The organism is Rhodococcus sp. NPDC078407 (assembly GCF_044542515.1).
In the GTDB taxonomy this organism is placed as follows: Bacteria; Actinomycetota; Actinomycetes; order Mycobacteriales; family Mycobacteriaceae; genus Rhodococcoides.
Genome location: NZ_JBITUQ010000014.1, coordinates 55620 through 112617, shown reverse-complemented (window position 1 = coordinate 112617; position 56998 = coordinate 55620). Strand labels below are relative to the sequence as shown.

General features: G+C 63.7%; 55 protein-coding genes and 1 tRNA gene (2 of these 56 only partly in view). 31 read left to right on the top strand and 25 right to left on the bottom strand.

Annotated elements, in window-relative coordinates:
- Window positions 1-2912, bottom strand: the 5' portion of a protein-coding gene (gene drmD, locus ACIGGF_RS15835; RefSeq protein ID WP_283347928.1) for a DISARM system SNF2-like helicase DrmD. The gene continues 232 nt to the left of window position 1, outside the view; the window shows 2912 of its 3144 coding nt (coding positions 1-2912); it begins with the start codon at window positions 2910-2912; the stop codon falls past the left edge of the window.
- 747 nt (window positions 2913-3659) lie between these two features.
- Between drmD and ACIGGF_RS15830 the strand changes: the two genes are divergently transcribed.
- Genes ACIGGF_RS15830 through ACIGGF_RS15820 form a run of 3 tightly spaced genes read left to right on the top strand, consistent with a single transcriptional unit; the run spans window position 3660 to window position 7520 of the window.
- On the top strand, window positions 3660-4778 hold the full coding sequence (locus ACIGGF_RS15830; RefSeq protein ID WP_283347915.1) for a CBASS cGAMP-activated phospholipase: 1119 nt from the start codon (window positions 3660-3662) through the stop codon (window positions 4776-4778).
- A complete protein-coding gene (locus tag ACIGGF_RS15825; protein ID WP_283347914.1) occupies window positions 4765-5760 on the top strand; it encodes a cyclic GMP-AMP synthase DncV-like nucleotidyltransferase in 996 nt (331 codons plus the stop codon). Before ACIGGF_RS15830 ends, ACIGGF_RS15825 begins: the two co-directional genes overlap by 14 nt.
- The gene (locus tag ACIGGF_RS15820; protein WP_283347913.1) at window positions 5757-7520 is read left to right on the top strand and encodes a ThiF family adenylyltransferase; all 1764 of its coding nucleotides are present in this window, start codon (window positions 5757-5759) and stop codon (window positions 7518-7520) included. The genes ACIGGF_RS15825 and ACIGGF_RS15820 overlap by 4 nt, the downstream gene beginning before the upstream one ends.
- A 125-nt stretch (window positions 7521-7645) precedes the next feature.
- On the opposite strand, the gene ACIGGF_RS15815 is transcribed toward ACIGGF_RS15820, so the two are convergent.
- Together ACIGGF_RS15815 and ACIGGF_RS15810 are read right to left on the bottom strand one after the other, a co-directional pair.
- Window positions 7646-7816, bottom strand: a complete 171-nt coding sequence (locus ACIGGF_RS15815; protein ID WP_176457510.1) for a hypothetical protein — start codon at window positions 7814-7816, stop codon at window positions 7646-7648.
- A gap of 1 nt (window position 7817) precedes the next feature.
- A complete protein-coding gene (locus ACIGGF_RS15810) occupies window positions 7818-8324 on the bottom strand; it encodes an ADP-ribosyltransferase (protein WP_283347912.1) in 507 nt (168 codons plus the stop codon).
- A gap of 247 nt (window positions 8325-8571) precedes the next feature.
- Here ACIGGF_RS15810 and ACIGGF_RS15805 point away from each other — a divergent pair, with 247 nt between their 5' ends.
- The 5 genes from ACIGGF_RS15805 (at window position 8572) to ACIGGF_RS15785 (ending at window position 14494) form a co-directional block, all read left to right on the top strand.
- Entirely contained in the window at window positions 8572-9768 is a 1197-nt protein-coding gene (locus ACIGGF_RS15805) for a hypothetical protein (protein WP_397522194.1), read from the top strand.
- Between the two features lie 104 nt (window positions 9769-9872).
- Window positions 9873-10175, top strand: a complete 303-nt coding sequence (locus tag ACIGGF_RS15800) for a hypothetical protein (protein WP_283347910.1) — start codon at window positions 9873-9875, stop codon at window positions 10173-10175.
- Between the two features lie 352 nt (window positions 10176-10527).
- On the top strand, window positions 10528-12357 hold the full coding sequence (locus tag ACIGGF_RS15795) for an AAA family ATPase (RefSeq protein WP_283347909.1): 1830 nt from the start codon (window positions 10528-10530) through the stop codon (window positions 12355-12357).
- Window positions 12354-13439: a 5-methylcytosine-specific restriction endonuclease system specificity protein McrC gene (gene mcrC, locus ACIGGF_RS15790; RefSeq protein WP_283347908.1), complete on the top strand. Its 1086-nt coding sequence runs from the start codon at window positions 12354-12356 to the stop codon at window positions 13437-13439. Before ACIGGF_RS15795 ends, mcrC begins: the two co-directional genes overlap by 4 nt.
- Window positions 13440-13690: 251 nt before the next feature.
- Window positions 13691-14494, top strand: a complete 804-nt coding sequence (locus tag ACIGGF_RS15785) for a hypothetical protein (protein WP_283347907.1) — start codon at window positions 13691-13693, stop codon at window positions 14492-14494.
- 588 nt (window positions 14495-15082) lie between these two features.
- On the opposite strand, the gene ACIGGF_RS15780 is transcribed toward ACIGGF_RS15785, so the two are convergent.
- Together ACIGGF_RS15780 and ACIGGF_RS15775 are read right to left on the bottom strand one after the other, a co-directional pair.
- Window positions 15083-15358 (bottom strand): recombinase family protein, encoded by a 276-nt coding sequence (locus ACIGGF_RS15780; protein WP_397522202.1) that lies wholly within the window; start codon window positions 15356-15358, stop codon window positions 15083-15085.
- 19 nt (window positions 15359-15377) lie between these two features.
- Window positions 15378-15857 carry a hypothetical protein gene (locus ACIGGF_RS15775; protein WP_397522193.1) on the bottom strand — a complete coding sequence of 160 codons (480 nt, stop codon included), beginning with the start codon at window positions 15855-15857 and terminating at the stop codon, window positions 15378-15380.
- A gap of 322 nt (window positions 15858-16179) precedes the next feature.
- On the opposite strand from ACIGGF_RS15775, the gene ACIGGF_RS15770 reads away from it, so the two are divergent.
- On the top strand, window positions 16180-17823 hold the full coding sequence (locus tag ACIGGF_RS15770; RefSeq protein ID WP_397522192.1) for a hypothetical protein: 1644 nt from the start codon (window positions 16180-16182) through the stop codon (window positions 17821-17823).
- 729 nt (window positions 17824-18552) lie between these two features.
- On the opposite strand, the gene ACIGGF_RS15765 is transcribed toward ACIGGF_RS15770, so the two are convergent.
- Genes ACIGGF_RS15765 through ACIGGF_RS15750 form a run of 4 tightly spaced genes read right to left on the bottom strand, consistent with a single transcriptional unit; the run spans window position 18553 to window position 21573 of the window.
- Window positions 18553-18921 (bottom strand): hypothetical protein, encoded by a 369-nt coding sequence (locus tag ACIGGF_RS15765; protein ID WP_283347904.1) that lies wholly within the window; start codon window positions 18919-18921, stop codon window positions 18553-18555.
- A 59-nt stretch (window positions 18922-18980) separates the two neighbouring features.
- A complete protein-coding gene (locus ACIGGF_RS15760) occupies window positions 18981-19562 on the bottom strand; it encodes an LppA family lipoprotein (protein ID WP_283347903.1) in 582 nt (193 codons plus the stop codon).
- Entirely contained in the window at window positions 19559-21280 is a 1722-nt protein-coding gene (locus ACIGGF_RS15755; RefSeq protein WP_397522191.1) for an alpha/beta hydrolase, read from the bottom strand. The genes ACIGGF_RS15760 and ACIGGF_RS15755 overlap by 4 nt, the downstream gene beginning before the upstream one ends.
- The gene (locus ACIGGF_RS15750; protein ID WP_283347901.1) at window positions 21277-21573 is read right to left on the bottom strand and encodes a hypothetical protein; all 297 of its coding nucleotides are present in this window, start codon (window positions 21571-21573) and stop codon (window positions 21277-21279) included. The genes ACIGGF_RS15755 and ACIGGF_RS15750 overlap by 4 nt, the downstream gene beginning before the upstream one ends.
- A 300-nt stretch (window positions 21574-21873) precedes the next feature.
- On the opposite strand from ACIGGF_RS15750, the gene ACIGGF_RS15745 reads away from it, so the two are divergent.
- Window positions 21874-22392 carry a hypothetical protein gene (locus ACIGGF_RS15745; protein ID WP_397522190.1) on the top strand — a complete coding sequence of 173 codons (519 nt, stop codon included), beginning with the start codon at window positions 21874-21876 and terminating at the stop codon, window positions 22390-22392.
- Between the two features lie 44 nt (window positions 22393-22436).
- On the opposite strand, the gene ACIGGF_RS15740 is transcribed toward ACIGGF_RS15745, so the two are convergent.
- Together ACIGGF_RS15740 and ACIGGF_RS15735 are read right to left on the bottom strand one after the other, a co-directional pair.
- The gene (locus ACIGGF_RS15740; RefSeq protein ID WP_283347899.1) at window positions 22437-23174 is read right to left on the bottom strand and encodes a hypothetical protein; all 738 of its coding nucleotides are present in this window, start codon (window positions 23172-23174) and stop codon (window positions 22437-22439) included.
- 23 nt (window positions 23175-23197) lie between these two features.
- Window positions 23198-24463 carry an ATP-binding protein gene (locus ACIGGF_RS15735; protein ID WP_397522189.1) on the bottom strand — a complete coding sequence of 422 codons (1266 nt, stop codon included), beginning with the start codon at window positions 24461-24463 and terminating at the stop codon, window positions 23198-23200.
- A gap of 240 nt (window positions 24464-24703) precedes the next feature.
- Between ACIGGF_RS15735 and ACIGGF_RS15730 the strand changes: the two genes are divergently transcribed.
- From ACIGGF_RS15730 to ACIGGF_RS15720, 3 genes are read left to right on the top strand one after another with little or no spacing between them, the layout of a single operon-like run.
- Complete coding sequence (locus ACIGGF_RS15730) at window positions 24704-24856, top strand: DUF4244 domain-containing protein (protein WP_397522201.1); 153 nt, start codon at window positions 24704-24706, stop codon at window positions 24854-24856.
- Window positions 24853-25191, top strand: coding sequence for a TadE family type IV pilus minor pilin (locus ACIGGF_RS15725; protein ID WP_397522188.1), 339 nt, complete (start codon window positions 24853-24855; stop codon window positions 25189-25191). The genes ACIGGF_RS15730 and ACIGGF_RS15725 overlap by 4 nt, the downstream gene beginning before the upstream one ends.
- Before the next feature lie 2 nt (window positions 25192-25193).
- On the top strand, window positions 25194-25541 hold the full coding sequence (locus ACIGGF_RS15720; RefSeq protein ID WP_397522187.1) for an Rv3654c family TadE-like protein: 348 nt from the start codon (window positions 25194-25196) through the stop codon (window positions 25539-25541).
- A gap of 469 nt (window positions 25542-26010) precedes the next feature.
- On the opposite strand, the gene ACIGGF_RS15715 is transcribed toward ACIGGF_RS15720, so the two are convergent.
- A complete protein-coding gene (locus tag ACIGGF_RS15715) occupies window positions 26011-28311 on the bottom strand; it encodes a DEAD/DEAH box helicase (RefSeq protein WP_397522200.1) in 2301 nt (766 codons plus the stop codon).
- 461 nt (window positions 28312-28772) lie between these two features.
- Here ACIGGF_RS15715 and ACIGGF_RS15710 point away from each other — a divergent pair, with 461 nt between their 5' ends.
- From ACIGGF_RS15710 to ACIGGF_RS15670, 9 genes are all read left to right on the top strand, one after another.
- Window positions 28773-28976 carry a cold-shock protein gene (locus tag ACIGGF_RS15710; protein WP_005248460.1) on the top strand — a complete coding sequence of 68 codons (204 nt, stop codon included), beginning with the start codon at window positions 28773-28775 and terminating at the stop codon, window positions 28974-28976.
- Between the two features lie 147 nt (window positions 28977-29123).
- Entirely contained in the window at window positions 29124-29711 is a 588-nt protein-coding gene (locus ACIGGF_RS15705) for a hypothetical protein (RefSeq protein WP_397522186.1), read from the top strand.
- A 109-nt stretch (window positions 29712-29820) separates the two neighbouring features.
- The gene (topA, locus tag ACIGGF_RS15700; protein WP_397522185.1) at window positions 29821-32817 is read left to right on the top strand and encodes a type I DNA topoisomerase; all 2997 of its coding nucleotides are present in this window, start codon (window positions 29821-29823) and stop codon (window positions 32815-32817) included.
- A 101-nt stretch (window positions 32818-32918) separates the two neighbouring features.
- Window positions 32919-34106, top strand: coding sequence for a DNA polymerase III subunit delta' (locus ACIGGF_RS15695; RefSeq protein WP_397522184.1), 1188 nt, complete (start codon window positions 32919-32921; stop codon window positions 34104-34106).
- A gap of 84 nt (window positions 34107-34190) precedes the next feature.
- Window positions 34191-34263: transfer RNA gene (locus ACIGGF_RS15690), tRNA-Thr, on the top strand.
- Window positions 34264-34507: 244 nt separating this feature from the next.
- Complete coding sequence (locus tag ACIGGF_RS15685; protein WP_397522183.1) at window positions 34508-34756, top strand: type II toxin-antitoxin system Phd/YefM family antitoxin; 249 nt, start codon at window positions 34508-34510, stop codon at window positions 34754-34756.
- The gene (locus ACIGGF_RS15680) at window positions 34753-35019 is read left to right on the top strand and encodes a Txe/YoeB family addiction module toxin (RefSeq protein ID WP_397522182.1); all 267 of its coding nucleotides are present in this window, start codon (window positions 34753-34755) and stop codon (window positions 35017-35019) included. The genes ACIGGF_RS15685 and ACIGGF_RS15680 overlap by 4 nt, the downstream gene beginning before the upstream one ends.
- Window positions 35020-35104: 85 nt before the next feature.
- Complete coding sequence (locus ACIGGF_RS15675; RefSeq protein ID WP_397522181.1) at window positions 35105-36148, top strand: zinc-binding dehydrogenase; 1044 nt, start codon at window positions 35105-35107, stop codon at window positions 36146-36148.
- Between the two features lie 21 nt (window positions 36149-36169).
- The gene (locus tag ACIGGF_RS15670; RefSeq protein ID WP_397522180.1) at window positions 36170-36979 is read left to right on the top strand and encodes a lipase family alpha/beta hydrolase; all 810 of its coding nucleotides are present in this window, start codon (window positions 36170-36172) and stop codon (window positions 36977-36979) included.
- On the opposite strand, the gene ACIGGF_RS15665 is transcribed toward ACIGGF_RS15670, so the two are convergent.
- From ACIGGF_RS15665 to ACIGGF_RS15650, 4 genes are read right to left on the bottom strand one after another with little or no spacing between them, the layout of a single operon-like run.
- A complete protein-coding gene (locus tag ACIGGF_RS15665; protein ID WP_397522179.1) occupies window positions 36969-37781 on the bottom strand; it encodes an ABC transporter permease in 813 nt (270 codons plus the stop codon). The two genes, ACIGGF_RS15670 and ACIGGF_RS15665, sit on opposite strands and share 11 nt — an antisense overlap.
- Window positions 37778-38728, bottom strand: a complete 951-nt coding sequence (locus ACIGGF_RS15660) for an ABC transporter ATP-binding protein (RefSeq protein WP_397522178.1) — start codon at window positions 38726-38728, stop codon at window positions 37778-37780. The genes ACIGGF_RS15665 and ACIGGF_RS15660 overlap by 4 nt, the downstream gene beginning before the upstream one ends.
- Entirely contained in the window at window positions 38725-39816 is a 1092-nt protein-coding gene (locus ACIGGF_RS15655; protein WP_397522177.1) for an outer membrane lipoprotein carrier protein LolA, read from the bottom strand. Before ACIGGF_RS15655 ends, ACIGGF_RS15660 begins: the two co-directional genes overlap by 4 nt.
- 58 nt (window positions 39817-39874) lie before the next feature.
- Window positions 39875-40972 carry a DNA alkylation repair protein gene (locus ACIGGF_RS15650; protein ID WP_397522176.1) on the bottom strand — a complete coding sequence of 366 codons (1098 nt, stop codon included), beginning with the start codon at window positions 40970-40972 and terminating at the stop codon, window positions 39875-39877.
- A 318-nt stretch (window positions 40973-41290) separates the two neighbouring features.
- On the opposite strand from ACIGGF_RS15650, the gene ACIGGF_RS15645 reads away from it, so the two are divergent.
- Together ACIGGF_RS15645 and ACIGGF_RS15640 are read left to right on the top strand one after the other, a co-directional pair.
- A complete protein-coding gene (locus ACIGGF_RS15645; protein WP_397522175.1) occupies window positions 41291-43828 on the top strand; it encodes a putative bifunctional diguanylate cyclase/phosphodiesterase in 2538 nt (845 codons plus the stop codon).
- 61 nt (window positions 43829-43889) lie between these two features.
- Window positions 43890-44981, top strand: a complete 1092-nt coding sequence (locus ACIGGF_RS15640) for a spore photoproduct lyase family protein (RefSeq protein ID WP_397522174.1) — start codon at window positions 43890-43892, stop codon at window positions 44979-44981.
- A 4-nt stretch (window positions 44982-44985) separates the two neighbouring features.
- Here the strand turns inward: ACIGGF_RS15640 and ACIGGF_RS15635 are convergent, their stop codons facing one another.
- Window positions 44986-45354 (bottom strand): winged helix-turn-helix transcriptional regulator, encoded by a 369-nt coding sequence (locus tag ACIGGF_RS15635; protein ID WP_397522173.1) that lies wholly within the window; start codon window positions 45352-45354, stop codon window positions 44986-44988.
- Between the two features lie 79 nt (window positions 45355-45433).
- Between ACIGGF_RS15635 and ACIGGF_RS15630 the strand changes: the two genes are divergently transcribed.
- The 3 genes from ACIGGF_RS15630 (at window position 45434) to ACIGGF_RS15620 (ending at window position 47829) form a co-directional block, all read left to right on the top strand.
- Entirely contained in the window at window positions 45434-45844 is a 411-nt protein-coding gene (locus tag ACIGGF_RS15630; RefSeq protein WP_397522172.1) for a RidA family protein, read from the top strand.
- 74 nt (window positions 45845-45918) lie between these two features.
- Complete coding sequence (locus ACIGGF_RS15625) at window positions 45919-46476, top strand: dihydrofolate reductase family protein (protein ID WP_397522171.1); 558 nt, start codon at window positions 45919-45921, stop codon at window positions 46474-46476.
- A gap of 39 nt (window positions 46477-46515) precedes the next feature.
- Window positions 46516-47829 carry an AGE family epimerase/isomerase gene (locus tag ACIGGF_RS15620; RefSeq protein ID WP_397522170.1) on the top strand — a complete coding sequence of 438 codons (1314 nt, stop codon included), beginning with the start codon at window positions 46516-46518 and terminating at the stop codon, window positions 47827-47829.
- Window positions 47830-47863: 34 nt separating this feature from the next.
- Here the strand turns inward: ACIGGF_RS15620 and ACIGGF_RS15615 are convergent, their stop codons facing one another.
- Complete coding sequence (locus ACIGGF_RS15615) at window positions 47864-48145, bottom strand: hypothetical protein (RefSeq protein WP_397522169.1); 282 nt, start codon at window positions 48143-48145, stop codon at window positions 47864-47866.
- 118 nt (window positions 48146-48263) lie between these two features.
- Window positions 48264-48797: a CGNR zinc finger domain-containing protein gene (locus ACIGGF_RS15610; protein ID WP_397522168.1), complete on the bottom strand. Its 534-nt coding sequence runs from the start codon at window positions 48795-48797 to the stop codon at window positions 48264-48266.
- A gap of 39 nt (window positions 48798-48836) precedes the next feature.
- Here ACIGGF_RS15610 and ACIGGF_RS15605 point away from each other — a divergent pair, with 39 nt between their 5' ends.
- Window positions 48837-49838 (top strand): EamA family transporter, encoded by a 1002-nt coding sequence (locus tag ACIGGF_RS15605; protein ID WP_397522167.1) that lies wholly within the window; start codon window positions 48837-48839, stop codon window positions 49836-49838.
- 7 nt (window positions 49839-49845) lie between these two features.
- On the opposite strand, the gene ACIGGF_RS15600 is transcribed toward ACIGGF_RS15605, so the two are convergent.
- Window positions 49846-50490: a TetR/AcrR family transcriptional regulator gene (locus tag ACIGGF_RS15600; protein ID WP_397522166.1), complete on the bottom strand. Its 645-nt coding sequence runs from the start codon at window positions 50488-50490 to the stop codon at window positions 49846-49848.
- Between the two features lie 72 nt (window positions 50491-50562).
- On the opposite strand from ACIGGF_RS15600, the gene ACIGGF_RS15595 reads away from it, so the two are divergent.
- From ACIGGF_RS15595 to ACIGGF_RS15585, 3 genes are read left to right on the top strand one after another with little or no spacing between them, the layout of a single operon-like run.
- The gene (locus tag ACIGGF_RS15595; protein ID WP_397522165.1) at window positions 50563-51429 is read left to right on the top strand and encodes an SDR family oxidoreductase; all 867 of its coding nucleotides are present in this window, start codon (window positions 50563-50565) and stop codon (window positions 51427-51429) included.
- 24 nt (window positions 51430-51453) lie between these two features.
- On the top strand, window positions 51454-52944 hold the full coding sequence (locus ACIGGF_RS15590) for a flavin-containing monooxygenase (RefSeq protein ID WP_397522164.1): 1491 nt from the start codon (window positions 51454-51456) through the stop codon (window positions 52942-52944).
- Window positions 52945-52981: 37 nt separating this feature from the next.
- Window positions 52982-53641 carry an NADPH-dependent F420 reductase gene (locus ACIGGF_RS15585; RefSeq protein WP_397522163.1) on the top strand — a complete coding sequence of 220 codons (660 nt, stop codon included), beginning with the start codon at window positions 52982-52984 and terminating at the stop codon, window positions 53639-53641.
- Window positions 53642-53686: 45 nt separating this feature from the next.
- On the opposite strand, the gene ACIGGF_RS15580 is transcribed toward ACIGGF_RS15585, so the two are convergent.
- The 5 genes from ACIGGF_RS15580 to ACIGGF_RS15560 form a co-directional block, all read right to left on the bottom strand.
- On the bottom strand, window positions 53687-53968 hold the full coding sequence (locus ACIGGF_RS15580) for a protealysin inhibitor emfourin (RefSeq protein ID WP_397522162.1): 282 nt from the start codon (window positions 53966-53968) through the stop codon (window positions 53687-53689).
- Window positions 53969-53977: 9 nt separating this feature from the next.
- Window positions 53978-55015, bottom strand: a complete 1038-nt coding sequence (locus tag ACIGGF_RS15575; RefSeq protein WP_397522161.1) for a M4 family metallopeptidase — start codon at window positions 55013-55015, stop codon at window positions 53978-53980.
- Window positions 55016-55099: 84 nt separating this feature from the next.
- The gene (surE, locus tag ACIGGF_RS15570) at window positions 55100-55849 is read right to left on the bottom strand and encodes a 5'/3'-nucleotidase SurE (protein WP_397522160.1); all 750 of its coding nucleotides are present in this window, start codon (window positions 55847-55849) and stop codon (window positions 55100-55102) included.
- Window positions 55846-56739 (bottom strand): 1-phosphofructokinase family hexose kinase, encoded by an 894-nt coding sequence (locus ACIGGF_RS15565; RefSeq protein WP_397522159.1) that lies wholly within the window; start codon window positions 56737-56739, stop codon window positions 55846-55848. The genes surE and ACIGGF_RS15565 overlap by 4 nt, the downstream gene beginning before the upstream one ends.
- 121 nt (window positions 56740-56860) lie before the next feature.
- On the bottom strand, window positions 56861-56998 hold the 3' end of the coding sequence (locus tag ACIGGF_RS15560; protein ID WP_397522158.1) for a phospholipase D family protein. Its footprint extends 1536 nt past the window's final position; the window shows 138 of its 1674 coding nt (coding positions 1537-1674); its start codon lies off the right edge, out of view; the stop codon is at window positions 56861-56863.

Genomic DNA, 56998 nt, shown 5'->3' with positions numbered 1-56998 from the left:
CGCAACGACTTTTCGAACCCCGAAAGCAATGCGGCCGTGCGGTCGTGCTCGTCCATTTGCCTCTTCGCGAGAGACTTTCCCAGTGACGTTTCTCGTTCCTTGGCGCGGGCTGTGATCGCCGCTTCGAGGTTGCCGGACACTTTCGGCCAACTCTGCGTGAGGTCGTTCTTATTGACGGCGCTGCTGTCGCGTGGGGAGGAGGCCGGGCCGAGGGCTGCATCAAGAAGGTCGGCGAGGGCGGTGACTCCAAGGCGGGAGAATGAGCTCCCGCGGACCCAGCCGCCGGCCGCAAACAATTCCTCGTGCAGTCGTTTTCCATCTGCTCCGACGAGAACGAGACGCGAATACGCCGCCAACATCGGGTCGGTGAGTCGGGGGTCGTCGACAATGAGGCTCGCTGCCCGTTCGAGGTGGCCTGCCCCCCATACTTCGGCGCGAAGCAGCCGGGTGGCCATTGCGACAAGGGGGTGATTGAGATGGGTGAGGACAATATCGTCGCGTTTAGCGGCGATCGATGCGTCGAAGCTGATCGGTCGGGCGCCGTAGTCGCGGTCGACGAGGTCGGCGGTGGTTCGGGCCCACGATCCGGTCAGCGGCGGTACTCGCCACACTGTCCGGCCGGCCTGTTCGTCGAGGTGTGGTTGTAGTGCGGATTGGCGGCCCAGTTCGAGACCGACTCGGACGACGCGTTCGACATCGGCAGGGGTGCTGTGCAATTCGTGCGCCGATTCGGCCAAGGTGGCACGCAGCCGGTCGGCCTCGGCGCGCAGGGTTCGCTCCACCTTCAGGGCGTCGCGGGTGGCAGACTTCGGTTGGACCGCCTCGATATTGAAGGCACGGTCGGAGCCTCCGAGCATGCGTCGCTCTACAGCTGCGGCCAACACCGGATTGACGCTGCCGAGGTCTTCGCGCATGGTTGCGACCTTTACCGCGACTCGGGTAAGGAAGTCGAGGTCTGCCTCTGCGCTTTCGGGTGGTGCGCTCTTCCAGTGCGATCCGACGAAGTGGCGGATCTCGGGTCGGTGGGTTTGTCCGTACCTGTCGATGCGGCCGGCGCGTTGTTCCAGCCGGTTGGGATTGAACGGGATGTCGTAATTGATCAATCGGTGGCAGTGAGCCTGGAGGTCGATGCCCTCGCTTGCTGTGTCGGTTGCCAACACGATACGTACCGGATGCATGCGTGGTGGCTTTTGGAAGTCGCCCTTGATGCGTTCGCGTTCGTCTTCGTCCATGCCGCCGTGAAGCAGCTCAAGGCGTCCTGCGGCGGCGAGGTCGTAGGTTGCGAGCAGATCAGCGAGCCAGCGTTGGGTGTCGCGGTACTCGGTGAAGATGACGACGCGTTCGTCGTTCCATTGCCCGTCTGTTTTGCATACTTGGTCGAGGTACGTAAGCAACGCCTTCGCCTTTGCGTCGCTGTCGAGTCCGTGTTCGCCCACCCATGCTTCGAGCTTGCCGAGCAACTCACGCTCAGCGGGGCCTGGTTTGCCGGCGGCGGTGGTCGCGGCATCGGCCGCGGCGTCCTCCGCCTCGTTCAGCGCGTCGTCGTTGGACCATTCGCCGTACACCAACTCCGCTTGCCGATCGCCGACCCACTCGGTGTCGATGTCCGCTGCCTCAGATGTACGTGTGACTGAGTTCAGGTGGAGCGTCATTGTGCGGGTGAACGCTGCGGGACTGGAGAACAACCGCTTCTTCAGTAGTAACGTCACTAAATCGGCTGCTTGACCTGCACCTTGCAATTGTTGCTTCGCGAGTCGTGTACGGCGAGCTGTGGTGTACTCCCGCAGCACGGAGTGGACGTCCCGTTCATGTGGCGGGTAGTCGACTGTTATTTCCTCCACCAACCGCTCTGGGTACAATGCGGTTCCGTCGGGTTTGGTCAGTTCGGATTTCAAGCGTCTGATGAGAACTTGTTTAAGGGCCGCCGGGTCCGGCGGCACACCTCGGGCGAACCGCTGCGGGTCCAGCATAGCCAGGAGAGCGGTCCACGACTCGGCGTATCCGTTGTGCGGGGTCGCGGTCAGGAACAATCGGTTCTCGCTGTGCGTCGAGAGACGCGATATTGCTCGTGTCTGCTGGCTGTCGACGGCGTACTTCCCTTTGCCAGGAGGCGCGCAGTGGTGCGCTTCGTCAACTACGAGCAAGTCGATTGCTCGCGGACGGGCGGGGCCGTCATCACCCAAAACTTCTTCGAGAAGACGCTGACACCGAGCACCGCGCAGCCACGACAGGCTGACGATCGTCAAAGGGTGTACCCGAAAAGGGTTGGCGTGCAGACCACGTTCGCGGCGGACCCTACGCACCTCAGCCGTGTCCACGATGTGAAAGCCCAACCCAAAACGGGCCGCCATCTCCTCATGCCACTTCACCGTCAACGGTGCCGGACAGACGATCATCACACGGCGGGCGCGCTGACGCAGCAGTAATTCCTGAACTACCAACCCAGCTTCGATCGTCTTACCGAGGCCAACGTCATCGGCGACAAGTAGATTTACCCGAGGCATCGTCAACGCGCGTGTCACGGGTTCGAGCTGGTAGTCCTCGATCGCAATGCCAGCACGAAAGGGTGCTTGCAGCACCGTCGTTTCCGCATTCGTCACTGCGCCCCAACGAAGTGCATCCAGAAACGCACCCAACGTCGCCGGGTCGTCGAACTTCCCGCGCGTGAGATCGGGGAGAGTGGCGGCGTCGAGAACTTTACGTCCAGCCTCTAGTTCCCACAGCACCCGAAGTTCGTCTCCCAGCCCGTCGTCTTCCACGCTGGACAGGGTGACGAGGGTTTGCCCCTCGCCGACGGTGGTCGACTTGACGTCGAAAGGTAGCGCCGTAGGAGCTACGTCGGTGACCACCCAATGACGGCTCCGCACCCGCACTAGTTGACCAAGGACGGGTAGCTTGTTCGAGCTCAGCATGGTGCTCACGACGCCACTCGCCTTCGGTTGTTCTATTACTTAGTCCGTTGAAACATATATGAAGCCGTGGCCCGCGCCGTGGCTCTTTGCTATGTGAGTCACTCTTGTCTTCAACGACGTCTTCCACTGGTTCTTCGAATCTCTTCCAGACCAGCGTCAACGGTCGTAACGCACCAGTGGTAGATCTGCGGGTCACCCGTTTCGGTAACTCACCGGTGCATCTCCGAAATTTTCTCAGCCGCCGCAATAGTTGCGACGACCCACCCTGAGCTCCGCGACCCTAGGGTGTGTGGCAACCCATCGAAGACGCTAGATTCCGGGTATGTATTAGCCTGAGCGAAGTCTCAGCCGCCAGATCGGGATTGAGCCGAGCTAGCGGTAGCGCCCTACCGAACGCCACAGTGCGCGCCGCGTCAGAAAGCAGGCCGGGATCCTGCACCAGCGTGTATTCGCTGGGATAGGGGTGGCCGAGCTCCGGTTCCTGGATTGTGGCTGCACAGCTCAATTTTGACCCCCGGCGCGCCAATAACGACCACCAGGCTTGCCCAGGTCGTGCTGCTGGGATCACCTCGGTGCGTTGGGTGCTTCCGATCCTGTCCTGTGAACATGATGACCAACCCTCAGTGGGCCGACTTGATACAAGATATGAACCGGCGTCGGCACAAGCGTTTGTAACAGCGAAGATCGACCGCTAGGAGAGCACAAAGCGCACCGGATTGTGTCGGTGCCTGGCCCTACCATGGGTATATGGATGTAATTCCGGAAGGTTCGACCGGACCTGAACCCGAGATGCAGTCCGAAGTTGTCTCGGAACCTTGTTGGCGCGACCATGGATCCGCGACCGGCGAGGTGAATGTTTCTGCCCGGCAACGATTCCAGATTCTTGCTCTTGACGGCGGGGGAGCGAAGGCACTGTTCACAGCTCACGTGCTCGCGCGGTTGGAACAGGACCTCGGTGAAAGCATTACGGACTCCTTCGACCTGATAGCCGGGACGTCCGCCGGCGGGATCGTCGCGCTCGCGCTGGGGTCAGGCCTGACTCCGAGGGAAATCGTGGGGCATTACGAAGAACTGGTCGAGGCGGTCTTCCCGGCCGCGCGCCGGCGTTTCTGGCGACGGCCACGCCAACTTACTGCACCCATCTACGACGGAGACGCGCTGCGCACCGCCCTGACGAGAGTGCTTGGCGAACGGTTGCTCGGGGACAGTGTGAAACCCCTGGTTATCCCGGCTTGGGACGTGCAAAGCGGCACCGTGCACATCTTCAAGACGCCGCATCACACGCGGCTCGTCCGGGACTGGCGCGTTTCGATGGTGGACATCGCGATGGCGACATCAGCGGCACCGCTCTACTTTCCCGCCGCACGGGTTGATGGACACCGCCTCATCGACGGCGGGGTATGGGCGAACAACCCTTCCGTTGTCGCGATTGCCGAGGCCGTCAGCATGCTCGAAGTACCACTGGCCTCGATCAGGGTGCTCAACGTCGGCACCGTCGACCAGATCACGAACCACCCCAAACGCCTTGACCGCGGCGGACTGGTGAACTGGGCGAAACCGATCGCACCCCTGATTCTCAATGCTGGAAGCCGCGGAAGTCAGGGCGTCGCTGAACATCTGATCGGCAAGGATGCTTACACCCGATTCGACGCGCGAGTTCCCGGCAACTTGTACGCACTGGACTCGGCAGATGCAGACGACCTCGCTGGCCTCGCGGCGTCGGTGAGCCGCGACCTCAGCCCGATCTATACAGCGCTGTTCGCCGGCCATCGCGCAGCCAAATACACACCGCTGATCGATGGCCGCCGACACCGTTGCGACCCGATCAGCACGTCGACCACGGAGGTCTCCGATGAAGCTCACTGACTACTTCAACGTCCTACTCAAGGACACTGTCAACCTAGGCCAGGTGAAGCTCGACTCGCTCAACTCGCGCGTCGAAGCGGTCTACAAAGCTTTGAAAGCTGACGAGCAGGTCGGCCCGCTCATCCTGGGCAAGACAGCCCAGGGGTCCTGGGCGCACAAAACCATCATCAACCCGGTTGGTAGCAACGAGTTCGACGCAGACTTCATGCTCGATATGACCGAAAACCCGGACTGGTCCGACAGCCCCAAGAAGTACATCGACGAGGTGTACGCGGTCTTGCACCGCCACAGCACGTACGCCACCATGCCCCATTCACGCAAGTGCCGCTGCGTCCGACTCGTCTACGCCAACTCCATGCACCTCGACATAGTGCCGCACCTGAACCTCGCTGACGGACGGGAAGTCATCGTGAACCGGGACGACAACGACTGGGAGCTGACCAACCCTCAAGGCTTCACCACTTGGATGAAAACCAAGGACGCGCTCGCGAACGGCAACCTACGCAAGGTTATCCGACTCATGAAGTACCTGCGTGACCACAAAAACTCATTCACCGGCACACGGTCCATCCTCTTGACCACACTGCTCGGAGAGCAGATAACCGAGCTGCGCACGTTCGTCGACCCTAGCTACTACAGCGACGTCCCCACGACTCTCCTGCACCTAGTCAAAGACCTCGACGTCTGGCTTCAAGACCGCCCGACCAAGCCGTCCATTCCAGACCCTTCCGGGTCCGGGGTCACCTTCGACCATCGATGGGAGCAGTCCACCTACAACTACTTTCGGGACCGCATCCACGTCCACGCCGCCGAGATCGAGGAAGCGTTCGAGGAGAGGAACAAAGACCGCAGCGTCGAGCTGTGGCAGGGCGTTTTCGGTGACGGCTTCCGGGCCCCGGCCGCCGCGTCCAGCAGCGCGAGATTCCCGGCAGCGACACCCGCAGTCGTGTCCACCGTGGGGCGGTCTGGTCGCGCGGGATGAGCCGTCGCCGCGCGGTCGCGTTGACGACCTGGCAAAAATATCTCGTCGATGAATTGAGGTCACTAGTCAGGGCGTATTCCCAAGACCTGCGGATAGTCCAGCAACCGCATCTCGACACTGACGGTTACGCCACCCTACGACTGCAGTTGCACACCACGGACATCCTTCACCGGCCCGGTGGGCTGGTACTCGCCGACGACGAGGAGTTCGTCGTCAAGATTCGCCCTTCGATGTTCCTGCCTCCGAGCGTCGAAGTCGATCACACGCGCTTTCTCGGTTTCCCGCACGTGCTCCAAGGGCAGCGGCTTTGCATGTATCTCGATCCGTCCCGCGAGTGGCGTCCATCTTCAGGAATGGCTGGTTTTCTCAGCCGCCTGTGGGACTGGCTCACTGATGCCGCTGGCGGCGTGTTCGATCCCTCGACCGCGATGTACCACGCCGTCGGAGGAGTGCTTCACCACGCCGCCAGCACGCCCACCATCGTTGCCCGCGAGACCGGCCCACTCAAGCGGCAGCAGATCGCTCGCCTCATCCCTCGCTCACCCCACCGCTACGACCTCACCTACTCCACTGATCGTGACGGGCAACGCGTGCCAGTCTTGGTCCTAACGAGCGATCTCCCGTTCGGCGCAACATCCACATTCGCCCTGTTGCTGAGGCTCCTGGACGACCCGCACCTCGACCGCGCCGAGGGGCGGTCACCACAGGTTTCACCACAGTCACCAGCTTTCCTCACCTCGCTCCTCGCCAGCGCTCTGCGAAACCCCAACGGCACCGAGCAATACTTCGTGCTTGCCGTGCCTCACCCAGCAGGCGGACCGCATCTTCTCCTTTGTGGACGCCTACCCGCCGGTACCGCCGACACCCTCCGGCGCATCGCCGAGAAGCACGGCCCCGCGGTCAACCTCGATCTCGCCACCATCAATGCCGATATCCCCATCGAATGGTGCAACATGTCCGACGAAAGAGAAGAAGTCACAACACGACGCGACGACAACCGTCCCGTCAACGGTTTTCGAGGGACAACCGTTCACATCTGGGGGTGCGGCGGGCTCGGATCATGGATCGCCGAGTTCATCGCGCGCGCCGGAGTCAGAAGCGTCACGGTCTGCGACCCCAGTGCCATCACCGGAGGACTTCTCGTCCGACAGAACTACACCGAAGCCGACATCGGCGAGACAAAGGCCAACGCCCTCGCAACACGTCTCCGCGCAATCCGTGATGACCTGGAAGTCACCGTCGCAGACGGATACATCTCCGATCCAACCGTCTCGCGTACCGCGGACGTCATCATCGACGCAACCGTCAGTCACAGCATCACCGCTTACCTTGACACCCTTGCCGGCGAATACCGGGACGCACTCATCGCCCAGGTGGCAACCGACGCCAAGACAGGAACATTAGGTATCGCCACGATCTCTGCGTCCGGTGCCATCTCGACGCCGTCCGAGCTGGACGATCAAGCAGGACGCTTGGTATTGGCAGATGGCGAGCTGGAGCTCTACCACCAGCTTTGGGGAGAAGCAGCCGAAGGCGACGAATTGATCCCGACGAGAGGCTGCTCTGTGCCCACGTTCCATGGGTCTGCAGCCGATCTCGCTGCTGTCGCCGCGACAGTCACCAACCTGATCGGCTTGCATCTCACACAGAAAGAGGCAGTCACGTCAGGAACCCACCTCATCGCTCTACCGCACGCGCCAGCTGGTCCCCGGCACATATTTCTCCAGGCCGGTGTTGCGGGATCATCCCGCCCAATTTGAGTCTATAGATCCGACAATCAGCGCCGGAAATATCCTGCCGATAACAGATATTATGGCATTTTTGCTGCTTAGCGCATCAAATGTGACGATATGTCGCTAGCTCATCGCTCGCCACCCACTGGAACCTAAGAGCGCTTACCCGGCTTGCCGGCCTCGCGAACCTTCGAGACGCGGCTCGCCGCCACCGGTGCCTCGGTGCCGAGCTCTTTCCTCGCTTTGGCATGCAGTCGCTGTATCTGCTCCGGCGTCTTCTTGACTCGCCGAAGGTCCAGACGATCGTTCGTCAACGCCGACACGTCATTCACCATCCTCGCTGGTCAGGAGGCCTTGTAAGACCCAGAGCTCGTTCTCCGTGTCCCAACTTACGCCGGTCACGAACACTTCGCGAGCGTCCACGATAAGCATCTCCCGCTCGTAGTCGGACGCCATGGTGAGCGCCTCAGACAAGTAGAGAGCCGGGACACCTGCCGTGACGTATAGATCAAGCCACACCGGAACCTTGCGCTCGACTATCCGAGGAGGGCGGCGCAGCCCGCTCACCGATAGAAATCCAAGCTCCTGTACGACCTCTCCCACCAGACTCGCGGGTGTCTGACCAGGCTCAAGGCCGAAGTCGGCAAGCTCAGTCTCGCGTGAAACTCGCCACGTGCTCTCAAGTGGAAACTTCGACACCGCCGACCTCATAAGGTCGACTTTCGCTTGGGTCTCATCCGTCATAGCGCGCCGCCCGCGCAGCGCCTCGTTTATTTCTAGGTACGACCCAAGGGTGTAGTCAGCCACGACGTCGCGCTCGGCGTCGGTCAACAAACCAAAATCCTGAACCAGCGTGTACTCGCTCGGGAAAGGATGGTCGTTCTTCTGTTCAGGACTTGATGGCTGCACAACTCGAATCTTGACGACTGACTCCGAGTACGGCCACCAGGCGCGCCCGGCTGTGCGTTGCAATCGGGATCACAGCAAAGGACACCTCTGCGGCGCGTTCTTCTGTGGACGCGAATCTCGACGCCACCGGCTGGGCGGACGGCCTCAACGACTCGTCTACCATTCGTCGATGATCGGACGTAGCGGAAGCTCAGACAGCGAGCGAAGTCTGCCCGAAGAGCAAACGTTTCGAGCGGTCCTTCTCGGCGTCTGCTTAAGCGTTCTTCTATTTGCTGTTGCCTTTGGAGTTGTCACCATTGTCAAAGCCATGTACGACGCGAATGACATCACCTCGAACTGGTTTATCGCGTGGGGCACCTGGGCCGGAGGCCTCGGGACGGCGGCGGCCTTCCTCATCGCTGCCGCTAGCATCTCCGTTTCCAGTGCACACACCCGATTCGACCGCCGCGAAGCGGGCCGGCTCCGTCAGGACGACGAGATGGCGCAAGCGCGGCTTCTGACGATCTACAAAGTGGAGGGCGAGCTCTCGCTTGAGTCTCTACCCACCTACCGGATCGAGAACCGCAGTAAGGACACGTTCTTCGATGTTTCCGTGCCATTCGTTGAGGCACCCAACGGAGCAGACGGCGAGGTCGAACACCGGACGGCCGAGCTCGTCGCCAAAGACAACCGCCTGCACGAGTTCATCCCAAGCGGCGAAGAGCTCACCCCGTACCGCGATCACACCGAGGACCACCTTTGGTTCACCCTCGTGACAGTCCACACCACCGGCGCTGACGGCGTTCAGTTCGTAGTCGAGTACACCGACGCCAGTGGGAGGCGCTGGCGTCAAAAGCTGGGCGGGGCCATTGAGCGCATCACTACCAGCGAGGCCGTCAAAATCCGTACACCTGACAGGTTTCAGCCCCCACAGCAGGTTCGACGAATGACGAACCTTGAGGCGCAACGTCATGGCTTCACCAGAGGCCTCAAGCCTCTGCAGACCGACGCCGAATTCCTCGAAGTCCTTGAGGCCCGCACCGTCAGGACCTGGAAGCGAATTGAGCGCGTAAGCGACGTAAGGGTCGTGCCGAATGACTTCGATGTCTCCTCAGAAGGGCTGATCGCCGAAGTGACATATCGACCAGCACCTCCACCGTTCTGGACGGACCATTTCCACGCGAAACTTGCTGAATCAGACCTCCATATGGGGTCCAGCAACTCGCAGTACGACCGCACCGACAAGTTCCGGTTGTCGCCCGGCACCGATATCGACGCTGCGTTTATCGCCGAGATAGTCGACGTTGCACTCGAATACGCCAACGACTCCTTCGAGCAACACGAACTTGCAGCCGCTCGGCGCGCCCTGGAAGCGCGTTCAAGATGAAGCAGGCCTGCGGCCGACCCACTCGCATGCTCGCTCAGACCCGGCCCTTGGCTCGCCGATCCCCTCAGCGAGCCGTTAACTAACACACGTACGAAGGGTAGAAGATGAACAACCTGGGCCCCTACCAAGCCTTCTCGATCGCAGCCAAGTCTGCGGGGGGCGTACCGCAACTGATCGAGAACATCGAGCGCGGGGCTGTATCTAAGGCCTTGCCCGGCATCGTCGCGAAGAGCGTCGGAGCGGGTGCAGCACTCATGGGCATCGGTCTTGTTGCGGGCAAGATGTTTTTGGACCAGCGGAAGGTTGACCAGGTGGCGGCCGAGGAGGCGAAGAAGCGGTTGGTATCCGAGTTTAGCGATGACGGCTTGCAGTCGGGGGAACCGACGACCCCGCCGGCTACCGCGTGACGTGACAGTCGACGACGCAGCCGCCCGAGGAGGACTCCTCCCTCTTCCGCGACTCGGTCGGCTCATTCTTGATGCTGTGCCTCGCCGCATCGCTCCTGGTGGTACTGCTTTTCGTCGTGTTCCGCAAAAGCCGCCCGGCCGACCGGCGCGGCGAAACGGCAGGCATAATTCATAACAATAATCATTGCCGATATTACGATCCTGTCAGCCGAAGCAGTGACCCTTCCCGTGCAGAGGGCCGACGTCGCTGCGCTCGGTCGGCGGTGTCGTCGCCGCGATACTGTCACAGGATGCATCTACCCGCGGTCATGGCTCGCTGCTTCAGCAACCACTACGGCCGGCGGTACCCGCTGTGACCGACCTCAACTCGGCAATGGAGGCGTCGCCTGTTCCCGCATGGCCCACTTTCGCTCGCCCGGTGCTCAACGTGCTCGGTGACGGGTCCATTTGGAGGACGTCCGCGCTCAAGTCCACTGTGATGGACAGCGTCGGCCTTACCGAGGCGCAGCGTGCGGAAACGCTGAATTCCGGCCAGGGACGAGCAGACAACAGAATCGGTTGGGCGTTATCGTTCCTACGGCGAGCCGCCGCCGTCGAGAAAGTGGCGAACGGGCGGTCACGCATCACAGATTTCGGATACCAGATGCTGCGCGATCACCCGGTCGAGATCACCGAGGCGGACTTGCACGCTGTCCCCGCGTTTCAGAACTATCAGCCCACGCGCCGTCCCGCGCCGGCGGCGACCGATTCCGATGATCTCGCCACCTTCTGGTTCGTCGGAGCGATGTTCGGCATCGACGGCGGCGCGCCGTCGGACCGAACACCGGAGTTCGTGGCCAACGGGCTCTGGCGGGCGCAGCAGCCCCACAAGTACGCCGCGGCGATCAAATCGATGAAAGCGGGTGAACGCATCGCCATCAAAGCAGCGTTCACGCGAAAGAACGACCTTCCCTTCGATATCGACGGGCAGACCTCGGCGGTCATGGCGATCCGCGCCACCGGCACCATCACCGCCAACCCCGGTGACGGCGACCAAGTCGTCGTCGACTGGGACGAACCGTCCGCCGTCCCGGACGAGGACTGGTACTTCTGGACCTCACGCAACACCGTGTGGGGCATCAAACCCGACTCCTGGCAGGCGCAGGCTCTGATCGGCTTCGCTTTTGACGATGAGGAGCAGGACTACGCGTCATTTCTCTCAGCCCCCTACTGGGCGGACAAGTACTTCGGCGGCCGACGCCGTTCGGAGCCGGCACCGAACAACGACGCAACGATCGAGGAACTGCCGGGCGAGGACGACTACACGGTCGCCGACATCATCGACGAAGGTTGCTTCGTGTCGCCGCAGGACCTCACCGGCTATCTCGAAGCGCTGCGGCGCAAGAAGAATCTCATTCTTCAAGGTCCACCAGGGACAGGGAAGACCTGGCTCGCGAAACGCCTCGGATACGCGTTGATGGGCACTAAGGACCGGGAGTTGATACACGCAGTCCAGTTTCATCCCACCGTCTCCTACGAAGATTTTGTCCGCGGATGGCGTCCAGGTGACGACGGGCGACTGACACTCACCGACGGCTACTTCTTAGAGGTGATCGAGGAAGCCCGTAATCGCCCTGATGCCGAGCACGTCCTCGTCGTCGAAGAAATCAACCGGGCGAACCTCGCACAGGTCATGGGAGAGCTGCTGACGTTGCTCGAAGCGGACAAGAGAAAAGCGTCCGAGGCGCTCAAGCTGGCTTACTCCAAACCAGGAGACGACCTGGTCTACATCCCCGACAACCTATATCTCATCGGCACCATGAACGTCGCCGACCGGTCCCTGGCCATCGTCGACTTCGCACTCCGACGGCGATTCGCCTTCGCGGACCTGCAGCCGCAGTTCAACGACGCCTGGCGCGACTGGCTCGTTGCCCGCGGGGTCGATGTCGCATTCGTCGACGCACTACGAACTCGGCTCACAGCACTCAACCAGCGCATCGCCGACGCGCCGGACCTCGGCGAGCAGTACCGCATCGGCCACAGCTTCTTCACCCCCTCACCGGACGGCCCCGCGATCGACGACCCGCACCTCTGGCTGCGCGGCATCATCGATCAGGAGATCCGACCATTGCTGGCCGAGTACTGGTTCGACGATCCCGCCGCGATCGAACGCGAAGCTGCCCTGCTCGACGTGCCGAGGTGACGGAAGCCCGCACTATCACCAGCGGTGCGTACCGCATCCCTGTACGCAACCTGTGGCTGCTCATGCTGTACGCCTCGACGCTGTACCAGCAGCACGACACACGCCTGTTGGCCGCCGTGGAGGACAACCCCGAGGATCTCGTGGACCTGGTCGGGGAGATTCTCGTGACGGCCGTCGAGCGACGATTGGCGCGTCCACTCGGCCACGCCTACCGGGACCGTCGCGCTGTGCTCACGCGTGTTCGCGGCCGCATCGACGCGCTGGCGACCGAATCGAGAAAGCTGCTCGACCAAGGACGGGTGGCGTGCACGTTCGACGAACTGACCGTCGACACCGCCCGCAACCGCCTTCTCCTCACCGCTCTCCACCGCGCCAGCCGCGTCGTCGATGACGCGACCACAGCACGCCGAGCCCGCGCTCTCGCCCGCACACTGATCCAGTACGGCGTGACAGCCGACCCCACGACCTGGCGCACCGCGGCGGCCGCGCGGCTCGGACGCAACGACCGCGACGATGCGGAAGCCGTCGCCGCAGCAGCGCTGCTGTTAAACATGCTCATTCCCACCGAAGATGCGGGTGGACGCGCCGGCCGCGACCCCGACCGCGACGCAGCCACGATCCGAGCACTCTACGAGCGCGCCGTCCGCGGCTTCTACCGCGCAGAACTGCCACCGACATGGCGGGTGGCGGCGGGAGAGACACAACGCCACTGGCTCACCACCGCGACGTCACCGGGAATGCTCGCCATGCTGCCCACCATGCGCACCGACATTGAACTCGAACAGCACGGCCGACGCATCATCGTCGAAACCAAGTTCGCCGACGCCCTTAAACCCGGGTTTCATGGTGTCCGCCGCCTCGACCGCAACCATGTCTTTCAGCTCTACGCCTATGTCCGCTCACAGAGCTCGCGAGATGAGCTGGGAAGGACGGCGGACGGTGTTCTGCTCTATCCGACAGTCGACAGCCATTTCGACGAATCGGCCGTCATCGACGGACACCGCTTCCGCTTCGTCACTGTCGATCTGGCGGCGTCTGCACACGACATCAGAGCGCGCCTCCTGAGCGCTATCGACTTGTAGGCCACCGACTCACGCTGCACCGACCCTGTCGTGGTGGGCGTCGACGGTGGATCGATTACCGATTTTCCGTAACTGCTGTCCCGCAGTCCCTCGTCCGCGGGGACAACTCCCGCCACTCGTCGGACCAGTCGGACAGGAAGGTAGGCAACTGCTGCGGCGACGGCAGCAAGTTGGAAGGCCGATCATCCATCAGTTGATTTCGGCCGGTGCACCTTCCGGGCGAACTCCACATACCGGATAGTCTTCGAAGCATGGCGGAAGAATCGCAGGACAAGCTGTACGCAACCACTATGCGCACGATCGGAGTCGTTGCGAAACTTCCCGTTGTACATGTCGACCGAGACTCCTTCTTGCGTGCGCAGTTCAAGGGTTCGCCGCACCTCGACATCATCCTCGCTGAGGGCCCTCAGGCTGTGTTCACGGTCGAGTCGCTCCGCAAGAAGTGCGATGCCCTGATCAAGAACAGCGCGACGAAAACTTCGGCCGTATCGTTCGCCAGCGGCCTGCCCGGTAACCCCGTGATCATGGTGGCGGCGGGTGGAGCTGACGTGGCGCAGTACTTCGGCTTCGCCATCAACCTCGCCCAGCAGATCGCGTTTATGTTCGGTGAGGACGATCTCTTCGACGGACCGGATCTGTCGGAGACTGCGCAGATTCGTGTCATCGGTTACCTGGGAGCGATGTTCGGAGCTGCCGGGGCATCGGCGCTGGTAATGAACACCTCGAAGGTTGCGGGTGCGAACCTCGGTAAGAAGGTCGCGGCACAGGCACTCACGAAGACCGCCTGGTATCCGCTTGTGAAAAAGGTCGGCGCTGTCGTCGGGCAAAAGATCACGAAGAAGACCGTGGAAAAGACGATCACCAAAGCCGTTCCGTTGGTCGGCGGGGTGGTGTCCGGCGGCCTGACGTACGTGACGTTCCGCCCGATGGGTCACCGACTGGCGGACACTTTCGTAAAGAATCTTGGAGGCGAGTTCGACGATGACCTCGACCTCAATCCGAATTTCATGGCACGAGCGCAGACGAAGCCCGTCGTTATCGATCAATTGAACTGACAGGTTTGCTCGATCGGCCGGTGGGCGGCGGGTACGCCTCGTCGACGTCGAGGGGATAACGCGCTCGACAAAGTCTAATCGGCAACGACATTCAGTACCGATCGCAGATGTTCCGTCAGCTCGTGGAGATCTCACCTAATCGTGATCCCCGCCCTGAACACCGTCTTCTCCAACGGTGCCGGGCCGATGCTGCCAGTCTTGGCGAAGGCTCGAGAGGCTCGTCGACGTGCCCTGTCATCGGAGCTGCTGCGCAATATGCGTTCCACGCCCTCGAAGCCTTCCGGCTGCCGACGCGTCTCGCGTCTCCGCGCCCACGTGTCAGCACCAGGAATATCGACGAGGTCAGGCCCACGACACCTCGTGCTCTAGTCACTCCGCATTTATGCGCGATTACCCACGAGAACTCTCTTTCCCGCAGCGTCTCCGACAAGAGGCCACGTAGACGAGCTTTTCGGATTCGTGTGAAATCCGTCAGCACCATTCCCCGCACAACTAGCGATTGGTATGTCAGCACTATCGGAGCTGAATCCCATCTTTTCAAGGGGAAGGCGCAAACCGTCGTAGCGCTGCATCTCCCCCGAGGTGCCCTCAGCAACAGTGCGGCCAATCCCCATGGTTCGCATGGTCGAGGGCGACGAGATCTATTGGACGGTCGCACAGCAATCTGGCCATATTCGAATGCGAACGACCGGGCCAGTCGGGTTTCTTTGCCACGATCTGATCGCCGCCCCGTGCCATCTGCAGTGACTTCTCGAGACCGGGTCGTCGTGCCAGAACTCCGGACGCATGATCGGTGAACACTTTGTGACAGCGGCCTATCCGAGAATCACCGATCGAGCGGTGCTCCCTGCACTGTCGTGACAGGGAGCACCTCGGTCAGAGTTCAAAAACCGGTCGAGTAGGTGTTTGACTCGGAGTCGTAGTTCCAGACGTTGCCGTCGGAATCGACGTAGGTCTCCTCGAAGCAGTAGCCCGAGTGCGTGGTGTAGTCCCACCGGCCGTTGCCAACACCGTCCTGCCGCCACTGGAACTGGAGGCATCCGCCGTAGTGGACGGCGTCATTGACGCTGCTCTCGAAACCGTCTTGACCCACCTGGTCTTTGTGAGCGACTGCTGCAGAGAGTGCGCTGAGATCGGACAGGGTTCGCATGACGGACCAGCCCCACGACTGCGTTCCCTCGAACAACTCCACTGACTTCTCAACGCTGTAGTACCGGGTGCAGTGCACAGGACCGCAATCGTCCCAGAAGTGTTGCTCACGCGTCGATGCCGACGCTTCCGCGGGCGCACCTGCCACGATGGCAGCGACGGCGGCGAGGCAAACGGCAGCTTTCCCAGCCTGCTCGGTGAAACTCGGGTACATAAATCCTCCTGTGGAGTACAACGGGCTCATTGCGCCCTGATTGACGAAGCACGAAATTGTCTCGACCACACCCAGATTTGACCCCGGTCCCGCCACTCTCCCGTTCAATCCGCACAGGGCCTGTTGATGGTTCTTAGGTCGCGGCTCGGGAGTGTGTCGGTGCTTGAAGTCTGCGCACAAAATGTCGCGTCGTCAAGGCGAAAAGACAAAATAATTTCGACATATGTGCAGGTGAAACGCTTATGAGATAGATCAGAGACTGACGCGAGTCAAGCCTACAAATTCTTGAGACAACGGCGCGACATGTCTCGCGAAAGTTGCTGTGTACGGTAAGACGGTCGCCTCAGCGAAGGGAGGTTCCGTGGATAAGATTTTCGACGCGGTCAGCTGGAACGTGAGCCGAAAGTCGTATAAGTGGCCGAAGACGGTGACGATGGGGACCATCGAGGCAATGATCGAGGCGTACAACGCAGAGTTGGACAGGCAAGTAAAGCGGAGCGGTCAGGAACCGGATCGCGCATCGCGGGTGCCGCAGAGTAGAGCATCCATCTACCGCCAGGTCGGTTCTGCCAACACTGTCCTCATCGAGACTGCTCGATACCTACGCGCGCACGATCGAACCGTCCCGGCACGGCTGGACCAGTTCGTTGCATCGCTTCCCGGCGGCGAGGACTCTGTCGCTCTACCACCGACGCTGAACCCAGACACACCCACAGAACTGCTGCGCCGTATGTACCATTCTGCGGTCGGGCAAGCGCGGACGCCAGACATTGTGAAGATCAGCGCCTTCTACTCAGTCCGCCTTTTACAGGAGTCTCGACGTAGCAGTGAGAACTTGGCCAAGGCGTTCGATGTGGCGCAGGTGGGTTACGACGCAGCTCGTGTTTCCCAGAATTCGACGTTGAGACCAGCCCTAGAGGAGTGCGCACGGTCAGCAGCGTGGTCGTGGGTCCTCCGGTCCCGCCTCGCAGTCGCTTTAGGGGAAGATGAACCGAACCGCGAAGCTCTGAAGGCGGTGCACCTATGGAAAGCGCGAGAGGCTGACGCAGCGGAGTCCTTAAACCGCCCGATAACGGCAGCGGTGGCGCGCTTCCACGCCGAACGCGCACAGGGCTTGTTGCTCAATGACATCGTGGGTGAGTTGAGGGCACTCCGAGCGGTGTCCACAGCGCTGATCGACGGGCATAGGCGGCAACATGACGTGGAGAATCCCGAGAATGTCCGCTACCACGACCTGACAATGATCATCAAACGGTTGTGCGCCAACGATTGGGCTTACACGGGCTCGAGGGACTTCGGTGATGCAGTGTCCGAAATCTTCCCCGAAGGGATTGCAGCCCTCGTAGAAAGCTTGATGGGCATTTATTCCGTCGATGATCGTGGGGTCCAAGCAAAAAACGACGCGCAGGCGTTGCTGCGGCTCAAACAAACCAACGACGGGCTACTCGCCTCGTACTTGACTGGAGAACCGAACATCGAGCAGTTGTCGGGTGAGGTCGAGAAGGTCGATGTACTTGACTTCCTGCGCGCCTTCGATATTCAGATACTTCAAGCGATAGCTCTCACCAACTACTCGGTAGCTTTGCATGATCTGAAAGAGGCTCAAGTCGAACTTTCCGTGCCGGTCGATCCGGCTGAGTTGCTAGTCACTGCGCACGACTACTGCAGATTCGCTCGATTGGCAACGCGCGATCGAGGTTCGGGGCAGGCGCTGTTGAGACTTCTAGGCGAGTCGCTCGAAAGGCTCGAAGGGCGGGTGCCCCGAGATCTCCGCGTAAAGATTCGGAGCGAACGCCGCGACTCGTTTCCGAAGCTCGGTCGAAAGAAGGTCGACGAACTGGTGCTGCTAGCTCTGACGAGTCGACGCATGCGCCAGAAGGACTTGCAGTCGGTAACCATCTCTGCTGACGCGATCCATCGCTACCTCGTTGTGAATCGAAACGGGCCGGAGTTGAACGAGGACTAACGTATTGCTCACATTCAGTGCTATGCGTCATCTACTGGCGGTTGGACTGGTCGCCTCGATCGATATCCGATCGGTGTTGCGACCATAGTCAAGGCATCGAGTCGCCGACACGATCCGGCGCGTCCGTGATCGACAACGCCGGCCGCGCGCATAACGACAGTGACCTTGTTGATGTCGCCTCTGCCGAAGAATCGGTCGATCAGCTCGAACGCAACTACCTTCCGCCTCGCAGTCGCCGTAGCCAGCCACGATGCCGCGGCCATGGTTCAGTCTCGTTGGTGGGGCGTCGAGGTCCACATTTTTGACCTTCGACCTACTCCAAGGTCAACTTCCTCCCTGGCCGCTGTGCCTCGTTCTGCGGGTGGCGGTGTGCATTTGACCATGGCAATACCGGACGTGACGGCAAGTTTGCCGATGACGATCGGTCGGGCGTGTGGACCGTTACGTAAATCCCCCGGGGCTTGGTCAGAAGGTGCCCACAAACTGCATGTAGCCACCAGCATTCGGAGTGCCGGCTCAATCCACGGCATGGACGGGTCCGTCGATGCCGCTGCTGCGTCGCGCACAGCAAGTGCTCAGAGGACGGCCCAACTCCGACTGGAAAACTCCGCAGCCTGGACCGGGACACCCGCATCGCGGTCGGAGCCGAGCCGGACGTATCCGGCTAGGCCGCCAGACAATCAGGAGAAGCGAGCCGTGAATGCGAACTCTGGCGAACCAGGTCGCCGGTCATCTATTCCGGCCGAGTGGATCCTGCTTGAAATTCTGGAAGTAGGTGTCGTCGTCTTCGACGGGCTGCGCTGGGGACGCCGGCATGACAGCAGTGGTGCTCTGTACGAACGAGGCGATCGCGTGGGCGTCGGGATCGCTGAGAACATCTCGCATCGCTTTGTCCAATTGCGGTTGCTTGTCGAGTAGCGCTGCCTGATAGGCAGCCATGATGATGTCGGCATCTGGATGATGCAGTGCGACGAGTCGGTTCTCGGCGTCGACCTCGACAACGATGCCGCCGGCCCTGCCGACACCGCGGATCTCGGAGACAACTACATGTGCACGTTGCACTTTGACGCCCAGCTCGTCGAATGCACTGTTGGACATCGCCACCGGGGTCCTTTCGAGGGCGGAGAGGAGGTCGACTGAGCGTCCCGGCGAACGGGTTATCCGCCGGCCATTTTCGCCTGCGGCAGTCTGCATCCCGTACTGCTGGTGATCACTGCGTTTCCCATGCTGGCCACTGTGATGAATGTGGACTCCGGGCTGTAGAACCGAACATCGTGATTGCCCGGACTGTCGTGGAATGTTTCGTACTCGGTTGCGCCCACTGCCGCGGCAAGAGTACGAGCCTGCTCGAAAACGGCCGGCCACACCGCATCCGGAATCGGTCCCTTCGACAGGTAGTTCTTCGAGTAGACGAGTTTCCCGTCCGTGTCCCCGTACCGTCCCAAGCATCCGCCGCCTGATCGGTCTCGTGTCCAGGTCCATTCCCTGCCCGGTACAAGAGTTTCGACGAAAGCTCCGATTTGCTCGACGGCGCTCGTGATCTGCACCTCGGTGTCTTCCAGCGACGGAAGAGTTGCCAGGACCGCTGCTGCGTCCGCCGTGACGGCCGGGCTGGGTTTTTCGTACGGGTTGTCGAGCACGTCTGATCCACATCCTGTCAACGTGAGGACCGCGGCGACGGGCAGTGCCGTCATCCACCGTCGTGATCGGGTATCGGCCGGTTGGCTCTCGCGCATCATCGGGTCAGATCCATCAGTCCGTCGAGAATGTCGATTCCTCCGGTTTGCAGTGCCGAGTCACCGGTGACGAGCAGGCCGGGCACATCGGCCAGACCGGCGATGACAACGGCCGTGTTGTAACCCGACGTACGCAATTCGTTGTTGTCCCCCAACCTCGGGTAGTCGCTGTGTCCGGTCGCGCCTTGGCGCGCCACACCGTCGGCGGTGGTCGTCGCATCGGTGTCGAGGTGGGTGAATTCGGACATGTATCCGGGACTCCAGCCGAAGCGGTTCATGTGCGCGACGGGGTCGTCGTGCGCGGTCATCTCGTACGCGTGCCCTGGTGCGATGTTGAGCGTGTCGAGGCTGCTGTCGACGAGGTCGTGGCCGGTGCCCAAGCCGGGTGACCCGTAGACCATCACATCGTCGACGATTCCGTCGGGAGTCTCTTGCAGCGCAAGCCCGGTGGTGAACGAGCCGTACGAATGCCCGACCGCGGTCAGGTGCGGGTCGCCGTCGTGGTTCGACGCGTCGATACCCTCGTAGAACTGCGACAAGTTGGGCGCAGCGGCCTGCGCATTCCACGGTTGCGCCACCTGAATCGCCCCCGCAATGCTCTCCTCGGAGAAGTAGTCGTCTTTGTCGAGTTGTGGTGCGTCGTAACCGATCCACGCAATGGTCGACACCGTCTCACTCTCGCGCCCGGGAACGAGCTCGAGCAGCCCCTCGGTGGTTTCTTTCATCATCGTGCCCTCCTCGGTCATCGCTCCGATGGCGCCACCGACGGTGGTGTTCAAACCCGGCGTGGTGACGGACACGTGATCTGCGGTGTCCGGGTTGCCGACCGCTACCGCCGCGTGGGTCTGCGCACCCGACTGGGTGTCGAGGAGCATCAGCATCCGGTTGGGATCTTTCTCGATGGTGTCTCGGACGGCCTGTAGGTCGGTGAGCCGATTCGACACGGTCGGGTCGCAGGCCTCGGCTCGGGACAACTCGTCGTCGAGTTTGATGCGGTTGTAGTGATCGCGATCGACGACGGGGAGGCCGTCGCGGTTGCCGATGTAGTTGTCGTGGGCGAACAGTGCGTCCTTGTCGGCCGGGGACAGTGTGGACCACATCTCGTGCAACTGTGCCGGGTCGGCCGGCAGCGAGGTCTTGCCGCTGACGATGTCCGATACGACCGGGCTGATGGCCCCGGCCTGAGGCGAGTTGGAGGCGACGTCGAGTTGTTGCTGCGCGGCTCGAATAGCCTGCGCTGCACGCAGTTCCCCGTCACCGAATTGTGCGAGGAGGGCTTTGATGCGCACCTCGATGTCGTCGGCCTGCCTGTCGAGTCGACTCTGCAGGAGCGCCGCGATGACTACAGCGCCGCCGATCGGAACTGTCGGGGCCGTCACTGCGCCGTCGTCGGACACCGTCATACCGGCGCCGGGCACCTCGAGGTCCACGATGGCCAGCAGCGAGGTACGTATGCCGTCGAGTATTGCCCCGTGGGAGGCGTGCGCTTCGGCGATGGCGATGACGGCCGTGTCGATATGGGAGGCGGCGAGGCTTTCCGACAGACTGCGCGCCGACGCGGCGGCTGCCGCCTCTCCCTGCCACGTGTCCATCGTCGCGTCGACGGCGCGATCCATCCGGTGCATCTGGTCGGTAAAAGTGGTGTTGGACGCCAGTAGGGATGTGGCGTAATCGACCATCGAATTCGGGAGACAACCCCGTGCGTGGGAGATGGTGGTCACTTCGGGACGCCGGCGTCGTAGCGCTGCAGCTGGTTACGCAGCGTCTCGTCGACGTCCTCGTAGCTCGTAGCGTTCCACTCGCACGTTGCCGCCATCTCGTTGATGTTGCTGGCGATGCGGGTGTAGGCGTCGGCCGTGGTTGTGGTGCTCTGCCCCGAGGCCGGGGTGATGGGCGAGCCCGGCATCGTGAGAGTCGCCGTGACGTTGATTGCGTTGATCGTGCTCGCCGTATCGGCGAGTGTCCTACCGAGCGCTCGAAGCCCTTCGAGATCGACTAACAGCAGTTCGCCCACTTCTCGCCCCCCAGCGGATCAATGACGTCGACCTGACCGCAGCGGCGTCAATTCGGCAGAAGGGTAACACGCAGCTTTGAGGCCGCAACCATGATCGCGCAGTCCAGCAGGTCAGCCCAATGGAAAATCGATGTCGGGTCCCGTAAAACTGTCGCACCTAGTTGGTAACTTCGCCGCGCCTGCTTTCGCAGGGCTGAGGACCAGCCTCAGTCGCTAGTCGTAGAGAGGTTCAAGGAGAATTATATGTTGTTCGAGGAATTCTGTGGCACAGCCCAGGTCCGTGGCCTCACGTTCACCGCAGTGAGCGAACTGACCAAGCTTGACTGGTTCCAAGCGGCATCCGTCGACGAGCTGCCGATCGAACGCGGTGTCTACGCCTGGGTGAACCCCGCAACTGACATCGTCCACTATCACGGCAGCGGAAGCGGGGCGAGCGGCCTGCAAGGTCGACTGCGCGGACAATTGCTATGGCGGGTGAACCAGCTCAAGCGCATCAACTTTGCCGAAGCGTCCGGCGACATCGATGACTGGTTCCGCGTGATGAGTGAGTCGCCCGCTATTCGTCTTACAGCGGAATCGAGTATGGAACTGTGGGTTGCCGTTGCCGACGAGCCTAACTGGACTCTCGGGACAGAAGAAGACGCATATCGGCCTTCCACCGCGCTAAGTTGGGAGAGCTTCATTTACGAATGCAGCCATTTGGTCACCGGTCGACGATCGCTTCTCGGGGGCGGGGCCTGGGAGTCCAAACCCGGAACCCTCGGCTTCGTCATGGAAAGAGTCGCATGGAGTCGACTGCGGCAAGTCAGTGGCATGTAGCAGGCTGCTGTGACCCGGCGCGAGAGCTTCGGCGACGCACTCGGTCACGTAGCGCGCCGCGTCGAAGCAAGCACCTGATCTGGAGTGGACTCCGCGTGGCCCTGCTCGCCGACTTCGCGGTCTGAAAGCAGGCCCTCGGGGATGACGTCGCCGTGGTTTCGACGCAGGTAGTCTCTGGCGTCGTCGAGCGACGGGTCATGCTGAAGGCTCTTTTGGAAGTAGTCGAGCCGGTGCCTGGCAGCGTCAATGATCTGTCCCCAGTCCCTAACCCACACTCGAACTTTGGCACCGGGAGCCTCAGGGAGGTCTGGCTCGAACACGAGGCCACGCTCACGGCCTCGTTGAGCTGCTTCTTGCCGAACATCATCGTCGATCTCGCTGGTGACAAGCCAGAAGTCCCACTGCGTCGTACTGCTGGCGAAACGTGGGTCCTTTGCTACGGCCTTGGCGTACGACTTGATCTGGGTCAGCTCTGTCAGTGTCGCAAGAACTCTTGGGGCCTTTAGCTCCACAACGAGGTGACGGTTGCGGTCGTGCTCGGTCGATGCGGCGGACAGGAGTAGGTCAAGGCGTCCGATGGTGTTGTCGAGTCGTTTGACCGGCACTTTGTCCTTGCGGTCCTTCCCGAGAAGTTCGCGGTGGCGATGCAGGGCTGCCGTAAGACCTCGCTCGCTAACCATGAAGTTGTACTGCTCGCCGAAAACCCACAGCTCCCGTTCCAAGATTCGGTGCAGATGCTCGCGCTCGCCCACCATCTTGTTCGCCTCGGGGTCGAAGACCATTAGCTCGAGGGCGCGCAGAAATTCTAGGCGGTTCGTAACGTCGGTTGTGCCCGGATCACCCGCGATAACCCAGTGTTACGAAGGAGTCGGTCGAGCTGCTCACGTTCGTCTTGCGGTAGGCCGACGTATTCGTCGAGCAGCGCCGCTACGTCGCCCGGTCGCTGTTGGATCGAGTCCTTGAGTAGGCCGAGGGTGAGACGTTTCTTGCTCTTGTCCTTAGGGATGTGCCTACGAATCGTCGTCGCGACGACGTCAAACGTGGCGCGTTCGACCTTCTCTTCCTCGGAGGACGGGTCGCCGTCGTACGGATAGACGTGGCCGGATTTCCACTCCTCCACAAGCTCGCGTCGCCGCTCGGCTCGTCGAGTGTCGAGGTAGTCGTCCAGTACTTGGTCGAGTTCTTTGAGCAGGACACCGAGCACAGTCGGTGTCGTCTCCATCCGAGCGAGGGGCCACTGGTCGTGGTGCTGGGGCATGTCGTCCCAAAGCATGTATGCCGAGTATGTGAAGTCCGGACCGGGTGCCGAGTCAAGCGTGTCGACGACGACGGCATCAGCGTCGCAGAGGTGGATTTCGCGTTCCTTGGACTGGGTCCATTCGATGATCCGCAGCTTGCCGTGGCATACGGTGCCGTTGTGCTCCCACTCGACAGGAAGTGTCGTGTCGCGGTGGATGTTGTCGCTTGGCTGAATGCGATTGCCGTCATAGGTAACGGTGATGGTGGGGCGAGCAATGAGGTATGGCGCCAAGGTCCTACCAACCCGCTCGGCGGCGGTGTCGCGAGCGAGCGGGTCGAGCGATTCTTTACCCACGCCGGTGAACTTTGTTCCCTTCGCGTCGCTGGTCTCAAGGGGATCGGAGACCTCGACGTCGTTGCGGCTGGTGGCACGAGCGCGGATGACGGTACGCAGTCGCTTCCCGTCGATGCTGTCGCCCACTGTGTCCCAAGTGACGTGTGTGCCGAGGGCGAAGGCGCGTAACCGCCCCTGCCCGAGGCGTCCGTGCAGCGGGCGCCCCTCTTGCTTGCTGCGCAGGGCAGTTCGCTTCCACGAGTTTCCTACCCACTTGAACTCCGTGGCGATGTCTTCCGGTGCCATCCCGTGACCGTCGTCGGCGACATCGACACCGACCACGACGTCAGTTTCGCTTCGATGGAGTGCTACATCGACGTGGTGGGAATCAGCGTCGAGGCTGTTCCAAACGAGTTCGATCACGGCCCTTACCGGATCGTTCTCGTGCGCGAGCTTCTGGACGTGGTCGTCGCCCGCCTCGAGTCGATACGTCTTCACGCGGTCATCTTGTCAGTTGGCGCGGACACACGAAGCCCGTTGTCACGGATAAGCCATCCCGTCGGAGACGAAGATGGTCTCGATCAAGTTTCTGGTTGGTCGCTTCGGCGATGCGATCGTCGATTCCGGGCGTCGTCAGGTCGAGTGCCCGGAGCGATCGGTCCACATTGAAAACGAGGACATCCTCGCCTATGCAGCTTGCAGTTCGTTGACCGAAAGCAACTTGCTTAGAGCGGTGAAATCGCACGGGTGCAAATTGCGATCGCCGAGTATGCAATCGGCACTATCGCGGCGGCGGCGTTCGGTGCCGTGCTCTACACGGTGGTGACCGGCGACAGCATTCTGTCTGCGTTGACCGGCATCATCGATCGAGCGCTGAACACCGCCGTGTGAGCTTCGGCGATGATGACGGTGCTGTGACGGTGGAAGCGGCGTTCGCGATTGCTTCCATCGTCGCGGTGATCGTGGTGTGCATCGGTGCCATCGTGTCGGTGACGATGCACATCGGCTGCGTCGACGCCGCGCGGGAGGCGGCTCGGCTGGCGGCCAGAGGTGATGGAGCCCGGGCTGTGTCGGTGGGGGAGCGTGTTGCGCCGGAGGGTGCTCGGATCACGGTGACGGAGGATGGCGAGTTCTTCGTCGCGCGGGTGGAGGTGGAGAGTCCGCTACCGGGGTTGACGTTGTCGGCGGAGGCGGTTGCTGCCGCGGAACCGGTTGCTGCGGAATGAGAGTGCGCCTGCGTGATGACGAGGGTGGGGCGACGGTGTTGGCGGCGCTGGCGATGTCGGCGTTGATCGCGGTGGTGGTGATGGTGATTCACGTCGGTGCGGCAGTGGGTGCGCGTCATCAGGCGCAGTCGGCGGCCGATCTAGCGGCGCTCGCCGGTGCCGGGGCCCTTGATCGTGGGGTGGCCGATGCGTGCGAGACGGCTCGGGGGTTGGCGGGTCGAATGGGGACTCAGTTGCAGGAGTGCACGATCGACGACTGGGACGTGATCGTCACCGTGGGCCAACCGGTGTTTCTCGGCCGCTTCGGAATGTCCGACGCGGTCGCCTCGGCGCGGGCGGGTCCGGGATGAGGGTCAGCCCCACCCGCCCAGTTCCTTCTCCCGCCCGCCCGCCCCCATCCGTCCGCGCCGACTCCGCAAACGCGCGCGCGTTCGCCAGGTGCGAGTGGAATGGCCCCGCTCGAGCCGACGATTTCGGGAGCGTTCAGCAAACGCGCGTGCGTTTGCGGAGTACCCGAGCCGCCCCGGGAGCCAGAGCGCCCCGGAACCGCCCCCCTGGCCCGTCTGAGTGCGTGTACGCCAGGCCGCCCGCCCGAGTCCGCGCACGCGCGCGCGTTCGCAAGGTGCGAGCGGAATGGCCCCGCTCGAGCCGACGATTTCGGGAGCGTTCAGCAAACGCGCGTGCGTTTGCGGCGAACCAGTGGGCGGCGAAACCAGTGGGCGGCGAAACCAGTGGGCGGCGAAACCAGTGGGCGGCGAAATCTGTGGGCGGCGAACCCGGGCCGCGTCGTAGCAGACCCGGGGCAAAACCCGGCCAGGCTCAAGCCTCTCGGGTGATGGCTGCCAGCACAGCCGTCAACACGCGAACGGCACCGTCTTTGTCCAGTGGATCGTTGCCGTTTCCGCATTTGGGTGACTGCACACAGGACGGGCAGCCGGTCTGGCATTCGCAGGACACGATGGCGTCCTTCGTGGCGGCGAGCCAATCGGCGATGGCCACGTGACCGCGGTCGGCGAATCCTGCTCCGCCGTCGTATCCGTCGTAGACGAAGACCGTCGGCAGGCCGGTGTCGGGATGCAGAGCCGTCGACACTCCGCCGATGTCCCAGCGATCGCAGGTCGCCACCAGTGGCAGCAATCCGATGGCGGCGTGTTCGGCAGCGTGCAGCGAACCGGGGAATCGTTCGTACGGAACGCCGCTGTGCTCCAACAACTCCGGGGTGATGGTGTACATGACGGCTCGGGTGTCGAGGGTCTGTGCTGGCATGTCGAGTTCGATGGAATCGAGTACCTCGCCCGAGAGGAGGCGTCGAAGATATCCGACGACCTGGTGGGTGACGTTCACCTGTACCAGCGCGACGCGCACCTCGCCGTAGTCGACGGATTCGTGCACCGCCGTGATCGAGATGTCGGTGATCTCGCGGGCCGAGGTGTTCCACTCGGGTTGTTCGGCGTGTACCAGCGCCAGACCGGCGTCGAGGTCGAGTTCGTCGACGACGAACGACTCGCCCTGGTGGATGTGCACGGCACCCGGGTGTGCGGTGGCAGGTGCTCGGCCGCCGTCGACGGTACCGAGCATGCGGCCCGACTCGCCGTCGACGATGGCCACCTGCACCCCGGTGCCGCCGCGAATGTTCACCGCACCGTGCGGCGACAGTTGCTGGCCCTCGGGGGTGATGAACCACCCGTGGGGACGCTTGCGCACATAGCCTTTCAGCTCGAGCTCCTCGAGTACCGCTTCCGCGCTCAACGCTTCGGCCTCGGCCAACGTGATCGGGAGTTCGACAGCAGCACAGAGCAATTGGGGAGCAAGAATGTACGGATTGGTGGGGTCGGTGACGGTGGCCTCGACCGGCTTGTCCAAGAGGGCCGCTGGGTGATGCACAAGGTAGGTGTCGAGGGGATCGTCCCGCGCGACCAGAATCAGAAGCGAGCCCTCCCCGCGTCGTCCGGCTCGTCCGCCCTGTTGCCAGAACGACGCGACGGTGCCGGGAAAGCCTGCGACGACCACCGCGTCCAAACCGGCGATGTCGACGCCGAGTTCCAGTGCATTGGTGGTCGCGACCCCCAACAATGTGCCGTCGGACAGATCGGATTCCAGCTTTCGCCGGTCCTCCGCCAAATACCCTGCGCGATAGGCGGCGACGCGTCGTACCAATTGCGGATCGACGTCGGCCAGAATCCGCTGTGCGCCCAGTGCGGTCACCTCGGCACCGCGCCGCGAGCGTACGAACGCCAGCGTTCGAGCACCCTCGACCAGCAGGTCCGCCATGATGCGCGACGCCTCCGCGCCGGCCGATTTCCTTACCGGAGCGCCGTTCTCGCCGGTGATCTCCTTCAGGAGCGGTGGTTCCCACAGTGCGACGGTGCGCGCTCCGTGCGGGGATCCGTCCTCGGTGACCTCCTCGCACGGCGCTCCGATGAGCCGGCTCGCCGCTCGTCCGGGTTCGGACGTGGTGGCACTGGCGAGAACGAACACCGGGGACGCACCGTAGCGAGCGCAGAGCCGTCGTAATCGTCGCAGCACCAGCGCGACATTGGACCCGAAAACCCCGCGGTAGTAATGACACTCGTCGACCACCACGTAGCGAAGGTTGCGTAGAAATCGCGACCATCGCTCGTGGGCACCCAGAATGCCGAGGTGCAACATGTCGGGGTTGGTGAAGATCCAGCGCGCGTTGGCGCGGGCCCACTGGCGTATCTCGATCGGTGTGTCTCCGTCGTATGCACTGGGAAACACTTCCGCGAGTTCGTCTGACACCGAGCGCAATTCGTCGGTGATCGAAATAGTGGTGCGCAGTTGATCGGCGCCGAGGGCCTTGGTGGGAGCCAGATACAACGCGGTGGCCCGGGCGTCGGCGGACAGGGTCGTCAGAATGGGGAGTTGATAGGCCAGGGACTTACCCGACGCGGTACTCGTCGACAGCACCACGTGATGGCCCTCGGCGGCCAGCGTTGCTGCCCGGCTCTGATGGGTCCACGGCTGCGCAATTCCACGAGAGGTGATCACCTGCACCACTTCCGGGCCTACCCATGACGGCCAGGATGCGAACCGGGATGCGCGTGCCGGCAACTCGGCGACGTGGGTCAACGGGCTCTCGCCCGCAGGTGAACCGGCCATTACGCGATCCAGCAGTCGCTGTCCGTAGCTGACGACATCCGCACCGACGTGCGGATGTATCTCGCTCACTGCCGGTCTCCAAGCATTCGTTCGATCTACTGGCCACCCATTCGACCCGGGCTCTCCATGCTATCCCGAGCCCGAAACGAGCTGCTCGAGCCCTGGTGAGGGCAGCAATTCACCCATCCCGTGTTGTGTCTTCGCACAACACGCGCAAATTGTTCGAAAAGGGTCGGTTTTCGACTGTTGCGAACGCGGAGTTCATGGTTCACTTGACGCGGTCGCAGCTTCTGTGTTCGTTCTACGCTTCGCAGGATCTCATGTTGCGGGCGCGGTACTGGAGGAGCTCGTCCATCAGGGGGAATCCTGAGGGGGATTCAGACAAGTGCAGCGGTCGGAACCGGCCCGGTGGATCGAAAGTGCGCTCCATCGAATCCGGTGTTAGAAAGAGAAGGAAAAGCATGGCACAGGGAACTGTGAAGTGGTTCAACGCCGAAAAGGGCTTTGGATTCATCGCACCAGAAGACGGCTCGGCTGACGTCTTCGTCCACTACTCCGAGATCCAGGGCAGCGGTTTCCGCACCCTCGAGGAGAACCAGCGCGTCGAGTTCGAGGTCGGCCAGGGCACCAAGGGTCCTCAGGCAACGGGCGTTCGCGCAGTCTGATTCTCTTCTTTTCGGAGTCGAGATCCAACATCCCCCTTTTTCGCCGGTCCTATGGGCCGATGGAGAAGGGGGATGTTCCGTTTCCACGAACCACCGGGGAGCGCCGAAAGCCGTGAGCGCGCGCGTCGATGTCCTAATGTCCATGCTGTGAACCAGCTGTCCTTCTTCTCTGCAGAATCGTCGCCTCCCGCGGTGACCGATCTCAGTGGGCTGCTGGCTGCCACCGGCCATGTCGTCACCTCCGCCGGCTCGGCCCGAATTTCTGTCGTCGTCGACGCGCAGTGGCGCGCGGATGCCATCGCCGAACTCATCGAGCAATGTGCTCTGACCGCAGAACTGGGTCGGTCCGAAGAAGACCGTCCCCTCGTCCGCACCGCGTCGGTTCCGGAACTCTCGGCGCTGGCGTCGTTGTGGACCAAGGGCGCGGTGAAGGCCGTGCCTCCCGGGTGGATCCCGGGTTCTCGCGAACTTCGCGCCTGGGTGCTCGCGTCCGGCCGTCCGGAGGCGGAAGGCGAGCGGTACGTGCTCGGGCTCGATCCGCACGCACCGGACACCCATTCCGTCCTCGCTCAGTCGTTGATGCGGGCGGGCATCGCGCCGACTCTGATCGGCACTCGCGGCTCCAATCCGGGACTGAGAATCACCGGCCGACGTCGGCTGTTGCGTTTGACGGAGAACGTCGGTGATGCTCCCCGGAGCGTGGACGCACGTACGATGTGGCCGCACGCGCAGTAGGCCGATAAATGACTGATCTGCGAGTATTTGGTCGACGTATGTCAGTCTGTTAGTAGTGGGACAGGCAAATCTGCCTGTGAAAACGCACTAGGGAAGGTTCGGCAGCAAGGTGGCAGCACGTAAGAACGGCACGGGGGACAGCTCCGCCGAGCCGCGTCGTCTGGTCATCGTCGAGTCCCCGACCAAGGCAAAGAAGATCGCCCCGTACCTCGGGAGCAACTACGTCGTCGAGGCCTCCGTCGGCCATATCCGTGACCTTCCTCGTGGTGCAGCCGACGTTCCCGCCAAGTACAAGGGTGAGCCGTGGGCGCGGCTCGGCGTGGACGTCGACCACGATTTCGAGGCCCTCTACGTCGTCTCGCCCGAGAAGAAGGGCAAGGTCGCAGAGCTCAAGAGCCTGCTCAAAGACGCCGACGAGCTCTATCTCGCCACTGACCCCGACCGCGAGGGTGAGGCCATCGCCTGGCATCTCCTCGAAACCCTGAACCCCAAGATCCCCGTTCGACGCATGGTGTTCCACGAGATCACCAAGCCGGCCATCCTCGCTGCAGCGGCCGATACCCGCGACCTGGATCAAGACCTCGTCGACGCCCAGGAGACCCGTCGTATCCTCGACCGTCTCTACGGCTACGAGGTCAGCCCGGTGCTGTGGAAGAAGGTCATGCCGAAGCTCTCGGCCGGCCGAGTGCAGTCCGTGGCCACCCGCATCATCGTCCAGCGTGAGCGCGAGCGGATGGCGTTCCGCAGCGCCGAGTACTGGGACATCTCCGCCACTCTCGACGCCGGTGCGGAAGCAAGCCCCCGTAGTTTCGGAGCTCGTCTGGTCAATGTCGACGGCAATCGCGTCGCGGCGGGCCGCGACTTCGGGGCCGACGGCAAGCTCAAGACCGAGTCGGTCACCGTTCTCGACGAACCGCGTGCTCGACGCCTCGCCGACGCGCTGGAAGGCGTCGATCTCACCGTCGCGTCCGCCGAGGACAAGCCGTACACACGTAAGCCGTACCCGCCGTTCATGACGTCGACGCTGCAGCAGGAAGCCGGCCGCAAGCTGCGCTTCAGTTCCGAGCGGACCATGCGCGTGGCGCAGCGTCTGTACGAGAACGGCTACATCACCTACATGCGTACCGACTCGACGTCACTGTCCGCGTCGGCAGTCTCCGCGGCACGCGCACAGGCGACCGAGCTCTACGGTCCCGAGTACGTGCACCCGACTCCGCGGCAGTACACCCGCAAGGTCAAGAACGCGCAGGAGGCGCACGAGGCCATCCGCCCCGCGGGTGACGTGTTCCAGACGCCCGGTCAGTTGCACTCTGCGCTGCAGACCGACGAATTCCGGCTCTACGAGCTGATCTGGCAGCGCACGGTGGCGTCACAGATGGCAGATCTGCGCGGCACCACGTTGACGCTGCGTATCACCGGGACCGCAGGCACCGGCGAGGAGTGCACGTTCTCCGCGTCGGGTCGCACCATCACGTTCGCGGGCTTCCTCAAGGCGTACGTCGAGAGTGTCGACGACGAGGCGGGCGGTCAGACCGACGACGCCGAGTCGCGTCTGCCCGCGCTGAAGGCCGGCCAGGCGGTGACGGCCACCAAGCTCGATCCCGACGGTCACACCACCAACCCGCCCGCTCGGTTCACCGAGGCGTCGCTGATCAAGACGCTCGAAGAGCTGGGAATCGGTCGGCCGTCGACGTATTCGTCGATCATCAAGACCATCCTCGACCGCGGTTACGTCTACAAACGCGGTAGTGCGCTGGTGCCGTCGTGGGTGGCGTTCTCGGTGGTTGCGTTGCTGGAGGCGCACTTCGGGCGTCTGGTGGACTTCGACTTCACTGCGGGTATGGAGGACGACCTCGACGCGATCGCGGGAGGCCGTGAGCGACGGGGCAATTGGCTGCAGAACTTCTACTTCGGCGGCGAGACCGGTGCCGAGGGTTCGGTGGCACGCTCCGGCGGACTGAAGAAGATGGTCGGCCAGAATCTCGAAGAGATCGACGCGCGCACCATCAACTCCATTCGTCTGTTCGACGACTCCGAGGGCCGCGAAATCCATGTGCGCGTAGGTCGTTACGGCCCGTACCTCGAGCGCATGGTCAAGAACGACGATGATCCGGACGGCGATCCGATCAGCCAGCGGGCGAACTTGCCCGACGACCTTCCGCCGGACGAGTTGACCCTGGACTTCGCCGAAAAGCTCTTCGCCACACCGCAAGAGGGACGCAAGCTCGGTGTCGATCCGCTGACCGGTCACGACATCGTCGCCAAGGAAGGCCGTTTCGGGCCGTACGTCACCGAGATTCTGCCCGAGCCGGAACCCGAGCCGACGCCGCCTCAACCCGACATCGTGCCGATCTCGACCGGCAGCGACGGCGATGGTGGCGGTGGCGTCAAGACTGCGGTGAAGAAGGCACCGGCCAAGAAGGCACCGGCCAAGAAGGCGGCGGCGAAGAAGGCCACCGGCCCCAAGCCGCGCACCGGTTCTCTGCTCAAGTCCATGGACCTGGCGACCATCACGCTCGACGATGCGCTCAAGCTGCTGTCGCTGCCCCGCGTCGTCGGAGTGGATCCGGAGTCCAAGGAAGAGATCCTTGCGCAAAACGGTCGCTATGGCCCATACCTGAAGAAGGGCACCGACTCTCGCTCGCTCGCGGACGAGGATCAGATGTTCACCGTCACGCTCGAAGAGGCTCTGAAGATCTACGCCGAGCCCAAGCGTCGCGGCCGTCAGGGTGAGGCCAAGCCGCCGCTGCGGGAATTGGGCGTCGACCCGATCAGTGAGAAGCCGATGGTGATCAAGGACGGCCGCTTCGGGCCGTACGTCACCGATGGCGAGACCAATGCGAGCCTGCGTAAGGACGACGAGGTCGAGTCGATCACCGACGACCGCGCGTCGGAGTTGTTGGCGGACAGACGTGCTCGCGGACCGGTGAAGAAGAAGGCACCGGCGAAGAAGGCTGCGGCGAAAAAGGCTCCGGCCAAGAAGGCCGCAGCCAAGAAAGCTCCGGCGAAGAAAGCCGCAGCCAAGAAGACCGCCGTGAAGAAGACGACCGCGACCAAGACCGCTGCTGCGAAGAAGGCCCCGGCCAAGAAGACCGACAGCGAATAGCCCGTCGAGCTCGAAGCTATGGACGCATTTCAGGCCGAATGCGTCCATAGCTTCGAGTTCGCGGGTTCGGGTTGTCGGCGCAAACCACTATGGTTGCCAGCATGGCGGGTGTGTTCGATCGTTTGGTCGGTCAGGAAGATGTCGAGGCGGACCTGACGGCCGCCGCGGTGGCTGCTCGCAGCGGCGTCGACTCGTCGGCGATGACGCATTCGTGGCTATTCACCGGCCCTCCCGGATCAGGTCGCTCCATCGCTGCTCTCTGCTTCGCTGCGGCACTGCAGTGCACCACCGAGGGTGTTCCCGGGTGCGGTCATTGCCAAGCGTGTTCGACGACGATGGCCGGAACTCACGGCGATGTGCGACGCGTCGTGCCCGAGGGATTGAGCATCAGTACCAAAGAGATGCGAGACATCGTCTCCATCGCCTCGCGCCGGCCGAGCACCGGTCTGTGGCAGGTGGTCGTGGTCGAGGACGCCGATCGGCTCACCGAAGGTGCCGGAAACGTGCTGCTGAAGGTCGTCGAGGAGCCACCGGCCAAGACGGTGTTCCTGTTGTGCGCCCCGTCGGTCGATCCCCAAGACATCTCGGTGACCTTGCGCTCACGCTGTCGTCACGTCTCGTTGGTTACGCCGACGGTGCCGGCGATCGCGCAGGTGCTGCAGACCCGCGACAATCTCGACGCCGAAACGGCGGAGTGGGCCGCCTCGATCAGCGGCGGTCACGTGGGTAGAGCCCGGCGTCTCGCCACGGACGAGGACGCGCGAGCACGGCGTAAACGGGCGCTGGCCCTGGCGTCGGCTGCGGCCCGGCCCAATCAGGCCTATCTCGCGGCCGAGGAACTGGTCAAGGCCGCCGAGGACGAGGCCAAGGAGATGAGTGCGTCCCGCGATGAGGCCGAGACCGAAGAGTTGCGCACAGCCCTCGGCGCAGGCGGTACCGGCAAGGGCGCGGCGGGGGCATTGCGCGGGTCTGCCGGGGTACTCAAAGACCTCGAGAAGCGGCAGAAGTCTCGGGCCACCAGAACTGGTCGTGATTCGCTGGACCGGGCGCTGATGGACTTGGTCGGCCTGTATCGGGATGCCCTCGCGCGCTCGTATGGATCGACGGCGACGGCCACCCACCCCGATATGGCCGAGCAGGTCGAGCGGATGGCGAAGGCCGTCTCGCCCGAGGCGTTACTGAAGAGCATCGAGGCGATCCTCGAATGCCGAGAGTCGTTGGCTGTCAACGCAAAACCGAAGTTCGCGATCTACGCGATGGTGGCGACCCTGGGCGACGTACTGCGCTAGGAGCGGGCCCGCATCGAGCTTCGGAGGAGGGCGATTTTAGTTTCGACGGGCTCCTCCGTTAGACTCACCAACGCCGAAAGGCACGCCGCCTTAGCTCAGTCGGTAGAGCATTTCACTCGTAATGAAAAGGTCAAGAGTTCGATTCTCTTAGGCGGCTCAGAGAACGAAAGCCCCTCACCAGCAGGAACCGGTGAGGGGCTTTTCGGTGTCCAGTGCCGGTGGTTGCCGCCCACCAGAAGGTACCACTTGTGGTACCTGTACCGAAAGTGGTACCTTTTCCGCGCTGAAGGCGACTTCCCGCACACCGCGGGGCCGATCAGAAAAAATTTGCCCGCGCAATGCGGGTTGCACACGTCCGACGGCGACCGCCAGCGCCACGGACCGGAGGAGCCGAAATCGACATGTCAGCCATCACTCGCACCGAAGCCCGCAAGAGTCTGTTCCCGCTCGTCGAACAGGTCGTAGAGGATCACACCGCCGTGGAGATCGTCTCCAAGGGAGGCAATGCAATTCTCATGTCGAAGGCCGACTACGACGCGATGGTCGAGACCGCGTATCTCTTGCGTAGTCCCGCCAACGCAACCCACCTACTGAAGAGCATGGAGCAGGCCCGCCGCGGGGAGGTGAAACCCAGAAAGCTGGTCGAATGACCGAAGTCCGATTCACCGAAGAGGGATGGGACAGCTACACGTCCTGGACCGTCGTCGACAAGAAGATGCTTGCCCGCATCAACAAATTGATCGACGCGGCTGTGCGCGACCCATACTCCGGGATCGGCAAGCCCGAGCCCTTGAAATATGCTCTGGCCGGGGCATGGTCACGACGAATCGACGCCGAACACCGACTCGTCTATGTGCCTCCCAGCGACGACAATCCAGACCTCGTCATCGTGTCGGCGCGATACCACTACTGACGGATCCGAGCACCCGGGCCTCGATCGTCGATCAGAGCGACAGCGCTGGGTCGACCTCATCGCCCTGCTCCTGCAAGATCGGTCCATGACAACCGACAGCGCCCATGGTGCATCGATGACGGCCATCGTCACCATCGGCAACGGTGGCTACGACAAGCTCGTCGTATCCGAGGTGCCCAAACCCGTCCCGGGGCCGGGCGAGGTGCTTGTTCAGGTCTTGGCGGCCGGGATGAACAACACCGAGATCAACACACGCGTGGGTTGGTACGCCGACGGCGGGTGGAACGACGCGACGCCGTTTCCGCTGATTCAGGGCACGGACTGCTGCGGGGTCGTGTGTGCCAGTCCCGGTATCGATGATTCCATCATCGGCCGCCGTGTCCTGGTTCGATCGTGCATGCGCGTCGACGGATTCTCGTCGGGCGAGACGCGCTGGTTGGGTTCGGACATGGCCGGCGCGTTCGCCCAGTTCGTCGTCGTCCCGGCGAGCGACGTCTTCGTGGTCGAGTGCGACTGGACCGACGCCGAGCTGGCGACGATTCCGTGTGCTTACGGCACGGCAGAGAACATGATCGAGCGCGCCGAAGTACGTTCCGGCTCGACGGTGCTGATCACCGGCGCATCGGGTGGAGTCGGTTCTGCCGCAATCCAACTCGCCGTCCGACGTGGCGCGCGGGTGATCGGCGTCGCGAGCCGCGCCAAGCACGACCAGCTCCGTGAACTCGGCGTCGACGAGATCTACGGTCGCGACGCAGATCTGGTGAGCACCCTGGGCAAGCGCTGCGTCGATGTGGTGATCGACAACGTTGCCGGCGACGGTTTCGGTCCACTGCTCGACCTTCTCGTTCGCGGGGGAACCTACGTGTCCTCGGGTGCAATCGCGGGACCCGTCGTCGAGCTGGATCTTCGGACGATGTACCTCAACGATCTGACGCTCCTCGGGTGCACGGCATGGAGCGAGGACGTGTTCCCGAACCTCGTGTCGTACATCGAAGCCGGCGAGATTCGTCCTCTGCTGGCCGAATCGTTTCCGCTCGAGCAGATCGCGGCGGCGCAGCAGCGCTTTCTGGAGAAGGGGCACGTCGGCAAGTTCGTGCTCGTTCCGCCGGTAATCCGCGATCAGGCCTGACGCGCAGGCACACTGGATGGAGTGTTCGCATCCCTCGCCCCGGCTCGCCGTCGACTCGTGTTCGTCCAGCTCGCTCTCGTCCTGGTCGGAGTTCTCGCGGCGGTGGCCGCGTTCGTCGCATCGCGCCTCACCGATGACCCCGTCGCGAGCGTCGACCAATCGGTGCCCGGCCCGGTTCTGCTGGTGCCCGGGTTCGGCGGATCCACCGAGTCGCTGGACGTGCTCGCAGCCGAACTACGGGAGAACGGCCGAGACGCCACCGTGGTGGCTCTGCCCGACGGTGGCGTCGGTGATCTCGCCGCCCAGGCCGGCACCTTGCAAGACGCCGTCGACGAGGCTCTGACTCGGACCGCAGCAACCTCGGTCGACGTCGTCGGCTATTCCGCCGGCGGAGTGGTGGCCCGGATCTGGGCGGCCGATCTGGGCGGCGACTCGCAGGCTCGACGCATCGTGACCCTCGGCTCCCCGCATCACGGCACCCAGGTCGCGGGTTTGGCGGCGCAGGTCCTACCCGACCGGTGCCCGACGGCCTGCCAGCAGCTCGCCCCGGACAGCTCCGTTCTCGCCGCCCTGAACTCCGGCGACGAGACGCCGGACGGGCCGCAGTGGGTGTCGATCTGGACCGAACTGGATCAAGTGGTGACCCCGCCGAACTCCGCCGAACTCGACGGGGCAATCAACATTCCGGTGCAGAGTGTGTGTGCGGACTCCACCGTCGATCACGGGAGCCTGCCCCGCGATCCACTCGTCGGCGCGATGGTCTCCGCTCAGTTGGGCGCCGATTCCACTGTGGAGCTCGGCACCGCCGACTGCAGCCGTCTCAGCTCGTGATGTCCTTGGTCGTGAAGTTCGCCCACGCGGCCCCGAGGAGTACGACGACGTAGACGCCCTGTAGACCGACGCCGCGCACCAGGTCTCGCGTCGGCACCGGGTCGCGGAACAGGTCGACGAAGGCCAACCAGTACCGCGTCGGCAGGTACGGCGCGATGGCGTCGGCGGCGTCCAGCGTCAGCAGCAGGGAGCTGGCGATGAGAAACGCCAACGCGCCCAGCGTTGCTGCGAGCGGGGAGTCGGTCAGGGTCGAGAGGAACAGCCCCATGGCGGCGACTCCGAGCATGGACAGCGTCACGTAGAGGACAGCGATGACGGTGCGCACGGCGACCTGCTCGTCGGTCAGCACCGTTCCGGACACGCTGGAGACCCCGGCCAACGACGTCGTGTCGAACAGCGTCGTGCCGACGAAGTACGCGACGGCGGCCACGATGACGACGGCCAGCAGCACGAAGGCGGCCACCGAGATCAGCTTGGCCACCAGGAGTTTGGTGCGTCCCACCGGGCGAGCCAGCAAGTAGCGCAGGGTGCCGGCCTGGGCCTCCCCGGCGATGGAGTCGCCGGCGATGACCGAGACGGCGACTGGCAGGAACAACGGAAGCACGATGGCGAGCGCGGCGAGCGGGAACAGCTGCCCGTTGGTGGTCACCGCGGACAGGAAGGCAGGGCCTTCGCCGGGGCGCGGACCGACGTCGGTGAGGGCCAGCAGGCCCGCGACGATGGTGGGCAGCAGATTGAGCAGGAGGATCACGACCCACGTGCGGGGTCGGCGCAGCATCGCGCGCAGCTCGACGCCGATCACGCGGCCACCTCGGCCTTGTCGGAGCGAACGGGACCGTCGACGCGATCTGCACTCGAGCCGGTCACGGCCAGCACGGATTGCTCCAAACTCATCTGTTGCGTTGTCAGCTCGCTCACCCGCACCCCGCCTTCCACGAGCAGCCGGTTGAGCAGGGCCGAGTCCGGGTGTTCGATCACGAGCTGCTGCCCGTCACGCTCGAGCACGGTGGCGTTCTCCACGCTGGACAGCACCGTCACCGCGTCGGCCGGGTCGGGGGTGCGCACGAGCACCCGGCCGGTGGGCTGTCGAAACGCGGAAAGTTGATCCTGCAGGAGAAGTCGACCCCGATCGAGCACACCGACTCGGTCGCACAGTTGCTCCACCTCCGCGAGCAGGTGGCTGGACAGAAAGATGGTCGTGCCCTGGGCATGCAGGCCCAGCAACAACTCTCGAATTTCGAGGATTCCCTGCGGATCGAGTCCGTTGGTCGGCTCGTCGAGGATCAGCAGCTCGGGGGTGCGCATCAGCGCCGCGGCCAAGCCGAGACGTTGCCGCATGCCGAGCGAGTACTGCTTCACCGGTCTGCGTCCGACTCCGCCGAGGCCCACCTGCTCGAGGGCCTCGCCGACACGGGCGGTCCGGGTGCGCCGGGACCCGCCCGGGCCGGCCGCGTCGAGCAGCGTGAGGTTCCGGCGTCCGGAGAGATTGGGATACGCGGCCGGGTTCTCGATCAGCGCGCCCACCCGCGGCAGCACGCTCCTGCGCCGGCGCGGCATCTCCTCGCCGAGTACCTGCATCTGCCCGGAGGTCGACAGAACCAGCCCCAGCAGCATCCGCACGGTCGTCGTCTTGCCGGAGCCGTTGGCACCGACGAAGCCGTAGATGTCGCCGGCACGCACGTCGAGGTCGACGCCGTCGACGGCCCGCACCGCTCCGTAGCGCTTGGTGAGGCCGGTCGTGCGAATCATGTGGCTGCTCCTTCGAGCTGCTGGGCGGCGGTGGCCAGGGTCTCCGCGGTGACGGTGCCGGAGAGCAGGTATCGGCGGCGATCCCCGGTGGGTTCGGTGATCAGAACGTTGAGCGGTCCGATAGTCAGCGCGACGCTGCTGCCGGTCACCCGGGCTCCGGGGGCCTCCCGCAATTGTTCGAGGAGCCCGCGCGCGGCGCGGCGCGGTAGGGGAGCGGCAATCAACTCCGTCACTCCACGGCCGTAGATTCCGACGGCACCGGGTCCGTCGCGGTCTCTCAGTGCGAGTCCGGACAGCGTCGACGGAAGTGGGGCTGAGTCGATCCCGTCGGCGAACGAGGCGATGTCGAGACCGTCCTGCTGCTGCACATCGGTACCGGGCGGTGGGACGAAACGGACGGTGTCGGCATCGGGTGCCGCGGAGGAGAAGTCGAGGAAAGCGGTGCTGACGATGGGGCGCGTGGCCCCGTCGCCGAATACGTCGACCTGCAGCGGGAGGCCGCTGTCGGGGTCGGACCACACGTCGACCTCGGTGATGGTGCTCTGCGGCTCGGCGGGAATCAGCCGCAGGCCGGGGGCATCTCGGCCGGCGATTCGACGGGCCGGCAGCCGGGTGACCTCGTCGGCGCTCGCCTCACTGAGCAACCGCTGCCCCAGCTCCGGGGGCAGCAGGTCGGCTTGGCGCGGCAGGCGCAGGCTCGGCTCGGGCACCGGGGTCACGACGGCCGTGTTCTGCTCGTAGTCCCAGCTCCACAGTCGCGACGGGCTCCGATAGAGACCGCGCTCACCGGCGAGGCGCACGGTGTCGACGCGCCAGCTGTCCGGGCTTCGATACCAGGCGCGCAGGGTCGTGGTGTCGCCCAATAGATCCGGCAGGCCGCCGAGTCCGTCGGTGACCGGCAGGATGACGCCGCCGACAGCCTGGGCATAGCCCGAGTACGGCGTCGCGGTGGAGGACTGGACCCGAGAGAGCAGTTCGGCCGCACCGATGTCCGACGCGTCGACGGGCAGCCGGTCGATCACCGACGGGGTGGCCACGAGCACGGCGATGCCGAGCACCACCGCCAGCCACCGCCACTTCTTGCGCACCTCATCGACCGTACGGACGTACCCGATGTGCTGCATGTGAGCTGCGCGACGCTCGCAGCTAACCCCCGAGCACGAACTCCGCGAGACCGTGACTCACACCGTTGATCTGGAGCTCGATCGCGTGCGGGCCGGGGTAGTACCTCCGCGTCGTCAACGGCCGGAACGAATGTTGCCGCCGAACGTCGATGCTCGTCCCGGGGGCAATCGTCTTGGTCGTCAGCTTGAATGTCTTGCCCGTCATCCCGCCGTTGGCCTTCGTGTGGTGAACGACGTAGTCGATGGCGATCTTGGCGGGTTCGACGCCGACGTTGCGGATCGAAGCGGTGAATTCCAGACTGCCACCGATCTGCAGTTCCGCACGGTCGAGCACGGGGCCGGTCACGTCCAGTTCGGCCGGCGCGAACCCCAGTAACGCGAGCGCGTCCGTGTTTCCTTTCTTGATCACCGTCCGAAGGGCATGTCGCACAAGCTGATCGGTGTTCGAGTTCGGGTGTTCGAGCCACCGCGCTGCGGTGGCAACGACCAGGTTCGGCACGTCGCGGCTGAAGTCGTTCAGGTGATTGGCGACCGAGCGTCGAACGTAATCGTTGTCGTCCGTGTAGAGCGCGTCCAGAATGGGAACCGTCACCCCTGGCTGCTCGAGAATTCCGGGGACTCGGACCGACCACGGGAGATACGGACGCGTCCCTTCCGACGCGAGACGACGCACGTGTGTGTCCGACGACCGCGTCCAGTCCAGCGCGATGGCGAGAGACCGATCGAGATCGGCTCGCAGAAAAGTGCGGATGGCGAACTCAGAGGTGAGTCGGCCGGTGAGCTCGGCGAGCAAGAACATGCCGTCGTCGAATGCGTGCGAGTTCTGCTCCTCGACAGCCTTCGTTGCAATCGCGCCGGTGACGGGCCAGATCAGCCAACCCTCGAAGACAGGGTCCTCGGCGGCCCGTCGGATGGTGCGAGCGAACGTCGAATAGTCGCCGGGCAGCCCCGCCAGAAGTGCGTCACGGAGTAGATCGGCGCGGGCCCGAAGCGCGAGCGGACCCAACTGATCGATCGACGCCTCGAGCAGCGACAGATCAGCGCTCGGAGCGGCGGCGCGGATGGTCCGAAACAGTGTGTGAGCCGGCTCCGAGCCGAGGAGTTCGTCTGCGAAAGGCATGAGAGCTTCTTACCCGACGGGCCACGCGTCGGTGAATCTTCGGGCCGAGGAGAATCCGCAACCGGAATGCTGGCGGTTTGCCGACGAGTTCCGCAGATCGACACCTACTTTCGACTGTGCGCCGACAGAGGCGTCCGCAATCGAATTGGGATAACCTTCGCAAATCAACAAGCGTTGGGATTTCGGTCTGCCGACGTTCACCGGCGTACCGACCCTGGCGCACATCGGCCATAGTCCTGGGGGTCGCGTCGTGCCCGTCGTCTGGATGAAGTTGCACCGCGATCCGTGTTGCCCGTGCCGCGCCGGTGAGCGATCACTGTGAGCGGGTGGGTCTCGGTCGTGATCCTCAACGGGATCACCGCTGCGGCGTATCTCGGGATCGTGGCGTTCATCGTCCGGGGGCTGCTCCGAACGGGACAGTTCCGAACCAATCGCCTGGCGGTCGCCACCGCAGCGATCTTTCTGACCTGCGCCGCACACCACCTCCTTCACGCGGTGCATTTGTTGCCCGGGCTCGACAGCCATGCCGCACATCTGGGCAGCGAGTCCGATACGGGGATGCTCGACGCGATGCGCCAGTCGATGGGCGGAAGCGTCGACATTGCGGTGACGGCGTCGACCGCACTTGCCGGTGTCGTCTACCTGGGTATGCGTCGCCTTTACGGTCCGTTGCTCCGCTCGCCCGCGATGTTCGACGATGCGAGCGAGGCCCGCTATCGACAGTTGGCGGCAAACCTGCCGCACACGTCGGTCTTCGTCATGGACCGCGACTTGCGATTCGTTCTCGTCGAAGGTGCCGGACTGATGGCGGAAGGATACGACCCACGGCGAATGGAGGGACAGCTGCTACAAGACACCGTGCCCCCGGAGGCCTACGCCAGACTCGAGCCCCATTACAGAGCGGCCCTGGACGGTAAGGAATCGTCGTTCGACACCGAGAGTTCCCGGACGGGTGCGATCTTCGAGGTCGAAGCCAGACCGCTGCGCGATGTCGCGGGGCGCATCGTCGGCGCGCTGGTGCTCTCCGAGGACGTCACCGCCGAGCGGAAAGCGAGAGAAGAGCTCGAGCAGGCGCGGGCCTTCCGTGATGCGGTGTTGACGGCATCGCCGGACGTCACCGTCGTCACCGCCGTGGAATCCGGCCGGGTGACGTGGGCTTCTCGTAGCCTGCAGTCGTTGTCGACCGGCCCCGGCGCGACCGGCCCCGGTGCGAACGGATCGGTCGACGACGGTCGGCCGCGGTGGAGTGGATTCGGTCGATCCGACGATGCCACTGCCGGGGAGGATGGACTGGACGGCGTCGTCGCAGAGGATGTCGAGGTCGTTCGGGCAGCAGATCGAGAAGCGGCCTCACTGCCGGAAGGCGAGAGTGTCAGCGTCCGATACCGGGTACGCGGGGACGACGGCACCCTGCGGTGGTTCTCACGACGTACGACCCCCTTTCGGCACGGGCCGTCCGATGCGGCGGTGGAGGTGCTCTCGGTGGTGCGAGAGGTGACCGATGTCGTGGAGTCGGAGCGTGCGCTCGAGCAGGCAGCCCTGCAGGATCCGTTGACCGGCCTCCCCAACAGGATGATGTTGCTGGAACGAATCGGATCGGCCATCGAGCGCGGCGCGAGGACGGGGGCTGCTGCGGCGGTGCTGTTCTGTGACCTGGATGGGTTCAAACGCGTCAACGACACCGGTGGACACGCAGCCGGTGATGCGGTTCTGGTGGAGGTTGCTCGACGTTTGCGCTCGGTTCTGCGAGCGAACGACTCCATCGCCCGGGTGGGAGGTGACGAGTTCGTTCTCGTCATCGATGCGTTGCCCGCAGCGGGTGGATCCGACACGCGGGCGGGCGGGTTGGCCGAGCGCGTCGCCGAGCGCATTCGTACGGTGCTCGCTGCACCGATCGTGCACGGTGGCCGTCAGTACGTGGTGTCGGTCAGCGTGGGGATGGTGCTGGTCCGAAAGGGCACGAGCGCGCAGGAGGTGCTGCGGGATGCGGACTCCGCGATGTACCGAGCGAAACAACTCGGGAGAGACCGGATCGAAACCTTCGACGACGCGCTGCGTGCGAACGCACTCGAGCGCGCGTACGTGGAGCAGACCCTGCGAGATGCGCTCGATTCCGGTCGGCCGGGTGCCGCGAACCTGAGCGTGGCGTATCAGCCGGTCTACGACCTCGAGAGCAGACAGCTCGTGAGTTTCGAGGCACTGGCCCGCTTGCGCGACGACAACGGTGCCGAGATCACACCCGATAGATTCATTCCGGTGGCGGAGGACACGGGGCTCATCTCGGAGCTGGGTGTGCGGGTGCTCGACGACGCGCTGAGCACTCTCGTGCACTGGCGTTCGGCGAATGCATCCGCCTCGGCATCGAACCCCCGTGTCACGATGGCCGTGAACTTCAGTGCTCGGCAGGCTCAACACGTCGACCTGTCGGCAACAGTCGGTGCTGCCCTCGGTCGGCATCGGATGGAACCGGTCGACCTCGTGTTGGAACTGACCGAGTCGGTGCTTCTGGAGTCCGGTTCTTCGATGCTGCGTCAGCTGGGCGATCTACGCGCATCGGGTGTCGGCATTGCCATCGACGACTTCGGAACCGGGTTCGCGAGCTTGCGATACCTCGCCACCCTGCCGGTCAGCGCGGTGAAGATCGACCGTTCCTTCACCGCGACGATGACCAGTGATCCGACGAGCCGCAGCATCGTCGGGGCGATCATCAACCTCGCCCGCGATCTGAACCTGAGATGCGTGGTCGAAGGGATCGAAACCATCGATCAGCTCGAGGCGCTCCCCGGTTCGGTTCAGGGACAGGGCTTCCTGATGGGTCGGCCCGCCGAGGTCCCGTCGGACACGTGGAGCGGCTGATCACGCTCCGAGCGGCGGCAACCGGGAAGCTATGCGCTCTCCCGTGCGTTGAACACGAGTAATGGATGATCTTCTGGTTGCCCCCACCCGACTCTGGACGCCCTCTCGTGTCCTGGTCACCAAATCCGCGTCCGAGCTACCGCACACCGCGGAGATTCTTCGTCGGTGCGAAGCAGCCGGCGTCGCCGACATCGACATTCTTCCCGGCGATCGCCTCACCGGGTTGCGCGGTGAGACCGAGCGCCAAACCTATGCGCGAGCCAAGACGACGATGGCGGTGGTCGTTGCACCGCCCAGTGTGTTGAAGCCGCAACCGATTCCGCCGAGCGCGGACTGGCGGATCGACCTGGCCAAGGGCTGCCCGGCGCACTGCCAGTACTGCTATCTGGCGGGGTCGTTGTCCGGGCCGCCCATCACCCGGGTGTTCGCCAACATCGACGACGTATTGGCGGGTATCGGCACTCACGCAGGCCGCGGTTCCATCACCTCCGGTACCGAGGAACGCGGCCACGAGGGCACCACCTTCGAGTTGTCCTGCTACACCGATCCGTTGGGGATCGAACACGTGACGGGATCGCTCGCCGAGGCCGTGCGCAGAGTGGGTGCGGGCGTCTACGGCGACGACGTGTCGCTGCGATTCACCACCAAGTTCGACGACGTTCGCGAGTTGGTGACGCTCGATCACGGCCGAAAGGCCCGAGTTCGCTTGTCGGTCAACGCAGATGACATCGCGCATCGATTCGAAGGCGGCACGGCACGTATGCCGGCTCGGATCGAGGCATTGCGGCAACTGGCGATGGCCGGGTACCGAGTGGGGTTGACGATCGCGCCGATCATGCCCATTCCGCAGTGGCGCGAGCAGTACGGTCGGCTGCTCGCCGATGTCGCCGACGCGGTTCGTGATGTGCCCGATCTGGACCTGACTGCAGAAATCATCACCCATCGGTTCACGCCGTCGAGCAAGGACGTGCTGCTGAGCTGGTATCCGGGTACGAAACTGGAGATGGACGAGAGCACACGCACGGCCAAGCGCAACAAATTCGGCGGAGTGAAGTACGTCTACCCCAAGGACACGATGGCGGAGATGCGCAGCTGGTTCACCGACGAGCTCTCCAGCGTTCTACCCGACGCGCAGCTGCTCTACTGGACGTGAACCGTCATAGGGCATCGAATCGGTCTCGTGCTCGTTTGATGTCGCCCATGTGTGTATCTGCCCACGCCAGCAGTACGTCGACGGGAGCTCGGAGCGTTTTGCCCAAGGGCGTGATGTGATACTCCACCGCCACCGGTCGGGTGCTCAGAACCGTACGCTCGATGATCCCGTTGCGTTCGAGCTTTCGCAGAGTTGCTGTGAGTGACTTCTGAGTCACCTCGGGAATCGCGCGGCGCAAATCGTTGAATCGGCAGCGGCGCTCGCACAATTCGTTGAGTACTTGCAGCGACCATTTGTCGAGCACTTGGTCGAGCAGTTCGCGGTGCGGGGCACCGATCGTCAGTTCTGCGTTGCGCTCGGCGGTATCGGTCATGAAACCAGGTTCCCTTGAAGTGTCTTTCGTGTACCAGGTATCAATCTTATACCTGGATTTCGACGACGAAGGGAACGCTATGAGCGTCACTCGATTCACCCCGCCCGGAATGATGCAACCGACTCCGTATCACCACGTGGCGGTGGGTCAGGGTTCTCGACACATCCACGTCAGTGGTCAGATCGGCCGGCGCGAGGACGGGTCGGCTGTTGCCGAAAACGACCTCGCCGGTCAGGTTGCGCAGGCGCTGCGCAATACCGCGATCGGATTGGCCGGTGCAGGAGCAACTTTCGACGACGTGCTTCGGTTGACGTTCTACGTCACACACTGGGCTCCCGAGCTGATCGGCGAGTTCATGGACGGCGTCACCCGCGTCGCCGACGAGATCGGACTCCCGACCCCGATGCCGCCGGCGTCATTGATCGGAGTGGACTATCTCTTCGAGCCCGATGTCCTCGTCGAGGTCGAGGCAACGGCCATCCTGGACTGATCCGCGGATCGGCCGGTGACTTGTCGGCGGTGCAGAGGTCGATACTGGCAAACCCACCCGACCTCTGGAGCGACATGGCCATCCTGACCTACAACCTGCATGTTTCCCTCGACGGTTACATCGAGGACCCCGACGGCAGCCTCGACTACTCGATGCCCGACGAGGAATCGCATCGTTTCTCCAATCAGCAGACCGTGGACACGAGCGTCTTTCTGTTCGGACGGCGACTGTACGAGGCCATGGAGGACTACTGGACCGACCCGGAACGGGCGGCCGGTGACCCCGTCGAAGCCGAGTTCGCGGAACTGTACAAGGCGACTCCGCGGGTGGTCTTCTCCGACACCCTCACCTCCGTGCCCGACGGTTGCCGGCTGGTCCGCAGTGCCGACGCCGTCGCCGAAGTGGAGCGACTCAAGCGGGAGACCGAGGGCACGTTGGCTGTCGCCGGGGCAAGCCTGGCCGCGTCGTTGTTCGACCAGATCGACCAGTTCGAGCTCATCGTCGTGCCGACCATCCTGGGCGGCGGAAAACCGTACTTCCCTGTCGGCCACCGACTGAACCTGGTGTTGGAGGAGCAGAAGCACTTCCGAACGTCGGGCTGGATGTATCTGCGGTACACAGTGGTTCGGTAAGCCGGCCTCTCGTCGGTCCGGATCGCGCAGAATGAGTTCATGACATCCGGAGATCGTCGTCAGTGGTGGACCTTGCCCGCGCACCAGCTGTGGCTCGACACCGAATCGGCTCGGCTTCTCGATTTCGGTAGCTCGCTCGAGCACCCCGACGGCGGTGCCGTGTGGTTGGACAACTGCGGGAAGCCCGATCTGAGCCATCCGGCTCTGACCTACATCACCGCGCGGATGGCCCACGTGCATTTCCTCGCTTCGATACTGGGTCGACCGGGGTCACATGGACGGGCGGATCGAGTGTTCGAGGGTCTACTGACGACGTTGCGAGACAGCACGAACGGCGGTTGGTTCGAGTCGAGCGCCGACGCTTCGTCCCCCGAGGCGACGAAGACCGCGTACGCGCATGCCTTCGTGGTGCTGGCAGCAGCGGCGGCCACGGCGGCGGGACACCCGAATGGCCGCGAGCTGCTCGACAACGCCCTCGAGATCGTGGATCAGCGCTTCTGGGACGAGACCTACGGGATGTGCGCGGATACCTGGAATGTGGATTGGACCGAGCTCGACGACTATCGAGGTATCAACGGCAATATGCACATGGTCGAGGCGCTGTTGGCGGCGGCCGATGCGGGTGCGCCCGATGTCTGGCGGAGCCGCGCAGTACGGATGTGCGACAACGTGATCGGCTGGTCCCAGAAGAACGAGTATCGAATACCAGAGCATTTCACAACCGACTGGGAACCGATGCTCGAGTACAACAGCGGCGATACCGCGAACCAGTTCAAGCCGTACGGGGCAACGGTGGGGCACGGATTCGAGTGGGCGCGCCTTCTCGTGCAGGCCAGTCTCGTAGCCGACAGCCCCCGCGGCCACGACTACGTTGCCGCCGCCGCGTCCCTGTACGACCGTGCGGCGCAGGACGGATGGCAACCCGGCCCGACGCCCGGGTTCGTCTACACGACGGACTGGACCGGGCAACCGGTGGTGACCGAGCGCTTGCACTGGGTGCTGTGCGAGGCGATCGCCGCCGCCGCGACACTGGGCCGTCGGACCGGAAATGGCCGCTACAACAAGGACTATCGCGAATGGTGGGATATCGCCGCCGACTCGTTCATCGACCGTGTCGACGGCTCCTGGCATCACGAACTCGACGCCGACAACAGACCCGCGGCCACGGTGTGGAGCGGGAAGCCGGATCTCTATCACGCGGTGCAAGCAACCTGGATCAGCCGATATGCACCGAGTTCGAGCATGCTGGCGGCTCTGCGAGACGACACAGGTGCGCTGAGTGTCCACAATTCTTCGTCGACGACGGAATTCGGCCTTGCGCGACCCATTGTGGACAGTGAGCGTATCTGGTGAGGGGTACTTACTGCGCCTGGCAGTAGGGGGCGTACTAATCCCGGTGCGGAGTGCGTTCTCCTGTGCTCGGGTCGACGTCGAACAGTTCGTTCGTGTTGTCGGGGGCGTAGACGACCGCATTCGATTCGCGGGCCCGGCGGCGAGCACCGTCGCGAACGGCGAAGAATCCGCCGGCGAACAATACGATGACGGCGACTGCGGCGATGATCGCCCAACCCTCGAAGCCGCCTGCCAATGCGGCGATCAGACCGCCTGCTGCAGCGATTCCGGCAAAGATCAGGATGACGCCCAGCATGTTTTCGACTGCTCTGACCATGCTTGTCTTCTCGGTAGGCCTTTTCTCGACCATAAGGGACAATTCCTTTCCATCAGTTCGGACCGCGTATACCCGAAAAGCCGTCGTCTAAGCCCGTCGGAGCCGTCAGTGGGCGCCGTCACTGAGCCTTGCGTGCCCGATATGCGGCAACGGCTGCGCGGTTGCCGCAGGTGGTGCTGCAGAACCTCCGGGAACGGTTGCGTGAGAGATCGAGAACCAGCCCATTGCAGTCCGGATCGGCGCAGACGCCGAAGCGCGACAGCTCGTCGGCGCGGATGACGTCGATCATCGCCATTGCGGTCTCGACGACGATGCGGGTGGCCAGGGGGCTGTCGTCGGCCACGGCGTGAATGTGCCAGTCGAGGTCGCCGTGACGAACCAACCGCGGCAGGGCGGACGACTCGGCGAGTAGACGGTTCACCTCGACAACAGCCTCGTCTCGGCTGCTGGTGAGTAGTGCGCGCAGGGTCGGCCGCAGTGCTCTCACCGCCTCGAGTTCGGCGTCGTCGCCGTCGAAGCGGCCGGAGTAGCCCTGTTCGGTGAAGAACGTTGCCAGCTCCTCGCGTGTGGTCAGCGTGTCCGGTTCCTCGGCGGAATTGGCCAATGCCACTGCGGACAGCAACGACAACTCCGCGTCATGAGCAAAAAGCATGTTGACACCTTACCAAGTCGGTCTCTACTGTCACATGTCATGACGGCCAACACTCATGACACCGACGCGCAGCTCGCGTCTTCCACCGCCGCTGCGGCGCAGTCTCGACGCCTGTCCGGACTCGTCTTCGCGGTGGCGTCGGCCGCGTCGTTCGGGCTCTCCGGCTCGTTGGCCAAGGGTTTGCTCGACGCCGGCTGGACGGCCGGGGCCGCGGTGACTGCGCGGATTCTGTTGGCGGCGATCGTTCTGCTGATTCCGTCCGTCCTCGCGCTGCGCGGGCGCTGGAGCCTGCTGGCGAAGAACTGGAAGCTTCTTGTTGCGTACGGGGCCTTCGCGGTGGCCGGTTGTCAGCTCGCCTTCTTCAACGCGGTCGGCCGGATGGACGTGGGCGTCGCGCTGCTGATCGAGTTCACCTCGCCGGTGGCCGTCATCGGCTGGATGTGGTTTCGACACCAGCAGCGGCCCGGTCGGCTGACGCTGGTGGGTGCGCTGTTGGCCGCGATGGGTCTGGTGCTCGTGCTCGACCTGATCTCCGGTGCGGACGTGGACACCGTCGGCGTGTTGTGGGCACTCGGCGCGATGGCCGGTGCGGCCGTGTACTGGGTGCTGTCGGCCGACGAGAGCAACGGCTTGCCGCCGATCGTGCTTGCCGGCGGCGGTCTGCTCGCTGGTGGACTGATTCTGCTCGCTGCCGGACTGGTCGGCATCGTCCCGTTCACCGCTCCGCTGACCGATGTCACTTTCGTGAATGCCGTTGTGCCGTGGTGGGTCCCGATCATCGGCCTCGGTGTGGTGACGGCCGCGTTGGCCTACGTGCTCGGTATCGCGGCCGGCCGACGCCTCGGCTCGCGGTTGGCGTCGTTCATGGGTCTGATGGAAGTGGTTGCGGCGCTGGTGTTTGCGTGGCTGTTGCTCGGCCAGGCTCCGGGCCCGATCCAATTGGCCGGTGGCGCACTGATTCTGCTCGGTGTCGTGGTCGTCAAATCCGGTGAACGCTCTACCGCCGACGCCGTGGTGGAGCCGCTGCAGAGCAGGGAATGACCGCTGCTCAGTCGTCGACGCGTCCGAACACCACCGCGGCGAGGATGGTGTGGGCACTGGCGATCACCGAATCCAGGGGTTCGCGTTCGGGAGACAGCAGCCACTGCTGAGCAATGGTGAGAACGGCACCCACCAGGCCCATCGCCAATGTTCGACGGTTCGGCCCGGCGAGGCCTCGGCTCGACCCGACTGTCTCGGCCACCTGTAGCACCGTCGCCGAGAACGAGGTGGTGGTCTTGCGGTACAGCGCGTCGACGGTGGGGGACACTCCGAGGATCTCGACGAAGGCGATGCGGGCCGATTTCGGTTGTTCGGCGACGAACGTGAAGAAGCCGGTCAGGGCTCCCCTGAGCACCTGTTCGCTGGAAGCGTTTTCGGCGGCGGCTCCGGCCAGGATGCTCTCGCGCATCGCGTCGGTGGCCCGGGCGTAGGTAGCCATCAGGAGTTCTTCGCTGTTGGTGAAGGACTCGTAGAAGTAGCGCTTGGTCAGCCCTGCCTCGGCGCACACCTTTTCGACGGTCGCCGTTCGGTAACCGCTGGTGCCGAACACCTCGACGGCGGCGTCGAGCAGTCGAGTTCGACGCTCCTGCTGCCGCTGCTGCGGGGGAGCGCCGCGGTAGGTGCGGCCTACTTCACTGTGATGGGTAGTCACAGACAGATCTTGACACCGCTCGGTATCAGATGCAAAGTGTTCCCAAGAATGCATCTCGAGCGAGGGGGAAACATGGCGTCATCGACGCTGCGGAACAAGGTCGTTCTGATCACCGGTGCGGCCCGAGGGATCGGTGCCGAGACCGCCCGTGCGCTGGCGGGTAAGGGAGCCAAGTTGGTACTGGTCGACGTCGACGAGGCCCCGCTCCGCGAGGTCGCAGCGCAGCTGAAGGCCGAGGCGTACGTCGCCGACGTGCGGAATCTCGACGATATGCAGCGCGCGGTCGATGGCGGTATCGCGGCCTACGGAGGCATCGATCTGGTTCTCGCCAACGCCGGGATCGCCAGCTACGGGTCGATTATGCAGGTCGATCCGGCGACGTTCCAACGCGTCATGGACATCAACGTCATGGGCGTGTTCAACACCGTTCGCGCGGCCTTGCCGTCGTTGATCGAACGCAACGGCTACATCCTGGTGGTCTCCTCGCTGGCTGCATTCACCCCGTGCCCCGGCTTGGCCGCGTACAACGCGAGCAAGGCCGCGGCCGAGCATTTCGCCAATGCTCTTCGGCTGGAAGTGAACTACCGAGGAGTCGACGTCGGCTCGGCCCACATGGCGTGGATCGACACCCCGATGGTGCAGGACGCGAAGTCCGATCTCACGGCGTTCCAGGATTTGCTCGCGGTACTGCCCGGCCCCCTCGGCAAGACGATGACCGTCGAGCAGTGCGTCGACGCGTTCGTCGACGGCCTGGCCAAGCGCAAGCGTCGCGTCTACGTGCCGCGGTGGGTGGGTGCCGCGTCCTGGTTCAAGGCCGTCATCACCTCGCGGGTCGGCGATCGCAGCATGCTCGAACACGTGCCGACGATCCTGCCCAAGATGGACGAAGAAGTAGCGCGCCTCGGCAGGTCCGAGAGCGCACGCAACAAGACCAGCTGACCCCCCACCGAAGGAATCGTTGCCATGACTGCCGTACTGACCACCCCCGAGGTCGATGTCCTCATCATCGGTGCCGGCCTGTCCGGGATCGGGGCCGCGCGTCACCTGGGGCACGATCTGCCCGGGAAGACGTACACCATCCTGGAAAGCCGCGGGGCGATCGGCGGTACGTGGGATCTGTTCCGCTACCCCGGTATTCGCTCCGACTCCGACATGTACACCCTCGGCTACAGCTTCAAGCCGTGGATGGGCGAGAAATCCATCGCCGACGGTTCCGATATCCGTAACTACATCGTCGAAACCGCGCGAGAAGCCGGTGTGGACAAGCACATTCGGTACCACCACAAGGTGATTGCGCTTGAGTGGTCGTCCGAGCAGCAGTTCTGGACAGTGACCGCGCTGCGTAGCGACACCGACGAAACAGTGACCATCACCGCGTCGTTCGTGTTCTCGTGCAGTGGTTACTACGACTACGACAAGGGCTTCAGCCCGGAGTTCGTCGGCCAGGAGAATTTCGGTGGGCAGGTGATCCACCCCCAGCACTGGCCCGAGGATCTGAACTACGCGGGCAAGAAGGTTGTCGTCATCGGCAGCGGTGCCACGGCAATCACGTTGGCACCCAATCTCGCTCGTGAGGCCGAGCACGTCACGCTGCTGCAGCGCTCGCCGAGTTACATTCTGTCTCTGCCTTCGAAGGATCCGATCGCGCAGACGCTGCGCAAGCGGCTGCCGAAGAAGTGGGCGTACAGCGTGACTCGGCTCAAGAACGTGTCGATGGCGATGCTGATCTTCACGTTGAGCCAGAAGTACCCGGAATTCATGAAGAAGCGAATCCGGAAGCTGCAGGAGGGATGGCTGCCGAAGGGGTACGACCTCGACACGCACTTCACCCCGTCGTACAACCCGTGGGATCAGCGCCTGTGCCTGGTGCCGGACAACGATCTGTTCCGCTCGATCCGCAAGGACGAGGTTTCGATCGTCACCGATCACATCGACAGCTTCACCGAGACGGGCCTGAAGTTGAAGTCCGGTCAGCACCTCGACGCCGATATCGTCGTCACTGCAACGGGATTGAATCTCAGTGCGTTGGGCGGTGCCACCTTCCGTATCGACGGCAAGGACGTGGATCTGCCCAGCACCATGGCGTACAAGGGCATGATGCTCACCGGTATCCCCAACTTCGCGTTCGTCGTCGGGTACACCAACGCCTCGTGGACGCTCAAGGCCGACATGGTTTCGAACTATGTCATGCGGCTCCTCGCGCACATGGACGAGAACGGGTACAGCACCGTCGAGCTCGAGCGTGATCCGTCCGTGGACGAGGAGCCGTTCCTCGACTTCGCAGCCGGGTACGTGCTGCGAGCAGTGGACAACTTCCCGAGGCAGGGTAGCGAGACTCCGTGGAAGCTGCGGATGAACTACTTCCGTGACCTGCCCGTTCTGCGGTACGGGAAGCTCGTGGACAAGGCGATGAAGTTCGGCCGGCCCCGCGCGAAGGTCTCGGTGGGTTCCTGACGGGAATAGATCGAGTCGGGGATCGTTTGTTCCGGACATGAAAATTGGCATCATCGGAAGTGGATTCATCGGCGGAACCCTCGTGCGGCGGTTGACGGCGCTCGGCCACGAGGTTCGGTTCTCGAACTCGCGCGACCCGGAGACCCTGGCGGAGCTGGCTACGGAAACCGGTGCGGCGGCGGTGTGGGCCGCAGACGCGGCGGAGGATGCCGACCTGGTGATTCTGAGTATCCCGCAGAAGAACGTGCCCGACCTCGCAGCCGGTATCACCAGCGCACGCAAGCCCGGTGCGCCGATCATCGAGACCAACAACTACTACCCGCAGCAGCGCGATGGGCTGATCGAGGACATCGAAGGCGGGACACCCGAAAGCGTGTGGGTCTCCCAGCAGCTGGGTGAACCGGTTGTGAAGGCGTTCAACGGAATTTGGTACAAGCACCTGCTCGAGAAGGGTATGCCTGCGGGAACCGAGGGGCGCATCGCGCTGCCGATCGCCGGGGACGACGCAGAGTCGAAGAAGTCGGTGTTCGCGGTGATCGACGAACTCGGCTTCGACCCGGTCGACGCGGGGACCCTCGCGGATTCCTGGCGTCAGCAGCCCGGAACTCCGTTGTACGGCAAAGATTTCGGTATCGACGACACCGTCAAGGCATTGGCCGAGGCATCCCCGGAACGCAGTGCGGAATGGAAAGCCTGAGCGGTTCAGCCGAACTGCTGCGTTCACTGACGCGATCCTCGCGGGCTACCTCACGCGACCCTCGCGGAGCGTGCGCTCCGCGAGGTCGCGTAGCGGCCCGGTCAGAGCAGAATCGCCTACTCGGCACGACTGCTCGCCCACCGACACGCTCCACGTGAAGGTGTCGCGGGCCTGCGCCGCGGCCGGCTCCGGTGGGGGCGGCTCAGCGAGGTACGGGCGCGCAGCTTCGACCAGCGATTGCCATTCCGGCTCGTCGGTCTCGACCACTCCGCGTTTGGACATACCGGCGATCCCGCCGGTTCGCAGTACCTCGATGCGCAGGCTCATGCCCCTCGATCACACCCGATCGTCGCTCGGCTCCCGTGTTGTCTGAACTCCCACGGTAGACCAACCCGTGGCCACGGCCTCTGCAACGTCCGAGCCCGCCCCGAATCGCTTGTTCGCCGCAGCGACGGTCGCGGCGGAAAATCCGGCGAAATCGACCGTGGGCGAGAGCCCGCCGACGGTCATGGTGTCGAACCAGACCTGCCCGATGCGATCCCAGGCCGGGCCGCCCAGTGTGGTCGCCGCGACGGCGAATGCGCGATTGGGGATGCCCGAGTTGATGTGCACCCCGCCCTCGTCCTCGGTGGTCACGACGAAATCGTCCATGCTCGCCGGCTGCGGATCCTTGCCGAGTACATCGTCGTCGTACGCGGTGCCAGGCTCGAGCAAGGAGCGCAGCGCCTTGCCCTGGACTGCGGGAAGAAACAGACCTTCACCGATCAACCAGGACGCGTCCTCGGCGTTCTGCTTCGCCGTGTACTGCTCCACCAGAGCGCCGAACACGTCGGAGATCGACTCGTTCAGTGCGCCGGCCTGGTCCTTGTATTCGAGCGGGGTGGTGTACTGCGTGAAGCCGTGCGCCAGTTCGTGTGCGATGACGCCCAGCGAGACGGTGAAGCGCGCGAACACCTCGCCGTCACCGTCGCCGAACACCATGCGCGAGCCGTCCCAGAACGCATTGTCGTAGTCCTGGCCGTAGTGCACCGTCGCATCGAGGGGCAGTCCGCTGCCGTCGAGGCTCGAGTAGCCGTACACCTCGTCGAAGAAGGTGTACGTGGCACCGAGTCCGTCGTACGCCTCGTCCGTGGCGGCATCGCCGGTGGCAGCCTCGCCCTCGGCGCGAACACGCAGGCCCGGAAGGTCGCGGGTCGATTTGGCGTCGGAGATGGTGCGTTCGAGTGTTCCACCGGTCCGCGGAGCGATGGCGGTGCGGGCTTGGACGATTTCTCGGCCCGCCCGCATCTCGCGGTCGGCGAGCAGCGTCGCTCGGGCACCGGCGCCCTGGAGACGCTCGAGTAGAAACGGTGGAACTACGGCATGAAATGTCATACGCGGTGACCCCCTAGGTCCGTGGCAATGCGTGATTCCAGTGTGCCCGAGGGCACCGACACATTCGGGTCCACCGCACCGAAATCACTCACGCAGCGTCGAGAGGTCGACGCTGTCCACCTCGCTCGGGGCACGCAGGGCGGTGACGGTCGCCCAGTTTCGCGCCAGGAAGGAGGCGTCGGAATCGCCGCCTTCGGCTGCTATTTCATCGAATCGAACGGTGACGAATCCTTCTCCACGATCGCCTATCTCGGCCTGGACCGCGCCGTGGCGAGCCAGCGAGGCCGGGACGATTCCGGCGAAGTCCGACCGAGGAACGTCGGGAATGTTGACGTTGATCACGGCATCGACGGTCAGGTTCGCGATCATCCACGTCACCGCCAGATGTGCGACGTGTTCGGCGGTGTCCCAATGCTTCGGCCGCGTGGCGATCGACGACAGTGCCATGGCCGGGACTCCGTGCGTCATGGCCGTCAAGGCCGCGCCCACGGTTCCCGAATGCAGCACGGCGGCACCGGTATTGGGGCCGTGATTGATGCCCGAGAGCACTACGTCGGGTGGGTCGCCGAATGCCCCTCGGGTAGCGACGAACGCGATGAGGGCCGGTGAGGCCTGAACCGCGTACGCCGTCACGTCGGGCAGCCCCGCGATCCGGGTCAGCTCGATACCGAGGCGGTCGTCGACGCCCAGCCCCGTCAACGATGCACTGGCACCGCTGCGCTCCTCGTGGGGAGCAGCCACCACGACCTCGAGTCCGGCGTCGAGCGCGGCCCGTGCCAGCAGGGCGATGCCGTCGCTGCCTACACCGTCGTCGTTGGTGATCAGGGCCCTCACTTCTTGCCTGCCTTCTCGTAGCGCCGTACCTCGACCGACTCGGTCAGCCCGAGTACCAGGTCCTTTCGTCCGCTCCCGAGGCCGCGGCGGGTGACGTTGGCCGTACCCGCGCCGCCGCCCAGACGCAGCGCCTCCTGCATCGACATCCCCTGGGCGATGCCGGTGGCGATACCGGCGCTCATGGAGTCGCCCGCGCCGTGGTGGTCGACCATCTGCAGACCCGGGGTGACGATCTCCAGCACCTCTCCGTCCACCAGCGCCAGGGCGGGATCGTCCGCGCGTGAGATCACGACCACCTCGGCACCGTCGTCGTGCATCTTTCGCATGGCGTCGATCAGGTGCTTCGGGTCCTCGGACTCGGCTCCGCCGTCGGCGATGAGGTCCTCGTGACTGACCTTGAGTACGGTGAGCCCGCCGGCGAGAGCAGCCTGCATCGTCGGCCCGGACAGGTCGGCCACCACCGGGACATCGAGCGCCCGAAGGTCCGCGCACAGTCGCTCGTACATCTCCGCCGGCACGATGTCGTCGGTGTGCGGCCCGCCCAGGACGGCGACGTCGCTGCGGGCACCGGTGGCCAGCGCTGCGCTGAACAGATCGTCGAGTACGTGCCTGCTCAGTGGGGGTGGATCGACCGTGGCCACGACCTCGCGCTCGCCGCTGCGACGATCGTGGACGTAGGAGCCGCTCTCCTGGCCGATGTCGACGGAGACGACGGAGATGCCCTCACGCTCGACGATGCCTCGCAGCACCCCACCGATCTCCCCGCCGAAGACGCCGGCGAGTGTGACATCGAGACCGAGAACCGACGCCATCCGCGCAATCCAGTGGCCCTGACCACCTGCGTGTACGTGCAGTTCGGTACTGCCGTCGGGGGCGGCGTCGAGAGTCACCGTCAGCAATGGGGACGGGGCGAAAACGAGGGCGCTGGGTGTACGTGAGCTGGGTGCATGTGAGGAGGGAGACACCGATAGCGAATGCCCGCTGTGGCACGCCCGAAACAGGTGATCCCGTTCAGAATCGCCGACGCAGGCGCATTCCGATGGGGCGTCCGTCGGGGTCGACGAAGAGTCGATAGGCAAGTGCGGCCAGTCGCTGCTGCCAGACGGGCGGAACCTTGATGTCGTGTTTGCGCAGCCGGCCGACGGGCCG

Coding starts and splice junctions, on each gene's coding strand:
- ACIGGF_RS15830 (WP_283347915.1), top strand. CDS start 3,660: ATGGATGTAATTCCGGAAGGTTCGACCGGACCTGAACCCGAGATGCAG.
- ACIGGF_RS15825 (WP_283347914.1), top strand. CDS start 4,765: ATGAAGCTCACTGACTACTTCAACGTCCTACTCAAGGACACTGTCAAC.
- ACIGGF_RS15820 (WP_283347913.1), top strand. CDS start 5,757: ATGAGCCGTCGCCGCGCGGTCGCGTTGACGACCTGGCAAAAATATCTC.
- ACIGGF_RS15805 (WP_397522194.1), top strand. CDS start 8,572: ATGATCGGACGTAGCGGAAGCTCAGACAGCGAGCGAAGTCTGCCCGAA.
- ACIGGF_RS15800 (WP_283347910.1), top strand. CDS start 9,873: ATGAACAACCTGGGCCCCTACCAAGCCTTCTCGATCGCAGCCAAGTCT.
- ACIGGF_RS15785 (WP_283347907.1), top strand. CDS start 13,691: ATGGCGGAAGAATCGCAGGACAAGCTGTACGCAACCACTATGCGCACG.
- ACIGGF_RS15775 (WP_397522193.1), bottom strand. CDS start 15,857: ATGTACCCGAGTTTCACCGAGCAGGCTGGGAAAGCTGCCGTTTGCCTC.
- ACIGGF_RS15765 (WP_283347904.1), bottom strand. CDS start 18,921: ATGTCCAACAGTGCATTCGACGAGCTGGGCGTCAAAGTGCAACGTGCA.
- ACIGGF_RS15760 (WP_283347903.1), bottom strand. CDS start 19,562: ATGATGCGCGAGAGCCAACCGGCCGATACCCGATCACGACGGTGGATG.
- ACIGGF_RS15740 (WP_283347899.1), bottom strand. CDS start 23,174: ATGGTCTTCGACCCCGAGGCGAACAAGATGGTGGGCGAGCGCGAGCAT.
- ACIGGF_RS15715 (WP_397522200.1), bottom strand. CDS start 28,311: ATGGCCGGTTCACCTGCGGGCGAGAGCCCGTTGACCCACGTCGCCGAG.
- ACIGGF_RS15710 (WP_005248460.1), top strand. CDS start 28,773: ATGGCACAGGGAACTGTGAAGTGGTTCAACGCCGAAAAGGGCTTTGGA.
- ACIGGF_RS15695 (WP_397522184.1), top strand. CDS start 32,919: ATGGCGGGTGTGTTCGATCGTTTGGTCGGTCAGGAAGATGTCGAGGCG.
- ACIGGF_RS15685 (WP_397522183.1), top strand. CDS start 34,508: ATGTCAGCCATCACTCGCACCGAAGCCCGCAAGAGTCTGTTCCCGCTC.
- ACIGGF_RS15680 (WP_397522182.1), top strand. CDS start 34,753: ATGACCGAAGTCCGATTCACCGAAGAGGGATGGGACAGCTACACGTCC.
- ACIGGF_RS15675 (WP_397522181.1), top strand. CDS start 35,105: ATGACAACCGACAGCGCCCATGGTGCATCGATGACGGCCATCGTCACC.
- ACIGGF_RS15660 (WP_397522178.1), bottom strand. CDS start 38,728: ATGATTCGCACGACCGGCCTCACCAAGCGCTACGGAGCGGTGCGGGCC.
- ACIGGF_RS15650 (WP_397522176.1), bottom strand. CDS start 40,972: ATGCCTTTCGCAGACGAACTCCTCGGCTCGGAGCCGGCTCACACACTG.
- ACIGGF_RS15640 (WP_397522174.1), top strand. CDS start 43,890: ATGGATGATCTTCTGGTTGCCCCCACCCGACTCTGGACGCCCTCTCGT.
- ACIGGF_RS15635 (WP_397522173.1), bottom strand. CDS start 45,354: ATGACCGATACCGCCGAGCGCAACGCAGAACTGACGATCGGTGCCCCG.
- ACIGGF_RS15630 (WP_397522172.1), top strand. CDS start 45,434: ATGAGCGTCACTCGATTCACCCCGCCCGGAATGATGCAACCGACTCCG.
- ACIGGF_RS15625 (WP_397522171.1), top strand. CDS start 45,919: ATGGCCATCCTGACCTACAACCTGCATGTTTCCCTCGACGGTTACATC.
- ACIGGF_RS15620 (WP_397522170.1), top strand. CDS start 46,516: ATGACATCCGGAGATCGTCGTCAGTGGTGGACCTTGCCCGCGCACCAG.
- ACIGGF_RS15615 (WP_397522169.1), bottom strand. CDS start 48,145: ATGGTCAGAGCAGTCGAAAACATGCTGGGCGTCATCCTGATCTTTGCC.
- ACIGGF_RS15610 (WP_397522168.1), bottom strand. CDS start 48,797: ATGCTTTTTGCTCATGACGCGGAGTTGTCGTTGCTGTCCGCAGTGGCA.
- ACIGGF_RS15605 (WP_397522167.1), top strand. CDS start 48,837: ATGACGGCCAACACTCATGACACCGACGCGCAGCTCGCGTCTTCCACC.
- ACIGGF_RS15595 (WP_397522165.1), top strand. CDS start 50,563: ATGGCGTCATCGACGCTGCGGAACAAGGTCGTTCTGATCACCGGTGCG.
- ACIGGF_RS15590 (WP_397522164.1), top strand. CDS start 51,454: ATGACTGCCGTACTGACCACCCCCGAGGTCGATGTCCTCATCATCGGT.
- ACIGGF_RS15585 (WP_397522163.1), top strand. CDS start 52,982: ATGAAAATTGGCATCATCGGAAGTGGATTCATCGGCGGAACCCTCGTG.
- ACIGGF_RS15580 (WP_397522162.1), bottom strand. CDS start 53,968: ATGAGCCTGCGCATCGAGGTACTGCGAACCGGCGGGATCGCCGGTATG.
- ACIGGF_RS15575 (WP_397522161.1), bottom strand. CDS start 55,015: ATGACATTTCATGCCGTAGTTCCACCGTTTCTACTCGAGCGTCTCCAG.